The sequence below is a fragment of the Dysgonomonas termitidis genome (assembly GCF_054657735.1).
On sequence record NZ_BAAHYD010000002.1, the window covers coordinates 3453862 to 3511532 of the forward strand.

53 protein-coding genes (2 of these 53 only partly in view) are annotated in these 57671 nt (G+C 39.5%); 10 read left to right on the top strand and 43 right to left on the bottom strand.

Annotated features, from left to right (window positions below; translation table 11 throughout):
• On the bottom strand, positions 1 to 139 hold the 5' end (the start) of the coding sequence (locus ACYQ3L_RS18570; RefSeq protein ID WP_379994368.1) for a site-specific integrase. 1070 nt of this gene lie to the left of the window's left edge; 139 of the gene's 1209 nt are visible here — the first part of the coding sequence; it begins with the start codon at positions 137 to 139; the stop codon falls past the left edge of the window.
• Positions 140 to 167: 28 nt separating this feature from the next.
• Positions 168 to 1397, bottom strand: a complete 1230-nt coding sequence (locus ACYQ3L_RS18575) for a site-specific integrase (RefSeq protein WP_379994369.1) — start codon at positions 1395 to 1397, stop codon at positions 168 to 170.
• Between the two features lie 241 nt (positions 1398 to 1638).
• Here ACYQ3L_RS18575 and ACYQ3L_RS18580 point away from each other — a divergent pair, with 241 nt between their 5' ends.
• Positions 1639 to 1893, top strand: a complete 255-nt coding sequence (locus tag ACYQ3L_RS18580; protein WP_379994370.1) for a tyrosine-type recombinase/integrase — start codon at positions 1639 to 1641, stop codon at positions 1891 to 1893.
• A 196-nt stretch (positions 1894 to 2089) separates the two neighbouring features.
• Here the strand turns inward: ACYQ3L_RS18580 and ACYQ3L_RS18585 are convergent, their stop codons facing one another.
• The 6 genes from ACYQ3L_RS18585 to ACYQ3L_RS18610 form a co-directional block, all read right to left on the bottom strand.
• Entirely contained in the window at positions 2090 to 2521 is a 432-nt protein-coding gene (locus ACYQ3L_RS18585) for a hypothetical protein (protein WP_379994371.1), read from the bottom strand.
• A gap of 169 nt (positions 2522 to 2690) precedes the next feature.
• Positions 2691 to 3134, bottom strand: a complete 444-nt coding sequence (locus tag ACYQ3L_RS18590; RefSeq protein ID WP_379994372.1) for a hypothetical protein — start codon at positions 3132 to 3134, stop codon at positions 2691 to 2693.
• A 212-nt stretch (positions 3135 to 3346) separates the two neighbouring features.
• Positions 3347 to 4327: a hypothetical protein gene (locus ACYQ3L_RS18595; RefSeq protein WP_379994373.1), complete on the bottom strand. Its 981-nt coding sequence runs from the start codon at positions 4325 to 4327 to the stop codon at positions 3347 to 3349.
• Between the two features lie 18 nt (positions 4328 to 4345).
• Positions 4346 to 4666, bottom strand: coding sequence for a helix-turn-helix domain-containing protein (locus ACYQ3L_RS18600; RefSeq protein ID WP_459952451.1), 321 nt, complete (start codon positions 4664 to 4666; stop codon positions 4346 to 4348).
• 8 nt (positions 4667 to 4674) lie between these two features.
• Entirely contained in the window at positions 4675 to 6735 is a 2061-nt protein-coding gene (locus tag ACYQ3L_RS18605; RefSeq protein WP_379994375.1) for a toprim domain-containing protein, read from the bottom strand.
• Positions 6719 to 7075: a helix-turn-helix domain-containing protein gene (locus ACYQ3L_RS18610; protein WP_379994377.1), complete on the bottom strand. Its 357-nt coding sequence runs from the start codon at positions 7073 to 7075 to the stop codon at positions 6719 to 6721. Before ACYQ3L_RS18610 ends, ACYQ3L_RS18605 begins: the two co-directional genes overlap by 17 nt.
• A 379-nt stretch (positions 7076 to 7454) precedes the next feature.
• Here ACYQ3L_RS18610 and ACYQ3L_RS18615 point away from each other — a divergent pair, with 379 nt between their 5' ends.
• The 3 genes from ACYQ3L_RS18615 to proA all read left to right on the top strand — a co-directional run bounded on the left by ACYQ3L_RS18615 (position 7455) and on the right by proA (position 15610).
• Positions 7455 to 8279, top strand: coding sequence for a type IV toxin-antitoxin system AbiEi family antitoxin domain-containing protein (locus ACYQ3L_RS18615; RefSeq protein WP_379994378.1), 825 nt, complete (start codon positions 7455 to 7457; stop codon positions 8277 to 8279).
• Complete coding sequence (locus ACYQ3L_RS18620; protein WP_379994379.1) at positions 8276 to 9073, top strand: nucleotidyl transferase AbiEii/AbiGii toxin family protein; 798 nt, start codon at positions 8276 to 8278, stop codon at positions 9071 to 9073. Before ACYQ3L_RS18615 ends, ACYQ3L_RS18620 begins: the two co-directional genes overlap by 4 nt.
• A gap of 735 nt (positions 9074 to 9808) precedes the next feature.
• Positions 9809 to 15610 (top strand): anti-phage protein ProA, encoded by a 5802-nt coding sequence (gene proA / locus ACYQ3L_RS18625; RefSeq protein WP_379994381.1) that lies wholly within the window; start codon positions 9809 to 9811, stop codon positions 15608 to 15610.
• A 1-nt stretch (position 15611) separates the two neighbouring features.
• Here proA and ACYQ3L_RS18630 read toward each other — a convergent pair whose 3' ends face one another.
• The 10 genes from ACYQ3L_RS18630 to ACYQ3L_RS18675 form a co-directional block, all read right to left on the bottom strand.
• The gene (locus tag ACYQ3L_RS18630; RefSeq protein WP_379994382.1) at positions 15612 to 16778 is read right to left on the bottom strand and encodes a retron St85 family RNA-directed DNA polymerase; all 1167 of its coding nucleotides are present in this window, start codon (positions 16776 to 16778) and stop codon (positions 15612 to 15614) included.
• A 404-nt stretch (positions 16779 to 17182) separates the two neighbouring features.
• The gene (locus ACYQ3L_RS18635) at positions 17183 to 17851 is read right to left on the bottom strand and encodes a hydrolase (RefSeq protein ID WP_379994383.1); all 669 of its coding nucleotides are present in this window, start codon (positions 17849 to 17851) and stop codon (positions 17183 to 17185) included.
• Between the two features lie 376 nt (positions 17852 to 18227).
• Positions 18228 to 18710 (bottom strand): DUF4625 domain-containing protein, encoded by a 483-nt coding sequence (locus tag ACYQ3L_RS18640; RefSeq protein ID WP_379994384.1) that lies wholly within the window; start codon positions 18708 to 18710, stop codon positions 18228 to 18230.
• Between the two features lie 45 nt (positions 18711 to 18755).
• Entirely contained in the window at positions 18756 to 19856 is a 1101-nt protein-coding gene (locus ACYQ3L_RS18645; RefSeq protein WP_379994385.1) for a DUF4625 domain-containing protein, read from the bottom strand.
• 59 nt (positions 19857 to 19915) lie between these two features.
• On the bottom strand, positions 19916 to 22261 hold the full coding sequence (locus ACYQ3L_RS18650) for a TonB-dependent receptor (RefSeq protein ID WP_379994386.1): 2346 nt from the start codon (positions 22259 to 22261) through the stop codon (positions 19916 to 19918).
• A 405-nt stretch (positions 22262 to 22666) separates the two neighbouring features.
• Complete coding sequence (locus ACYQ3L_RS18655; protein ID WP_379994387.1) at positions 22667 to 23086, bottom strand: Fur family transcriptional regulator; 420 nt, start codon at positions 23084 to 23086, stop codon at positions 22667 to 22669.
• A gap of 241 nt (positions 23087 to 23327) precedes the next feature.
• The gene (locus ACYQ3L_RS18660) at positions 23328 to 23570 is read right to left on the bottom strand and encodes a hypothetical protein (protein WP_379994388.1); all 243 of its coding nucleotides are present in this window, start codon (positions 23568 to 23570) and stop codon (positions 23328 to 23330) included.
• A gap of 127 nt (positions 23571 to 23697) precedes the next feature.
• On the bottom strand, positions 23698 to 24102 hold the full coding sequence (locus ACYQ3L_RS18665) for a group III truncated hemoglobin (protein ID WP_379994389.1): 405 nt from the start codon (positions 24100 to 24102) through the stop codon (positions 23698 to 23700).
• An 84-nt stretch (positions 24103 to 24186) separates the two neighbouring features.
• Positions 24187 to 24798 carry a metallophosphoesterase gene (locus ACYQ3L_RS18670; RefSeq protein ID WP_379994390.1) on the bottom strand — a complete coding sequence of 204 codons (612 nt, stop codon included), beginning with the start codon at positions 24796 to 24798 and terminating at the stop codon, positions 24187 to 24189.
• 199 nt (positions 24799 to 24997) lie between these two features.
• Positions 24998 to 26044, bottom strand: a complete 1047-nt coding sequence (locus ACYQ3L_RS18675) for a DNA topoisomerase IB (RefSeq protein WP_379994391.1) — start codon at positions 26042 to 26044, stop codon at positions 24998 to 25000.
• A 210-nt stretch (positions 26045 to 26254) separates the two neighbouring features.
• Here ACYQ3L_RS18675 and ACYQ3L_RS18680 point away from each other — a divergent pair, with 210 nt between their 5' ends.
• Complete coding sequence (locus tag ACYQ3L_RS18680; protein ID WP_379994392.1) at positions 26255 to 26941, top strand: DUF421 domain-containing protein; 687 nt, start codon at positions 26255 to 26257, stop codon at positions 26939 to 26941.
• A 352-nt stretch (positions 26942 to 27293) separates the two neighbouring features.
• Here the strand turns inward: ACYQ3L_RS18680 and ACYQ3L_RS18685 are convergent, their stop codons facing one another.
• The 9 genes from ACYQ3L_RS18685 to ACYQ3L_RS18725 form a co-directional block, all read right to left on the bottom strand.
• Positions 27294 to 27887, bottom strand: coding sequence for a hypothetical protein (locus ACYQ3L_RS18685; RefSeq protein WP_379994393.1), 594 nt, complete (start codon positions 27885 to 27887; stop codon positions 27294 to 27296).
• Between the two features lie 28 nt (positions 27888 to 27915).
• Entirely contained in the window at positions 27916 to 28800 is an 885-nt protein-coding gene (locus ACYQ3L_RS18690) for an RteC domain-containing protein (RefSeq protein WP_379994402.1), read from the bottom strand.
• 470 nt (positions 28801 to 29270) lie between these two features.
• On the bottom strand, positions 29271 to 30140 hold the full coding sequence (locus ACYQ3L_RS18695) for a lysophospholipid acyltransferase family protein (RefSeq protein WP_379994394.1): 870 nt from the start codon (positions 30138 to 30140) through the stop codon (positions 29271 to 29273).
• Between the two features lie 2 nt (positions 30141 to 30142).
• Entirely contained in the window at positions 30143 to 33247 is a 3105-nt protein-coding gene (locus ACYQ3L_RS18700; RefSeq protein ID WP_379994395.1) for an efflux RND transporter permease subunit, read from the bottom strand.
• Positions 33248 to 33250: 3 nt separating this feature from the next.
• A complete protein-coding gene (locus ACYQ3L_RS18705) occupies positions 33251 to 34309 on the bottom strand; it encodes an efflux RND transporter periplasmic adaptor subunit (protein WP_379994396.1) in 1059 nt (352 codons plus the stop codon).
• 2 nt (positions 34310 to 34311) lie between these two features.
• A complete protein-coding gene (locus ACYQ3L_RS18710) occupies positions 34312 to 35649 on the bottom strand; it encodes a TolC family protein (protein ID WP_379994397.1) in 1338 nt (445 codons plus the stop codon).
• A complete protein-coding gene (locus ACYQ3L_RS18715; protein ID WP_379994398.1) occupies positions 35646 to 36572 on the bottom strand; it encodes a DUF6268 family outer membrane beta-barrel protein in 927 nt (308 codons plus the stop codon). The genes ACYQ3L_RS18710 and ACYQ3L_RS18715 overlap by 4 nt, the downstream gene beginning before the upstream one ends.
• A 173-nt stretch (positions 36573 to 36745) precedes the next feature.
• Complete coding sequence (locus ACYQ3L_RS18720; protein WP_379994399.1) at positions 36746 to 37501, bottom strand: LytR/AlgR family response regulator transcription factor; 756 nt, start codon at positions 37499 to 37501, stop codon at positions 36746 to 36748.
• Positions 37498 to 38061 (bottom strand): sensor histidine kinase, encoded by a 564-nt coding sequence (locus ACYQ3L_RS18725; protein ID WP_459952471.1) that lies wholly within the window; start codon positions 38059 to 38061, stop codon positions 37498 to 37500. The genes ACYQ3L_RS18720 and ACYQ3L_RS18725 overlap by 4 nt, the downstream gene beginning before the upstream one ends.
• A 142-nt stretch (positions 38062 to 38203) precedes the next feature.
• Here ACYQ3L_RS18725 and istA point away from each other — a divergent pair, with 142 nt between their 5' ends.
• Positions 38204 to 39787 (top strand): IS21 family transposase, encoded by a 1584-nt coding sequence (gene istA, locus ACYQ3L_RS18730; RefSeq protein ID WP_380002093.1) that lies wholly within the window; start codon positions 38204 to 38206, stop codon positions 39785 to 39787.
• Positions 39774 to 40556 carry an IS21-like element helper ATPase IstB gene (istB, locus tag ACYQ3L_RS18735; RefSeq protein ID WP_459952321.1) on the top strand — a complete coding sequence of 261 codons (783 nt, stop codon included), beginning with the start codon at positions 39774 to 39776 and terminating at the stop codon, positions 40554 to 40556. Before istA ends, istB begins: the two co-directional genes overlap by 14 nt.
• 233 nt (positions 40557 to 40789) lie before the next feature.
• On the opposite strand, the gene ACYQ3L_RS18740 is transcribed toward istB, so the two are convergent.
• Genes ACYQ3L_RS18740 through ACYQ3L_RS18770 form a run of 7 tightly spaced genes read right to left on the bottom strand, consistent with a single transcriptional unit; the run spans position 40790 to position 45369 of the window.
• Positions 40790 to 41269, bottom strand: coding sequence for a DUF7258 domain-containing protein (locus ACYQ3L_RS18740; RefSeq protein WP_380001467.1), 480 nt, complete (start codon positions 41267 to 41269; stop codon positions 40790 to 40792).
• Between the two features lie 12 nt (positions 41270 to 41281).
• Entirely contained in the window at positions 41282 to 41599 is a 318-nt protein-coding gene (locus ACYQ3L_RS18745; protein WP_380001465.1) for a hypothetical protein, read from the bottom strand.
• A 43-nt stretch (positions 41600 to 41642) separates the two neighbouring features.
• A complete protein-coding gene (locus ACYQ3L_RS18750) occupies positions 41643 to 42314 on the bottom strand; it encodes a hypothetical protein (RefSeq protein WP_380001463.1) in 672 nt (223 codons plus the stop codon).
• Between the two features lie 31 nt (positions 42315 to 42345).
• On the bottom strand, positions 42346 to 43638 hold the full coding sequence (locus ACYQ3L_RS18755; protein WP_380001461.1) for a PcfJ domain-containing protein: 1293 nt from the start codon (positions 43636 to 43638) through the stop codon (positions 42346 to 42348).
• A 3-nt stretch (positions 43639 to 43641) separates the two neighbouring features.
• On the bottom strand, positions 43642 to 44070 hold the full coding sequence (locus tag ACYQ3L_RS18760; protein ID WP_380001459.1) for a PcfK-like family protein: 429 nt from the start codon (positions 44068 to 44070) through the stop codon (positions 43642 to 43644).
• 46 nt (positions 44071 to 44116) lie between these two features.
• A complete protein-coding gene (locus ACYQ3L_RS18765; protein ID WP_380001457.1) occupies positions 44117 to 45118 on the bottom strand; it encodes a fusion protein in 1002 nt (333 codons plus the stop codon).
• Between the two features lie 11 nt (positions 45119 to 45129).
• Positions 45130 to 45369, bottom strand: a complete 240-nt coding sequence (locus ACYQ3L_RS18770) for a hypothetical protein (RefSeq protein ID WP_380001455.1) — start codon at positions 45367 to 45369, stop codon at positions 45130 to 45132.
• 479 nt (positions 45370 to 45848) lie between these two features.
• Between ACYQ3L_RS18770 and ACYQ3L_RS18775 the strand changes: the two genes are divergently transcribed.
• Entirely contained in the window at positions 45849 to 46139 is a 291-nt protein-coding gene (locus ACYQ3L_RS18775; RefSeq protein ID WP_183209675.1) for a helix-turn-helix domain-containing protein, read from the top strand.
• A 3-nt stretch (positions 46140 to 46142) separates the two neighbouring features.
• Complete coding sequence (locus ACYQ3L_RS18780) at positions 46143 to 46451, top strand: helix-turn-helix domain-containing protein (RefSeq protein WP_380001453.1); 309 nt, start codon at positions 46143 to 46145, stop codon at positions 46449 to 46451.
• 51 nt (positions 46452 to 46502) lie between these two features.
• Here the strand turns inward: ACYQ3L_RS18780 and ACYQ3L_RS18785 are convergent, their stop codons facing one another.
• Genes ACYQ3L_RS18785 through ACYQ3L_RS18795 form a run of 3 tightly spaced genes read right to left on the bottom strand, consistent with a single transcriptional unit; the run spans position 46503 to position 49445 of the window.
• Positions 46503 to 46859, bottom strand: a complete 357-nt coding sequence (locus tag ACYQ3L_RS18785) for a virulence RhuM family protein (protein WP_044165790.1) — start codon at positions 46857 to 46859, stop codon at positions 46503 to 46505.
• Between the two features lies 1 nt (position 46860).
• Complete coding sequence (locus ACYQ3L_RS18790) at positions 46861 to 48204, bottom strand: site-specific integrase (RefSeq protein WP_380001450.1); 1344 nt, start codon at positions 48202 to 48204, stop codon at positions 46861 to 46863.
• A gap of 20 nt (positions 48205 to 48224) precedes the next feature.
• The gene (locus ACYQ3L_RS18795; RefSeq protein WP_380001448.1) at positions 48225 to 49445 is read right to left on the bottom strand and encodes a site-specific integrase; all 1221 of its coding nucleotides are present in this window, start codon (positions 49443 to 49445) and stop codon (positions 48225 to 48227) included.
• Positions 49446 to 49856: 411 nt separating this feature from the next.
• On the opposite strand from ACYQ3L_RS18795, the gene ACYQ3L_RS18800 reads away from it, so the two are divergent.
• Positions 49857 to 50702 (top strand): hypothetical protein, encoded by an 846-nt coding sequence (locus ACYQ3L_RS18800; RefSeq protein WP_380001446.1) that lies wholly within the window; start codon positions 49857 to 49859, stop codon positions 50700 to 50702.
• 167 nt (positions 50703 to 50869) lie between these two features.
• Here the strand turns inward: ACYQ3L_RS18800 and ACYQ3L_RS18805 are convergent, their stop codons facing one another.
• From ACYQ3L_RS18805 to ACYQ3L_RS18830, 6 genes are all read right to left on the bottom strand, one after another.
• The gene (locus ACYQ3L_RS18805; RefSeq protein WP_380001444.1) at positions 50870 to 53377 is read right to left on the bottom strand and encodes a bifunctional glycoside hydrolase family 9 protein/polysaccharide deacetylase; all 2508 of its coding nucleotides are present in this window, start codon (positions 53375 to 53377) and stop codon (positions 50870 to 50872) included.
• Positions 53374 to 54141, bottom strand: a complete 768-nt coding sequence (locus tag ACYQ3L_RS18810; RefSeq protein WP_380001442.1) for a creatininase family protein — start codon at positions 54139 to 54141, stop codon at positions 53374 to 53376. Before ACYQ3L_RS18810 ends, ACYQ3L_RS18805 begins: the two co-directional genes overlap by 4 nt.
• A gap of 11 nt (positions 54142 to 54152) precedes the next feature.
• Positions 54153 to 54914 (bottom strand): sugar isomerase domain-containing protein, encoded by a 762-nt coding sequence (locus tag ACYQ3L_RS18815; RefSeq protein ID WP_380001440.1) that lies wholly within the window; start codon positions 54912 to 54914, stop codon positions 54153 to 54155.
• Positions 54915 to 54926: 12 nt separating this feature from the next.
• Entirely contained in the window at positions 54927 to 56084 is a 1158-nt protein-coding gene (locus ACYQ3L_RS18820; protein WP_380001438.1) for an MFS transporter, read from the bottom strand.
• 7 nt (positions 56085 to 56091) lie between these two features.
• Positions 56092 to 57051 (bottom strand): ROK family protein, encoded by a 960-nt coding sequence (locus ACYQ3L_RS18825; protein ID WP_380001436.1) that lies wholly within the window; start codon positions 57049 to 57051, stop codon positions 56092 to 56094.
• Between the two features lie 76 nt (positions 57052 to 57127).
• On the bottom strand, positions 57128 to 57671 hold the 3' portion of the coding sequence (locus ACYQ3L_RS18830) for a glycoside hydrolase family 10-like protein (protein WP_380001434.1). 947 nt of this gene lie beyond the right edge of the window; 544 of the gene's 1491 nt are visible here — the last part of the coding sequence; its start codon lies beyond the right edge, outside the window; the stop codon is at positions 57128 to 57130.

Genomic DNA, 57671 nt, shown 5'->3' on the forward strand with positions numbered 1-57671 from the left:
CATCGGGCCGGCAATAGATACCTGTTGCGAGCGTGGAACTTTTGCCGTCGATGCTGATCCGGCACATGACGGCTGTCGTGCCATCGGTCTTTACTTTACTCCGGTTAATGTAGAATAATAATTTGAATGTACTTCGCATTGCTGTATAATGTTTAATTGTTAATTGTTTAAAGAACTAATTTCAAATCTTGAGTGGCCTCGATGAACCTGTCCATATCATCGAAAAGTTTCTTCGGAGTTACACGGGCATAGATTTGAGTGGTTTGGATATTGCTGTGTCCGAGCATACGGCTGATAGTTTCTATCGGCACGCCCTCTTCGAGCGTAATAAGGCTTGCAAAGCTGTGCCTCCCTGAATGATAGGTCATTGGCTCTTTTATATCCGCCATAATCCGCAACCCTTTCATGTTGGCTTTTACCATGTCTGCGGATTGCATCGGGAACAGGGTATCCCGATTTTCATCCCTGTATTTTTCGATTAGGGCGATAGCTTCGGGCAATAATTTGATACGCGCCCGGTAGTCCGTTTTCTTCCTTGCATATTTGAGCCAAAGGCTGCCTTCTTCATCCGTAAACAGGTTTTCTTTGGTAATGCGGACTACATCTGCGTAAGCTGTACCCGTGTAACAGGCGAAAAGGAACAAATCCCTCGTGAAACGGGTTGAAGGGCGGTTTCGGGGAATATCCAAATCCCGTATTTTCTCGAAACTCTCCCGGCTTAATGCTTTCGGGGTGGTTTCTTTCTGTTTGGGCAGCTTGTAATGGGCAAAGTGAAACCGCTCGGAAATGCCCTCCTTGAAAGCAATCTTGCAGATTTTCTTTAAAATAGCAAGATAATGGCGGACGGTATCCATCGCATAACCCTGTTCGCCCAAAACAAAATCCTGGTATTCCCGGATGAATTGTTCGTTCAGCTGCCCGAATGCGACATCTTTTGTCTTGAACTTCTTTTTAATGAACTTGCCGAGCGAACGATGCGTGTACACATAAGTGCTTAACGTGGTTGGAGCGCAGTCTATCCCGACACGGGCTTTCAACCCTTCCATGTACCGGTCGAGAAGGGAAAGCAGGGTCATTTGTGCGTCCATGCTTCCCTGATAGAAGACCTTTACTGCCTCTGCATCAAACGGCTTTTTGCGTTCCACGAGGCTGTCGAATGCCGAATGCACCGCCAGCAAAAGTTTCTCAATCTTGGCATTCACTTCGACCGCCTCACGGCTCTTGCCGTCCAGCCTGCTTTCGCGGGGATTCCACAAGCCGGGGGTGCAGGACAGTTTCGTACCGAACTGCGCCATTGACCGGTTTACAGTGATGCGTCCCATAACCGGAGCCTTGCCCGATTTATCCAAACCGCTCTTTTTGAGGTAGAGCAACACCTTGAATTTTTCTACTTTCATACGCTTATATTTTTAGTGGCAAAATTAGCCATTGTACAAGCGTTCTTTGTTATGCAAAAGACTGTCAAACAGCGCAAAAGACACCGATTTGATTTCTTTTGTCCGTACCCTGTTACCTGTCCGTTTTCCGGTAACAACCGGCTAACGGTTTGGTAACTGAAATACTGCGATTTTATGTCCGGTTCTGCATTTTCTGCAAGACGGAAAAATCAATCAAACTTGCTTATTATAAACCGATTGCGTGTCATTTACTCTGTCTTGGGATTGCTTGCTTTTAGAGGGAATTACTCATGTAGCCCGCCACACATTCGCTACGACTATTGCATTGGCCAATGGAGTTCCACTAGAGAGCGTTTCCAAAATGTTGGGACATAGAAGCATAAAAACAACACAAATTTATGCCAAAATATTAGACAAGAAAGTTAGCGAAGATATGGGAAATCTGGCAAGAAGATTGAATGATAAAAAATCTGGCAGAAGCAATCCCTATAAATAATAATGAAATCAGCGTCATAAATTATTCCTTTTCTCTTTAAACTAAAACTTGTGAAATATAGCAATTCTGTTATTATGCCCGTTACTCAAAAAGAGTAACGGGCATATTTATTTGTAATTTATTATTCTAGGAAACAACCTCTTTTTCATAATTGGCTGAAGAAGTCTTTCACTTTCATAGGGGTATAAGCTAAAAGTTACTTTTCTTTTTCATCTATTGCTGTTAAAATAGCTTCCATATTTTCGTCCCCCTTCTTTTTATATTCCTCAAAGAATTGTTGCATTCTTTTGATTACCGGAATATGAATGAAATTAAAGAAGTATTGTTCCTTAAGACTAAGGATGACTCTCTTTTTTATAAAATCGATATAGTCGCATTCAAAGAAGAAAGGCAGATAGATCTTATCAATCTCATTCACTTTTGAATCCACTGTGTATTTTAGGATGATATGCCCTTCATCGGAGCTGGGAGGCATAAACAAGTTTAATTCCGGAAAAAAACATACTTTAAATTCATAAAATATCTCAACATCTGTACAATCGTCAAGAAAGCTAAAGTGTCCGGGCCATCTGCTATGTAAATCTGAAGAAATAAGAGGCATCTGTATTTTCTTGTTAACTCTTTCCATAAGGCTTTATATTAGATTATTATTCCTTATATGACTCCTTGTGCGTACAACAAACGTATTGCACATATCACATTTCTATAATATTTTATGTATCCTATACGTGTCTATCAACTTTTTTATTGACAGAAACATAAAAGCATTTTGATAAACAAATATAAAAAATTCTGTATTATATCTTTACTTTCCTTAGAAAATAAATAAATCCCAACGATATACACAAATCTACAATGCCTATTATTACGAAGAGGAAAAGTAAATCAGCCGTTATGTGGTAATAAATGGTAAGTATTGTAAATAATGTCCGTCCCATAGCATTCATTATAATAATCCCCTTATTGCGAAGTGGATCTCTCGATACGTAGAGTATAATAGCTCCTATCAGAACCAGATCAATGCCTGCCGTATTGATGAATAGTGCGTGGAACGGATCGGTAGGAATTGTGATTAGTGCATTTTCAAATCCACATAAGGAGTTCAGCGTATTCCAGAACTGAAGGTAATGTTCGAAGAGAATCGGAAATATAAATAAACCCGCAGCGATAATATTAAATGAACCGCTAAACCTCAATAATGCTTTAAACTGATTTAAAGTCCTGAATTGTTCTTTCTCCATAATTTTGATATTTATAAATGTAGTTTAGTCAAATGACTAAATAGGATTAAAAAAAATTATAACTTGATGTTGTTTACGATTTTTCTTTTTTGCCAACGTTTTTTTCACCCAATCAAAAAAAATAAACAGAAAAGACATACCCAGACAAATTAGAATAAAAATACCCAATGCTTTAAAAAGCCAATCGACATAAGTGTTTAATAATTCTGGGCTCATGACTGTGTAGTTTTTAATTCAACCCATCCGGCATAACAAACATGAGGACTATTTGATTCAAAGCTTTCATTCAGTAGATTTATTAAATCCTGATCCGCATCTATTAAAATGGAGTAATACTCTAAGTTTCCATTTTCCCGATTGATTTTATCGAAAAGGTATTGCATTCTATCATCTTCCGGTGAGTATTGATCTATTACATTATTACAATAAGGACACATAACAGTCCACCCGTTCTCTTCTAACTCAACATTCTGATAAAATAACAGAGGGGTAATTTTATCATTTGACTTTCTTAATTTAATTACTTCTTGTTTAACCTGTCGGACATATTCTGTCGGTAGTTGGTAAATGGGTATTAACGTATTATAATATTGCCAGAAAGAGTTATCCCATGATGGTAATTGTATTCTTGGAAATACAATACCGCTGACAATGTTTATTTCTTTTCCACATTTAGAGCAAATATCTCTATAGACTTCGATATTCACAGATTGTTTACCTACTATTGGTCCGACAAAACATATTGTATCCGAATAAAATCTTTTCAACATATTGTCGAGACGGAGGTATTTTTCTCCGTCTATTGAAGTTCTCATCGTATCCTTTGAACAGGAAAAACGGATATAATCGGGATGGAATATGTCTGCATTGTCCGAAAAAAAAGTCTGAACGTCATTCTCCGGTTTTGAATTTCCTTCACTGTGGATAATAACTAACTTATCACTGTTTATTCCAATATTATCAATTAGCGAATATATAATATTCTCCATCGCTTCACTGATTTCTACATCAGAAGAAATTGTTAGTATCACAATATGCGACATTCTTATTTCGTGATTTGGCTTGAACCGATATAACATTCCCTCGATCACGTTATTCACAATAATATCTACAGTAAATAGACCCGTATTAGGTGCTAATTGAGGCATAGAATCTATTATTTGTTTATGCACTTTTTCTATAAAATCATTCATTTTTTTTATTTTATATTATTATACTTCTGATACTTCGTTGTCTGAACCGAAAGACATATCCTTTCCAAAGTGTTCCATGATATATTTTTCTACGTCAGATTTTAAATAGTAGTTTTTCTTATTCATTTTATGATAGGGTAGTTTCCCTGAATTGCGTATCCGTTGTAATGTCCGGGGACTTATTTTAAGAATCTCCATTAAATCCTGATTGTCAAGAACAACATCGCCTTTAATCCGTTGATCCGCACGCATTACGGTTACCAGCTTAGCGTTCAGGGCTTCCAAGCTTTCTAAAATGCGTTTCATCCAATCATCAAAATAATTTTTATCTATATACATTTGAATTATCATTTTAATTGACCAAGAATAAATATGCTGTCATTGGAAGGATCTTTAATTATAATCTCTTTCTCTCTCATGAACTTGATATAACTTTTTGCAGTACGCTCACGCACGTCCATAACTTGTTGTAACTCTTCAGCTAACTCCAGATAACTGAGAAATGGTTTTATACGAAAAATACTACGAGCCACATTCAGTAATTCATTTTCTTTACGTTTGTCTTTTTCTTCTTTTGTTTTCTCTCCCAGATAACAATGCATTCCAACTTCTTTATCCCAAGCAAACTGAATCAGAGGCACATCCAGCGGACTGCCGTCACGGACTTTCAAAGCTTTGATTACAGATATATTCGGATCATCGTCCTTTTCTATGGACACAATGGCTGCTGCCTTACGTTGAAGCTCTGAACCAAGATGCCCCCGAAGCTTCAGTCCATTTGGCACGAAGTGAAGAACACAGATAATACAAGTTTTATAAATCCCTGCTAAACGGTATAACTCATCTACAATCCGTAAACTTTCTGTTTCGTCATTGGCTGAACCGATCAAATCCGCTATACCGTCTATAATAACCATATGGATACCACCAAATTCATAGTAATACTTATCCATACTTTGTACAATGGCTTGCAAGCGTTCATTGCGCGACATGCCTGTCAGGCAATAAGCTTTAAAATAGTCAGGTAATCTTTTTTGCTTGCTTCGTTTCAGAATGTTCAATGAATTCTTATACAACTGGACTTCGGATTGCTCGGTATCGTAGAGCAGTAAAGCTTTATTCTTTAAATTGGCATCTACAGATGTTCCGAGACTATCAATCGATTGTATCTTATCTCCAATTGCTCCGGAGATTAAGCTCCCTGCATAGTTACTTTTTCCACTTCCTTCACCTCCTGTAATACAAAGAAGGTTTCCTTGCGTACCCAGAGGTACGTCATTAATAGAAATTATAGTCTTTACACTGGCCGGAGGATTGCTAAAATCTATTTCACAAGATTTTAATACAGCCATTGTTTCGGAGTATAGATTGTCCAGGTGTTCTACAAATAATTGTAAAAAATCTCCCCGCTTATATCCCAACCGAAAATAATCGGTTATATCTTTTTCCTTTTTACTGCCATCCATAGGCAAGAGCAGCCTCTTTACATCGAACTCTCGCAATAACTGATAATGCTTTTGAGAACAGGAAAGACCTGTTTTATCTACATCATACAGTATTACAATATGTTTGAAGCGATAAACCAGTTTGTGTATTATTCTTTTGGGGATATTAGACGATTCACTATTGAAACATATTGCATGAAACCCATGCGTAGCCAAAGTAAGCACATCCCTTTCTCCTCCAGTTATAAAAAGGACATCGCCCTTAGCCGGAAGTTGCTCCAATCCGAAGCAATAGTATTCTTCCGGTTCCCCTGCATACATAAAGCGAGGATTGGAAAATGGACGATAGAGTTTAATCCTGCTTTTGCCTAAATAAGCGAATATTGGTTCATCAGTTGTTGATTCAATTGAAAATGGTTTATCATTGTTGTTTTTAGATGAAAAATCCATCAAAGAGATAACCTTGTACTGTTTTAACACATCGTGTGTAATACCCGATTGGTTCCAAAAGTTTAGCTCTTTGGTAGAGAATTCTTTCCGTGTAATTTTATAAGGTTTTACTTGTTGTTGGATAAGTGGTGGCTCCGGATCATTCTTTTTAGGTGGAGATATTGATTTCGATGACTGTGTTTGAATATTTGCTTTATCCCTCTCGTCTAAACTTAGATTTAAATCACGGTTGATGATCGAAAGAATTTCAATAAAGCCACTAGCACTCTTGCAATCCAGTCTATGTATATTCCCGACAAGGGCAAAACAATCTCCACTGTATGTATCATCGCCGAAATCTTTCATCCGGTAATATTGCTTATGACGGTCATAGAAGATATTACATGACGCTTTCGAGTCTTTATAGAGTGGATTTAAAAAATTTCTTCCAATCCGGAACTCAACATTCAGATAATAGCGGAATACATCTAGACCGCCATTTGTACGGGAAAGAATCTCATTTTTGTTTAGCATACAGCAGGAAATTTTTTCGGAATTCAGCAATCGTTTCAGGAGTACATCTTATCAATCTGTTTCTCAATGCCGTTTCAATATCTGAAACCTGATAATAGCATTTTCCCCCCAATAAACTAAAACTGATAAGATTCTTCGATCTCAACCGTTGTAATGTACGGGTACTAATTTTCAATAGCTCCGCTACTTCAAAGTTATCGAGCCATCTATTATCTATACTATCATCTCCTTTCGATTGGGATGGTGGGACTGTCTCTTTTTGAGTTACATACTGGGCTATACGGTCTATTTTATCAGCCAAATCTTTGTATGCTTTGCTTTCAAATGTTATTACTTCCATAGCGTTATATTTTAATCTGCTACAAAAGTCAGGAATGTAGAAAATTGAATTGCACCACTGTATATACACCCGTGTATGATTTTTATTTGCTTATATTGGTTTTCAGTAAGTTACTGTTTGATATTTAGAAAAATAGGTTTAAAAGACACGGGGTGACATCTCCGTTTGATTATATGTTATTGATATTTAGATGTATATAAGGTGTGGCTCATTTACTACATAATTATTTTTGTCTCATTACGACTGAATTATTTAATAGGCAGTTATTATATTTTAATATTTTTATTATCTTTGAAGCTACAAAATAGGTAGTGTTTGAGATATAAAACGTAAATAATCATACTTTTCATATCCTAAATACTATGCAAAATATAGCAATATGGATATAAAACATAAACGTATAACGAGTAAAGCCGGAGAAATTCTGACCAGATTCAATGTTATGGACAAGAGCTGGTTCACATATGATGATGTCATCAAAATGTTTCCTCAAACCGAAATAAAAACCATTCGCCAACAAATATTAAGGATGGTCAATGAGGGTTTACTGCTAAGAGTGAAAGAGGGCATCTTTTACATCATTCCTTATGAGCAGGATTCTTTAAGCTATATGCCTGACTGGCATTTATTAGCCGAACCGTTGGCGGGAAAACATTATTACATCGGATATTATTCGGCTTTGCAGATACATAATCTCATAACTCAGCCGTCTCTCAAAGAGCAAATAGTTGTGAACAGCCAAATAAAACCATCTATTATTGAAATCAGAGGAGTTAAATTCCAATTTATATATCATAATTCTAAACATTTTTTCGGATACAAAAAGACCTGGATAGACAGCTTCAATAAAGTATTATGCAGTGATCTGGAAAAGACAATTATAGATTGTCTTCATAAACCGGATTATGCCGGAGGGATTGTAGAAATTGCTAAAGCGATTTATATAGCAAAAGATAAATTAAAGTATGACCAGTTACTGAATTATATTGTTAAATTCGGATCGCAATCTGTACCGAAGCGTCTTGGTTATATTTTAGAACTTTTGGGAATCAATGCTCCTTGCATAGAGGAACTAAACAAGATACTGACTGATTCAATTGCAATTTTGGATACCACAACACCCAAAGAAGGAGCAATAAATACAAGGTGGAGAATACAGCAGAACGTAGATTTAGAAACAATTAAATCGGTTATATATACATGATAAAACAAGCGGAAATACAAAAAGTAGCATGGGAAGCGGGAGTCAGAGATACCCAGATAGAGAAAGACTATGTTCTTACCTGGATATTATACGGGATATCCCAACATGAATTATTATCTGAAGTCCTGACATTTAAAGGAGGAACAGTCCTTAAAAAATTCTATTTCGAGGATTACCGTTTTTCCGAAGACCTTGATTTTACCTTACTCGATGAAGGCAAAACAAACGAGGATATACAGACTGCCTTTCAGGAAGTGTTTGATTTTATTAAGGATGAAGCCAATATAGATTTATCTATGGATGATTTTGGCGAGCATCAAACAGGCAACATCAACTTTTTTATCAATTATATAGGGCCATTAGGCGGCAGAGGAAAGCAGGTAAAAGTTGACATATCCCGAAATGAATTATTAAAATTCGATCTGGAGGAAAAACAAATGATAGAGGTGTATTCTGATCAGGAAGAATGTTCTTTGAAATGCTACTCATTAAATGAGGTTATGACTGAAAAAATGAGATCGCTTTTGTCAAGAGTACAACCAAGAGATTTTTATGACCTATGGTTTCTTTCAGAAAATGAAGGTCTTGAAATGGCTGATTTATTATCTGAATATCAGGAAAAAGCCACTTTTAAAGATTTGAAGCCTGATACTATTAGAAAAAGGTTAGAAAAAATACTTCCTGCTTTTGAAAAACAGTGGGAAACTTCAATGTCGGATCAGATTCAGGACTTACCACCTTTCAAGCAAGTTGAACGGGAGTTAGGGAGGCATTTCCGAAAATTCTTAGATTAGTTAGTGCAAGGTGCAGGCATCTTTATAAAGATGCCTGCACCTTGCACTATTAGCTAAAATATTTACAACCAAACATTTGGTGAAGTAAAAAATAATGTTTAGATTTGAACCTGTATTGTTTGGTACGCAAAACATAGACAGTATAGACAAAAAGGCGTTTTTGTCGATTGCAAACGGTATTGTTTACTTTAAATTCGTAACTATCTGATAAGCAGATGGTAATATATTTTAAAATTAAACAAATTCCGAGCAATTTAAAGGGTTAGACGTAATGTGTTGATAATCAGATTATTGCGCACCTGGTTTTTAAATCGTTACCTAACCGTTACCATAGCTACAAAGGCTTTTTGTTTCCGACTGGAAAACAATAAGTTATGAGATAAAATCCGGATCTCAACCGGATCACTTGGATAGTCAATAAAATAGCTGCAAACAAATCGTTTGTAGCTATTTTTCATTTTATACTTGCATAACATCTGCACAACGCCTCTATTTTTTTACTTCTGTGAGCTTTTCCGCTACCATCTTATTGTTTTGAAAAAAGTTAATTTAAATTTAGTGGAAATTGGAGCTATCTCACATGTCGAAGATACGAAGGAACGGGTAATTACGGAGATTCACGTGGTAAAGTCTGTAAATAGTAGAAGTTATGTGAATATTGCAGGATAGATTATTATCTTTAAACCTTGTAAAAAAAAGTATTTCAAACTAATTATAACAAGGAGCTCTCTAGTTATGGAAAACGAGCAAAGTAAACTTAATATTGAATTTTCTTATCTGCCTGTTGTAAACTTTGCCATACAGCAAAATCGGGTATCTGTTATACGGGATTTTTCGATAGAAAACCAGACGGAAGAAGTCCTCAAGGACTTGAAGATAGAACTGACGGTAGATCCCGAATTCACGACAATGATTCCTATATCCATAGAAGCAATCAATCCAAAAGAAAAGATCAGAGTAGAAACACCTAAGTTAAATCTCTCAGCCAATTACTTTGCCCAGCTTACAGAACGAATATCCGGAGATCTATCTCTGAAAATATATTCAAAAGGAGAACTCCTGTTTGAAGAAAAATACCCTATCAATGTTTTGGCTTATGATCAATGGGGAGGTATTGCCATCTTACCGGAAATGCTGTCTGCATTCGTTACACCGAATCATCCCGCAACACTACCTATAATCAAACGGGCCGCGACTATTCTAGAACACTGGACAGATAACCCGTCATTAGACGAATATCAAAGCCGCAATCCCGATAGAGTACAAAAGCAAATGGCTGCCATATACACAGCCATTGCCGAACAGGAAATTATATACAGCACTGTTCCGGCTAGTTTTGAAGACTACGGACAGCGAATCCGGCTTGTAGATTCAGTGATGACTCAAAAACTGGGTACTTGCCTTGACATGGCTTTACTATATGCCTCATGCTTGGAAGCAATCGGGATACACCCGCTTATTATCGTGGTTAACGGACATGCATTCGCCGGAGGCTGGCTTGTTCCGGAAACATCTCCCGACAGTATTATTGAGGATGTATCTCTAATTAATAAGAGAAAAGCTGATGGTATTAATGATATCACTCTCGTTGAGACTACCTGTATGAATATGGGGCAAAATGTCGATTTCGATCAGGCTGTAAAAATTGCCAATAAACGTATTTCACAACCCGATTTCATATTGGCTGTAGATATAAAAAGAGCCCGCTTCTCCGGAATCAAACCAATTCCGCAACGAATATTGAACGGGCAGCATTGGGAAGTAAAGGAAGAAGTATCGTCCGCTTTAGATAGGTCGCAGGCAACGCCACAAACTATAAATCCTTATGATTTGTCAGGTATAAGTTCAGAAATTGTTCTTACCAAGCAGTTATTGTGGGAACGCAAACTCCTCGATTTAAGCTTGCGGAATAACCTTCTGAATATAAGGATTACAAAGAATACATTGCAGCTCATTTCTGCTAATCTCGATTTATTCGAAGATGCGCTGGCCGATGGTGATGAGTTCAGAATAATGCATAAGCCCACTGATTGGGACAATCCATTGTTCGATTATGGATTATATAAATCAGTTTCAGAAGCCGACCCTATAACAGATCTTATAAAATCGGAATTGACACAAAAGCGGCTTCGTTCCTATCTGACTGAAAACGAACTAGGCAAAGCCCTTACATACTTGTACCGTTCGTCACGTACAGCCTTGGAGGAAAATGGCGCTAACACATTGTACATAGCCTTAGGCTTATTGAAATGGTACGAGACTAAATCGAGCGAACGCCCCCGCTATGCGCCAATAATGCTTATCCCTGTCGAAATAATAAGAAAATCGGCAGCCAAAGGATATGTGATACGTTCGCGAGAAGAAGAAACAATGATGAATATTACATTGTTGGAGATGCTTCGCCAGAATTTCAATATCACTATCTCGGGATTAGACCCTTTGCCAGTGGATGATAGCGGAGTAAATGTTAAGCTCATTTACACAATTATCCGAAACAGTATAAAAAACCAGCCGAAATGGGACGTGGAAGAACAAGCTATTTTGGGGCTATTCTCATTCAATAAGTTTATCATGTGGAACGATATCCACAATAACTCTCATAAACTTATTGAAAACAATGTAGTTTCCAGCCTCATGAACGGTAAAATAGAATGGAACGTTGAGGAGTGTGAAGTGGATGCTAAAACACTGGATAGCACAATTCCTCCCGACGAGATTGTTTTGCCTATCAGTGCCGACTCTTCACAGTTGGAGGCCATCTGGGAAGCATCCGAAGGGCGAAATTTTATATTACACGGCCCTCCCGGAACTGGAAAGTCGCAAACAATAACGAATCTCATAGCTAATGCTTTATATAAAGGTAAACGAGTTTTATTTGTTGCTGAAAAGATGGCTGCATTATCGGTAGTTCAACGCCGTCTTGAAGCTATAGGCTTAGCACCCTTTTGTTTGGAATTACACTCTAACAAGACAAAAAAAGGGATGATCCTTTCGCAGCTAAAAGAAACAACTGAGATTGTAAAGACTACTCCTCCTGAAAATTTTAAGCAGGAAGCTGAGCGTATTTTTGCCTTACGTACCGAAATGAATAAGTATATCGAGGCTTTACATAAAGTATATCCGTTTGGTGTATCACTTTATGATTCTATTGTAAAATTTCAGCAAATAGATGTTGCTCCTCTGTTTAATATTCCGGAAGAACTTTTGTCTGAACTGGATAAAAACAGACTTCAACAATGGAACGAAACATTAGAGCAGCTAATATCCACAGCCAACGCTTGCGGGCATCCATATAAACATCCCTTGGCCGGTATTACCATTGGGCAATATTCGTCTACAATTAAAGATGAAGCGTCAAAAAGCATCCAAGGTCTGATCAGTGTTATATCTGATATTCGGAAGCAACTGGATCAATTACCAGATTTATTTACCGAATTTGAAGTCTACAAGGATAAGAAGAATACAAGAACTGTAACAAATATAATAGATAAGTTATTAAATATCCCGGAACTTACTTCTGCGTTACTTATATCACCTCAACTGAACGAGACGTTAGATGAATACAAGGATGTATGCGAACATGGAAAAAATAGAGATCACCTGAAACAAAGTTTACTTTCCCGGTTTTCGGAAGGAGTATTATCTGTTGATGCGAAAAAAATGCTGTTCGACTGGAATCAGACCTTAAATAAATGGTTTATCCCTAGATTTTTCGAACAACGATCTATAAGGAAACAACTTATAATACATGCAACCTGTCAATTAAGCAAGGATCAAATATCTTCGACCTTAGAGGATATAATAGAATTCCAATCGGAACAGGGCTATTTGAAAAAATATGAGGACGATATGCCTGTGTATTTTAAGAAGTATGGACGTAATGGTAGCGAAGATTGGAAAACAATAGAACAGATCATTACGGATACTTCAGCTATTAACTCATTAATACTGGAACACACAAAGGATATATCCAAAGCCACGAATATCAAGCGTGTATTATCGCTGCAGCTATCAGATGGGATTAGTACGTTCAGGGGAATGCATGGCGGAGCACTGATCACACTAAATAATCTTATACCAAAACTGGATCAACAAGAAAAAGTGTTATATAATGTACTGGGTACGAGTGAAGATATTTTGTATAAGCAATCCGGCAACTGGATAGAATCTTCTTTGAGACAACTTGATATTTGGTCGGAGAATTTGGATAAGCTCAAAGACTGGTATCAATGGTTACTCGTCAACAATAAAATGCAAACTTTGCAAATAGGTTTTATTGCCGACCAGTACAAAGATGATAACATTGAGACAAACAAGGTTCTAAATATATTCTATAAAAGCTTTTACAAAGCTGTAATCGAATATATTATCTCCAAAGAGCCAAATCTGCAACTGTTCAAGGGGAAGATCTTCAATGATACGATAGAAAAATATAAGAGGCTGGTTGCAGATTTTGAGCAATTAACCCGGAAAGAGCTGGTTGCCAAGCTAGCGGCTAATCTTCCGTCTTTTACAAGAGAAGCTACTCAAAACTCGGAAGTCGGTATTCTGCAACGAAACATCCGGAATAATGCCCGTGGTATTTCTATCCGCAGATTGTTCGACCTTATTCCGACCCTGTTACCAAGAATGTGCCCCTGTATGTTGATGAGCCCTATATCTGTTGCTCAATATATAGATGTGGATGCAGATAAATTTGATCTTATAGTCTTTGACGAAGCATCGCAAATGCCGACTTATGAGGCCGTGGGAGCTATTGCCAGAGGAAAAAATGTAGTGATAGTCGGTGACCCGAAACAGATGCCTCCAACCAATTTCTTTTCTGTAAATTCCACGGATGAAGATAATATAGAAATGGAAGATCTGGAAAGTATTCTGGATGATTGCCTGGCCCTTTCTATGCCATCCAAATATTTACTCTGGCATTATCGGAGTAAACACGAAAGTTTGATTGCTTTCAGCAATTCGGAGTATTATGATAATAAGCTTCTTACATTCCCTTCGCCTGACAATATCGAATCTAAAGTCAGATTTATCCCTGTCGACGGGCATTATGACAAAGGTAAATCCCGGCAGAATAAAGCGGAAGCACAGGCTATAGTTGATGAAATAGTAAGAAGACTGGAAGATGAAAAACTAAGAAAAAGGAGTATCGGAGTTGTTACGTTCAGTTCGGTACAGCAATCTCTTATCGAGGATTTACTGTCTGATGTATTTATGTTCAATCCTCAGTTGGAGAGTCTGGCATTGGAATGCGAAGAACCTATATTCATAAAGAATCTGGAAAATGTACAAGGAGACGAAAGGGATGTCATTCTTTTTTCGGTGGGCTATGGTCCGGATAAAGAAGGTAGGATAAGTATGAACTTCGGTCCACTCAACAGAGAAGGAGGTGAACGCAGGCTAAATGTAGCCGTATCAAGAGCCAGATATGAAATGGTTATATATTCGACTCTACGCTCCGATCAAATTGACCTTAACCGGACAGGTGCTGTCGGCGTTGCGGGACTAAAACGATTCTTAGAATACGCCGAAAAAGGGGGGCAAATTGCAAATAGAATACAAAATACAGTTGCTGAGTATTCAATAAACAACCTGATAGCTGACAAACTCGAAAAATTAGGCTACAAAGTCGATACGAATATCGGTTGTTCGGGCTATAGAATAGATATTGGTATTGTAGATAAGGATAATCCGTCCAGATATAAGCTAGGTATTATATGTGACGGAGAGAATTACAGGCGGGCTAAAATGGTTCGGGATAGGGAAATCGTACAGAATGGTGTACTGAGAATGCTTGGTTGGAAAATACTTAAAATATGGACTTTAGACTGGTGGGAGAATCCCAGTGCAGTTTTGGCGACTATAGAGGAAGCTTTGATAGCCAAAGAAACAGATATTGTTGATATAGAAGTTATAACTTCACAAAAAAGTGTAGAGACGGAAGGTGAAACAACAATGGATATATCATCTCCGGCCGAAGTTGCTGAGAATAATATATCATCCTACCAGATATCAGCATTAATGCCTTCACCATATAGCAGCGAAGAATTCTTCTATCCGGGGCACAGAGGAATCATACTGAATCAGATTAAAGAAGTTATTGAGACAGAAGCGCCCATAAGCAAATCTTTACTTTGTAAAAGGGTGCTTGCGGCATGGGGCATTTCAAGATTAGGACAGCGTTTAGAGGGTTATATCAATGACTTGTTGATGTTAAGCGATTTTTATGTCTCACATCACGAGGATTCGTCCTTCTATTGGTTGGATGAAGAGCAATATTTGCAGTACGATCTTTTCCGAACAGGATTGAGAGAGGCTGTCGATCTTCCTCCCGAAGAAGTTGCCAATGCGATGAAGTATGTATTGACCGATGAGATCAGTTTGCCAACAACAGACCTATCCAGACTATCGGCTCAGCTCTTGGGTTTTGCCCGGGGCGGATCGAATGTTGATGCAGCAATGCATCGGGGGATAGCCAGGGCCATAGCTAAGAACTATTTGAAAGTAGAAAATGGACGTGCGGTAATAATATAGTCTATTTCTTTTTTAAGGTTGCAATAGACTTTTTTACATATTCATTATCCGGTTCTACCATGAGCCAGAAGTTGAGATAGCCCATTAACCGTTTCATATAAGAGGGATCGGTTGAGCCAACAAACCGCTGATGCTCGACCAGACCTCTTGTTAAAATATAATGGACATTTTTCCTTATTTCGCGCTTCTTTGCTTTGGGAATCATCAGCTTTTCGCCTGAACTAACGGAAATACCGGTAACGATCTTTCGCTTCTTTTCGGTCAGGAAGCGGGTCTTTTTTCGTTGTAATATAAATTTTTCTTCCCTTATTATACGATCAATTTCGGATAGGGTAAGTTCAAAAGAGATATCTTCTCCTGAGAAAGTTAAATCATCTGCATAGCGGGTATATGTCAGATTGTTTTCCTGGGCAACAGAAGCCAGTTTCACATCCATATCATATGCAATAATATTGCTAAGGGCAGGGCTGGTTACCGCCCCTTGAGGAAGTTTACCTTCAAGAGTACATAATTCTGCCAGTACTTGCGATATATTGACCGGATACCCGATCTTTTCAAAGGCCTTTATTATTCTATACTTTTTTATTGACCCGAAAAAATCGACGATATCGGCTTTTAATATCTGTTCATTTCCTAAATGGGCTTTTGCATTATGCGTAACAGAGATGTTTTGACGAAATCCCATACTTGCAGGATGCACATTTACGGAGAGCAATATCCGTTTATAGATTATTTTTTGGAGATTCAGCAAGGTTGCATTTGGTGCCGATATTGTACGATAACCTCCACTTCTTTTACTCAGTTTGAAATGAGAGTAATGTTCAGAAGTATCTCTCAATATCCCGATCAAAGTATTTTTATCAATAATTAAAAAGTTTGCACACCAGGTTATCGCTCCATCATCAAAAGGTAAAGGTTCGGAAAATATACGGGCGAAAATGCTTTGCCTTTTGGCTCTTTTTTCGGTATTGCTTTTCTTTTTTGATAAAAATGAGAAAATAGATTTTTTGTTATTATCCTTTCTCGCCTCTCCTCTATCGTAGTTATCTGCGTTACGGTTATAGTCACTTGTATTCCTGTTATAGTCGTCTTTACTTCCTGTGTTGAAAAATTTGTAAAGCAACCATAATCCCAAAGCTATAATAAGTATGACTAAAATTATATTCATCGTTTAAATAAAAAGAGGATGAGTGTTTACTTTCAGTAATACTTTGATTTATACCTAAGAATCTGAAAGGTTCAGGTAATAAATCAAAGTATTACTGAATCTCAGAAAAGGCATGAACCAACGAGGCGACTACACCTCTTTCTTGCTAAATCTTTTACTCATCCTCTTTACAAAAATAATTATTTTTGTAAGATATTAGTTGCAATGGATAGAAAGATATATTAATGTTCCTATATCTTTTTTCCGTTTGTTTCCGGATCTTGGCAGCAGTTCCGCATTTCGGCAATATTTATCCTTTCATTCCCAATGCAGTAAATGACTTTTAATATTTCCCTGTATAAGGGATAATTAAGTTAATACATTATAGCTATCCGGGATAAGTACATTTGTCATCTTTAACTTATCTACAATCTCTCTCTGTAGTCATCCATAATTGCTGAAAACAGTTCTCCTGTCGTAGGCGGTGTATATGTAATCAAATTAGCTCCGGCTTCAATCGTACGGAGAATACTTTCCGGAGTAGGTCCTCCCGTTGCTATTATAGGAAAATCGGGATGGTTCTTTCTGATGTTACGAACAATGTTTGTCGTGTTCGAGCCTCCTGAAACATTAAATATAGATACTCCCGCCTCCATTCTCGATTCAAAGTCTTCTTTTTCAGATACCACCGTTATAACAATCGGGATATCCAGCCTCGCCTTCATTTCAGAAATCAGGTCGTTGGGTGCAGGCGCATTCAGAACTACGCCATAAGCACCGTTTAACTCCGCATTAATTGCGATATCAATCGAGCGCTGCCCGCTTGTAATGCCTCCTCCTACTCCACAAAACACAGGCGTAGGGGAAATTTCTATAATAGCCTGATTAATTGCAATCTGAGGTGTAAAAGGATAAACCGCGATCACCCCATCGGCATTGTTATTCTTAATGATAGCCAGATCAGTAGAAAAGACCAATGATTTCAATCGTTTACCGAAGATATTAATACCACTCGCGTTGTATATTTCTTCCGGCATTTTGATCGGTTTCTTACGCAGTACCGATTCAATTACTGGGATAGATATTTTGTTCATAAAGCATAAGTATTATCAATTTTAAATCCTTTATAAAAATAAAACCCGAATGTGATAAGAGATGTTTATTCGGGTGGTCTGTAATAATTACTTATTACTATTTATATAGAAATTTTCACTAAAATGGCTGCCAGATAAAAAAAAGCCTATCATAATGAGAGAAGTATCCTCATTATGACAGGCATAACGGACAGGTCTGTATTTATAATGTTTTTTCTATTATATACATAAGTTTTTCAGAAAACGCCTCGTATTTGATACAGAGGATGATTTAAGTATGGTTAGTAAGCTTTAGATGGAAAGTCAGGGTAAATTGATAAATAAGTAAAATCCGGATATTTACTGAAATATCCGGATTTATGCTAAAAAAACGGATTCAATTCCGGCTTCTTATCTTTAAACTTATCGCTTTCAATTGTTGCCAACCCGCTTTATCAGTCAGCCGGACCATAAAATGATAATCTCCGGTATCCACATCCTCAGGAATAAAAATTTCATTATTAGCTTCAAAGGTATTTTTACCCGAAGGAATAGAAAAATCCTGATTATAGACAAATGCCTTTACAGGTGTCTTTTTCGGGTCCAAATCACATTCTGCATCATCTGTACTATGCGAATGATGATCAAAATTATTATGAATTTCGACATTATAATTACCTAATTCCTGATTATCTGCAAATACAGCCCTGAAAGGGAAACTTTCCCCCCGGTACAAAATCATACAGTTTTGCGGACAAGCATTATTGAAACTCATATCTATGGAAGGCTTCTCCATATCCAGGCTGTCTTCATCGTCATTACCGCAAGCCATAACAAGAAGACAACCGAGGCTGTATAGTATAATCTTTTTATTTATCATATCTTTGCTTTCAGTGAATAGCCATTATTCAAAACTACTTCCTATTTATGCTCCTGTAATGGTCAGCTTATCTTTTACTGCTTTGCTTGCACCCTTCGTATCATTGATCCTTATTTCAATAACATACTCTCCGGCTGTAGCTCCTGTTGCTTTCATGTGTTTGTGGAAAGTATATTCTTTTACATCACCTGTAGCAAACTCATCTGTATATGTTTCATTTAAGACATAGATAGCAGGTGTTTCCGGTTTATAGATACGGATACGGATTGATTTTAACGGATCTGCCGCATTCACATTAAACTCAGTATGAATGTTAGATGCTATTGCTGAATTGTTGTTTCCTATTTCTAAAGCGGATATGGCAATCTCTGTTTCCTTAATCTCAATATCCATTGATTTTTCTACAGATTTTCCGTTTTTATCATATACCTTGAAATGAAGATGGTAATCTCCTGCAGGAGCATTGTCAGGTATAAGTATATGTTTATGAAAATCATTCAATTCTGTTTCACCGGCACATACATAAGTAGTATCGAGTTCAAAGGCTGCAACCTCACCTTCGCTATGCATTTCTACAAATACCTTCTCTATTCCATTTTCTGCTTTGATTGATGCTGCTGTTACCACAGGCGCAGTTCCGATATATCCTGTCTTATTATCAGGAAAATCGTGCCCTGCACCAAATGCAAATCCATCGATTGTTATCGATACTTCTGCTTCTTTAAGGGTTAAATCAGATTCAGCAGAGGCAGTTTGTCCAAATTGATCTACTACAAGCAGGTGTAAATGATATTTCCCGGCCGGAGCATCCGACGGAATATCCAGGTGTTCGTGAAAAGTTGCATTTTTATTTCCTATATATTTAGAATCTGTGTAAACTTTTCCAAACTCATAGCTACCGTCGACCTGGTGAATTTCTACCTCAATCTCCTTAATCAAGCCTTCTGCTACGATTTCAGCTTCGATATGCGCATCTGTCCCGATAATAGCCGTTTTGTCATTCGGAGAATCGTGTCCGGAACCCAGTTCAGAAATCTGAATTGTCGGTTTGGCCGGACCCTCGTCATCGTTATCACTACAAGATGAAAAAACGAGTAATGACATGTTCAAGAAAAGGATTGCTCCCCATAATAATTTTTGTTTCATAACATTTAAGAAATTTAGTGGGTTGTGTACCCGGTTAAAAAATATCTAAGCTCATAACATTAAAAATTATATCCCACCATGATTGAGATATTCCGTCCCGGTTCAGGAACATCTATCAGCCGGTAATAACTTGTATGATCGTAATATCTCTTATTTAATATGTTTTGTCCTTGCAAGCGTAATTTTATCTTGTTCCGATTTATTTGCCAACTACGTCCCAGCGACATATTTATTAATTGATACCCTTTTGTTTTTTCTTCGGGAGGCACTATTCTGTTTTGAGAGCCTACCAGCCTGTATTCCAATTGAATCTCTCCATCTGTACCGAATATTTTATTAGAAGGGTGATATGTAACCGAAATATCGGCTGATAAAGGAGGTGAAAAAGGCAGCGTATATCCTTTTTTATCGCCCGATAGTTGTTCTGCATACAAGTATTCGCCTTGTATCCCCAAGGTGATTTGATGGGTTAGTTTGTATTCCAGACTAGTTTCAAAGCCATACCTCATAACTTTCGCTTGTGTATAATAATACATTTGCAGACCCTCATAATATTCGAATGTGGGATTCAGATATATGTAATTTGGGAAATAATTCAGATAAGGTTCCAACCGGATATCCCAAATATCATTCGTCCAGTTAATACCCATATCTATCTGATAAGATTCTTCCGCATTCAGGTTCCTATCTCCTTTTTCATAGCGGAATATGTGATAATTCACCCCGTCAGATCCCAATTCTTTAGGAGTGGGAGCCCGGAAACTTTTCCCTATATTAGCCTTTAACATCCAGTTATCTTTGTCGTAATTAATTCCTGCCGACCAGATAAAGCTGTTGAAATCCCTTTTTAGATTTACAGCCCGCTCTTTATGTACCAAATCTCCATTTTCTACAGGTGTTTCGTACCAGTCGTGATAACTATCAATCTGTACCGATGTCTTGTCTATACGGACCCCGGAATTAACGATCAAATCTTCGGATAAAAAATAACGGTCATAGAGGAAAGCTCCTGAGCTTGTTACCTGAAAATCCGGGATAATAAAGCCCCACCCACCTCTTAAATTATGCTGATGTTCCAGATTAATACCTCCCTGCAAATTGTGCTTGTCCTTTATAGGCAGTTTAAATAAAATATTGGATGTGTATGTGTTTTTATTAAATTTACGCTCCAACGCATCGGGCGGTATAGGCATGTATCCATGTGACACAGGCTCCGACAATTCTTTTCGAAGATTGTTCTGATAAGCAAAATTACCTTCAATATTCCATGCTCCCAGTTGCAAGTGGGAGTTATTGATTACTTTAAAATGGTTCACCGAATGATAGGGCAAGTCAATATCTCTGGAAGATCTGTCATAATCGATATCAGACATGCGTACTTCAAGCCCATGCGCATCAGCAAAGAAGCCGTTCTTTGAATATACATCCGAAACCAAAAGATTTGACCGGAAATTCTTATCTATAAAGCCCAGGGTAATCCCGGCATTTTGATCCTTTCCGGCTGTGTTCCGTAATTTTTTATCTTTAAGTTTGATATAATAGGAATAGTACTGTATGCTATCAGTAGGGACTTTGTAATCACCATAATCTACATAGGTAGCATTAACTTTATAATAAAACTTATTGTTCCGTCCGGCTATCTGACCCGAGAAACCAAGCGATTCATTATTGCTTCTTCCATAGAAATTTATATTTCCTTCGGTTTTAGCTGAAGGAATATAATTATTACGTAAACTGATTACTCCACCGATAGCATCTCCCCCATATAGCAACGAGCCAGGGCCTTTCAGGATTTCAATATCATCTATTGAAAACTGGTCAATCTCTAAACCATGATCTTCTCCCCATTGTTGCCCTTCGTGTTTAATACCATTTTCAGTGACCATCATCCTATTAAATCCAAGCCCTCTGATCGCCGGTTTGGACTGACCTGAGCCGATAGTCATCGCCCTGACTCCCGGTATTTTTCCCAGGCTTTGCATCAGGCTTCCCGAAAAATTATTTTCGATATATGACTTATCGACTTTAACGAGATTCTGAGATGATTTTATTTGAAGGTTTCTCTGACTATCCGCACTTATTGTAACCTCATTCAACTCTATATCATTCTTCTTAAGAATATAATCCTGATGCATCCTATCTCCAATGCTTAATTGCATTGATATCGGAAAATATCCCAATGCATCAATATGGATCGTTATAGCCTCCGATGTTGATATCATAAGCTCAAAGAAACCATTCCGGTCACTTTGTGTTGTTATGTGACTTCCTGCTACAAAAACAGATGCAGCCTCTACCGGCAGTTTTTCTTCAGACATAACAAACCCGCTTATTTTCAATGAAGATTGGGCCGAAGCACTAATATTGAGAAAAAAAAGTATTAAAAGAATATAAGTGAATTTCATTTGTTTTTATAAAATGATGTATTATTTCTTCGGATGACTTCCATACGGATATACTTTTTATCGCATATGTAATATCAATACAAATGTAATAAAAATTCATTTGCAACAATGTTGCAATATAAATTTTATTACATTTATTGGAAATTTTATTAGTATGGGAAAAATATTAGCAACAGAAAAACATGCAACATCTTTATAATAAGAATATTGCATCCATATCACCGGATACTGTATATAAAAAGGTAAACATATACTTATGACGGGATCTGCTGACGGAGAGAAAGCAACATCACTATATTTGCTACCGGGTTAGGATAGTAACGTTCATGCAAGTGGTAAAAGTGTAGATTTCGGGCTAATACTTTCAGAGCATCAGCCGCTAAAATATGAAGAGAATACTATATTTCAATTTCTCTTAATTTTCAGACAATCAGGACAGATGCCTTCAAGCAATATTTGTGCGGAATCAACCTGATATCCGGCAGGTAAATGTAAATTCCTGTCTAATAAAGAAGAATCCAAACACGTAACTTTATCACAATAAGTACAATGAAAATGAGGATGTATCTTTGATAAAACCAGTTGGCTGCTTAAGGCGTATTTTACAGCAGTATTATTCAACACGATGCGATGTATCACCCTTGCTTCTTCTAATGTTTTCAGTGAACGGTAAAAAGTTACACGATCAAATAAATCTAAAAATGCATCTTTTATTTCATTTTCGGTTAAGGCCGTATCATCGCTCTCAATCAATTTATCTATAATACATTTACGACAAACAGTCTTTTTAATTCCATGTTGTTTTAATATCTGTTCTGCATTCATAGTTATTGTTTTTACAAAAATAATAAAAAGACCAAGACAAGCCTCCTGAATATGTAAGAGATATAATAATTAGGAAGAATAATATTACGGGGAAGACAGGTCATAAGGATGTCTTTTCCTGATGTGGTTATTTACAACCGTATATCCAATACTCTCATACTAATCACAAAGATTATTCTAAAAACAGGTCTGATATTCGGACAGAATGAAAATTATAGATTGAAAGAATTCTTATTTACTGTTAATCCTTATCTAAGGAAAGAATGGTGGAACCATGAAACCGGAGCAAAGTCTTTATTTTATCCGTTAATTCCGTAATATCAGCATCCGCAGCAGCAGTAAAAGTGAATATGAAAGAATATGGATTCTCATCATTCAATTCAACCAACGAAATACCTGTAAATTTTGAAGTCTCTTCAATGATAAGAGATGTCTTGGCTTTAATTACAGGATTTAAAGCTTTTATCTTAATATTATGCTCCACAATGTTCTATTTTGGCGTAAAGCTATAAAATAATCTCCTGGTAAAGAGTTAAAATGTCTTTTTAAGTTTTAACCGAAAAGTTAATTTTAGCATAGCCTATTAAAGCAGATGAGGTAATTCACCTCATTCATTCTGGATTGCGAAGCGTATTTCCTGACTTATTATGAAGGTATTCCAACTTACCCTGAAATATATCAGCTATATTGCAGGCCCTATTTTTAGCCTCATTTGCAACGGGACCGGCAAAGAGATTATCTACTGTTTCGGTAAAAAGAGACAACCATCTGTCGAAGTGTGTTTTATTTATAGGTAATTGTGCATGAGGGGGAAATGGGTACCCGAAATACGTCTGTTCTTTAAGTAAAATACTTTGCCAAAAAGAATGCAGCTTGTTGAGGTGCTCATCCCAATGGTTTTGTATCTTATCGTTAAATATAGGCCCTATCAGATTATCTTTCCGGACTTTACCATAAAATGTATTAACCATTTTCTTAATATCATTTATATCTTCAATATCTTTAGCAGGTGTCATATCTGTTTGTCTGTTATACGAGAGTTAAATTATTCATTTTATCAAAGATAACAAAAAGAAATCATCGGATGTCTATATCTGATTTTAGTAGTAATTGGTTTTCTTAAAAATCTGGCTTTCTGACTGAATTCTCATTATATCTTTCAGATTATGGAAAGATACCGGTTCGAAATTGTTATTATCAACTCCGACATCATATTGGGAAGCAAATAATCTGGTCTTCAATGTACCGAATTCAGCCAAATCTCTTGTATGTAAATGCCCGAAAAGGTGCCACGATCCTTTAAAAGATCCCTGCCAGTCCAGCAGAGGATAATGGCATAATACCATGTATAAATACTTGAATGTGACATCATCCTGTAATCTGATGTACAGCATGTCATGTATTTCATCGAAAATAGATAACAATATATTTTCCGGATAATTGGAATCGTGATTTCCTCTTATTAATATTTTTCGGCCATTTAACCGGGTAAAGATATCTACAATACTGGTTTTATCGCAAAAGCCGATATCCCCGAGTACGAATGTTAACCCGTCGGGAGGAACAACCCTATTCCAATTATGAATAAGGCCTTCGTTCATCTCTTCGATATTCTCATATGGTCGGTTGGCAAATTTTATAATCCCATCATGCCCGAAATGGTGATCTGAAGTAAAAAATATTTTATTTGACGACTGATTTATTTTTTTCATCTGAAATTCATCTATTGCACTTTACCTTATTTTCGATCTATCCCTTATACTATTTACTTTTTATCTAACCAAAGTCCTCTCTCTCATTATACAAATATTCCATTTATAGTTAGACTGAGTAAATTTCAAAATGCAAATATAGAGTCATATTTCGTTTTAATTGTATCTGTTAATCTTTTATACTCTTATACATGGAAAATTATCCTTTCTCTAAAATGGAAAGTATAATTCTCTCTTCTTTTGTCAGGGCTGTCAGGCTATCCCTTTCTTCCGCTATATCGAACTGGTCAAAATATTCCTGAAGTGAACCGCTTTCGTATAAGCTTATAATAAGCGGATGTACATAATATTTTCTACATACGGCATGCGTATTCCCTAAAGATACAGCTACCTTATCGAGCGCTTCTACTACTTTTTTCTTTTGTTCCGCCTGCGTTTCAACCAAACCTGATTCCCTGAGTGCTAAAAAAGCGTTGACTGTTCCGCCCCATGTGCGGAAATCTTTCGAAGTAAAATCTTCTCTGCCGATTTCTTTTATATAGGTGTTCACCATTCCCGAATCAATAGTTTTACGTTCCCCGTCTTCATCATAATACTGAAACAACTCCTTACCCGGAATTTCTTTACATTGCTGAATAATCCGTGCCAATTTCGAATTTCGCAGACTAATATCGTGGTACACACCTTTTTTACCTTTAAAGGAAAATATTATTTTATTTCCTTTTACATCTGTATGCCTATTTTTTAGCGTTGTAAGCCCAAACGAACCATAAAGCTTTTCGTAACTGCTATTTCCTACCCGTATGTTAGTACGCTCCATCAAACTAATTACCAACGCCAATACTTTTTCCCGCGGAAGTCCGCGGAGTGCAAGATCTTTTTCGACACTCGCTCTTATTTGAGGTAAAGCATGTGCAAATTGTATCATGCGGTAATATTTACTGTGGTTTCTCAGTGCCACCCACACAGGATGATACCGGTACTGTTTCCTCATTTTAGAGTCAATCCCTGTAGCCTGAAGATGCCCGTTTTCCAACGCGCATATCCAGACATCTTCCCAGGCAGGAGGAATCACCAGTTTCTTGATCCTTTTCAGCACCTTTTTATTGTTCACTTCTTTTCCTTTCAAAAAGTACCGAAACGTTTTCCCCTGCCTTTTGCGTATTATTCCCAGCTGATGATCGGAAATATACACAAGATCAACAGCCTTTACCGTTTTTAGGGGATCATGAAGTATATTTGCCATTTTCGCTGGCGATATTTTTTGAACAATTTTATCGGCCATCTCTGGTTGTTGTATAAATGATTTATTCGAAGAGTTTTTTTTTATATAAAACGTTCCTGATGACGGCTTGGTTCAACAGCATACGTATCCGTTAAATCAACATTAAACAATTATTTCTTATCTATTGTTAGAAGTAAAACCTTTGGATTTTAATTTAATAAAGAAGAAACAATGAATTGGCAAAACATTTTATTCGGTACTGAAGACTTTATTTTCCTTGCTGAAATAGCAATCCGTTCCCTGATAATGTTCATCCTTCTTTTTGCTGGTCTGCGCGTCACAGGAAAACGGGCTGTGAAACAACTATCTATATTTGAACTACTAATCATTATTGCCCTAGGCTCTGCTGCGGGAGACCCTATGATCTATAAAGAGATTGGCATCGTATATGCTCTGGTCGTATTTATTATCGTTTTCCTTTCCTATTGGCTCATTACTAAATGGATCGAACGTTCGGAAAAAATGGAAATCATCCTTGAAGGAAAACCGTATTGTATTATCCATGAAGGGAAAGCATCGAAAGAATCATTAGAACATAGGGAACTGGCAATGGATGAATTCTTTTCAGTACTCCGACACCAGCATATTTTTCATTTGGGGCAAGTGGAAAGTGCCATATTGGAAACAACCGGTGAGCTAAGTATTTTATTCTATAAATCACCTGATATAAAAGCCGGATTACCCATATGGCCGGACTATCTGGAGAAGAAAACCAAGCAAATAAAGCATTCCGGCACATACGCCTGTACTCATTGTGGATATACAAAAATAATAAACGCGGGTGAAGTCAACAGATGCCAGTATTGCAATTGCAATGACGAATGGGTAGAAGCTGTAAACGGAGATCGCGAAAAATAAGCTCAGGAACCATAATTAAAGGAGAACCTCTGACAAGACAAGACTACAATTTATTGAACAATTTACCGGAACAGAAATAGAAAAATTGTAATAAGCATTATAAGAATTTACCCCTGATGTCTATTTTTTTTATCTTTGTGGTAGTCTGAGGATATTTAATTGACTATCAACTTATTTTGAAGATTCTCGCATGAAACGGGCAGTAGATAAGTAAGTAGAAAGTGCTTAGATGCACTTAGTTTTTCATGCTTTCAAATAACTCTGTTATCCATTTGCAAAGATAGGATTTATATATTAATTAGCAAATGATTGAAATAGTTTCTTTCAACCATAAATTAACACAAAAGGCACTTCAACTCGGAAAGCCTTTTGTGTTAATGGTGCTATTAAAAATTATTTCCTTTACCCTTTTCTGGGAATAACATTTTGTCCCGTCCGGTGAAAGGAAGAAATCAAATGTTTCCATTGCCCTCTTATTCGTTATCGGCTCATCGACGGAATAAGTACAACGAACAACAATCGTTAAAATATCGCCTGCATCCCTGTTCTCGTACTTTGCCAGTTCTTCAGGGACACTTTTTCTAAGAGCTGCAATCTGTTCGTTTGTTTTGTCAATGCTGGACTGATACGAGTTTATCATCGTTAGAGACGGTCTGTTGGCGGCTTTCGCTTTTTCTAAGTTTTCAGTAAATAAACTGACTGTTTTTTCAAGCGAGGCCATTTGCTTGTCCCTCTCATCATTAAAATTGTCTGTGATTATTTTAATACTGTCAGCAACGGTTACGCGGCGTACTTCTTCCAGTTTTTCCGCTTTGAAATGCATATCCAATTTCGTACCTCTGCTATTGGTTTGTACGAAATCGGCAATCACTTTTTCATAGGAACTCGTTGTTCCTCCACAGGAGAACAACAATACAAATAATGGTAATAATAAAATTCTCTTCATAACCTTAATTTTTGAAAGTTCACTATTTTCATTTTCCGTCCTTGTCTTTACCCTTGTTTTTGTCTTTTCCACCCGGCTTAAAATTTTCCATCCGTTTGCGTATTTCTTCCCGTAAGCGATCAAGGAATGGTGTCGGATGGTTTCGGATACGCATATCATAGAAATTACGGGCTATATTGTTACCCAATTCGATATTAAACACGCTCTCAAAATATGCTGCTATCTGTATCAGTGGTATTTTTCCGTTGTTAAAGCACCCTTCGGTATCCAATGCGTAGATCAGCTCTATCAGGTCGGTCTTGCTGCCTGTCCAAGTTAGTTTAACCTTCGGGAAAGAGGTGCTGTTGGGCTTTAACATATAGCTGTCCAACAACTCCAACTCCGAAAGAAGATACGCCTGCAACATATCGTTTGCTATAATTTTGGCAACCTTAAAATCTGCGTTGGTTGAAAACTGCGGATCGCGTTCGTAATAGAATGTTTCAAGATATTGCTCAGTGTCGGGTTGGCCGCGAACAAAATAGGCAGCATCGAGGTACGTTGCGCCGGAACGGTAATAACGGTAAAAATCCAGTATCTTATCGTTAAAATCCTGAATAACGTCCAGTTTCCTTTTTAGATATTCCTTTTGCGCCTCCACGCTGGCAACTGGACGGTGCATTTCGATATTATATACTTTCCTGTAATAAATTAGATGGCAGAATATCTTGGGTTTAACCTCTTTAAAAAACAATATTTCCTCGTCCTCGTCCTGAAATTGATATGCTATGATAAATTCCTTTAACTGGTCAAAAGCATTTCCCAGGACATGAGAAGCATCGAGAGATTTTTTTAGGATATTTTTATCTTCGGCCTCGATCTGCTGAATCCTCAGCCTAATCTCTTTCTGTAGTTTTTCGACATAATTTATCATAATCATGAATTTAAGATTTAATATTTCTATGAGTGTAGTACAAATTCTTACATACCTAATTATCTGATAGATCGAAGACTTCAGGAAGCATCCTAGATTTAGCATTTTGAATTTCACATTTCCCCCTTCCATTTTATGGCAATCCCTATCATAAATCTCCACCTGACAGCCTCGCTTTATCGAAAAGAAGGCATCGGTAACTTCGACAACTATTTTCCCGAAAATCCGCAAGAAAGCTATCTTTTTGCATTGAGAGTTATAGGTTTCTATCCGGCTACCGTTGAGAACCACAAAAAAATCGTCGCCTACGCTTTGTACTTCTTTGCCGGATGATCGCATGGCGGTGATTTTATCGCCCGAAGAATCGTAGGTTTTTATCCAAGAGCCCATGATGTGGACATTCAGAAGATTTTGCGCAAACAAATTTGGTATTAAGCCCAGCAGAAAGTTCATAAGTAATACATATTAATTTATCTTTTCCATCTTTTATGTGTCCATAACCAGCCGTATGGTTCTTCCTTGATATTTTCCGCCAGTAAATCAACATATTTCTGGCTTATTTCTCCTTCATTCGTAGATTCTGCTTCGGAGCATACAGGGATACACGTTACTTTATAATTTCCTTTTGATGGCTGTGTAATATGCAGGTAGATAACTGCCGACCGACTTATACGCGCCAGCTTCTCCATACCCGAAAAGAGATAGGTTTCCTGATTCAACAACTCGAATTTATATTTATCATCTTTTATCCGGGGGCATTGGTCAGACAAAAACAGATAAACAGCAGGGGATGATTTTTGTGTCAGAATATGACGTATAACCGATTTGTCAGGTATTAACTTCATTCCGAACCGTGACCGGAGTTTAATCATTAATCTGTTCATTATGCCCGACCGCAGAGGCTTATAAACGGCATACATATCGTGGCGAAGTTTATAAGGCATAAAATTCAGCATTTCCCAATTACCGCAATGTCCCAAGCAAGCAATAACATTCCGTCCAGCGTTCATGTGCCTGTCTATAAGTTCCAAATTTTCAAACGTTATCTTCTTATCAAGAACCTCTGCCGGAGCGGATATGCTTTTAAGTATTTCGGCAAAGTAGGCGGCAAAACAGGTATAGAATTTCTTTACCACACAGCGAATTTCTCCGTATTTCATATCGGGAAATGAACGTGAAACATTTTGGATTACGACCGCTTTCCTATATCCGATAACATGATAGGCAAGGAAAAAAGCAAATGAAGCCATTGCATACAAAAATGCCATAGGTATCAGGCTTACGGTATAAGCAATACCATAGACACTTTTGTATGCAATGGTTTGTAAAATTTGTTTCATTATTATTCTTTTATTTCAATAACTTTTTTCTTACCCAATCCCACTTTTGCCAACATTTTATCCATCACGCAATAAACCACCGGAACAACAATAAGCGTCAGGAACATAGAACTAATCAATCCCCCAATCATAACCCAAGCCAGACCGTTTTTCCATTCGGCCCCTGCTCCGGTTGCCAATGCAATAGGAAGCATACCTATTACCGTTGCAGCCGTTGTCATCAGAATGGGACGGAATCGTTGTCGGGTTGCCTCAATGAGTGCGGCTTTCAGTTCCATGCCTTTTTCTTTCGACTGATTAGTGAAATCGACTAAGATGATGGCGTTTTTGGCGACAAGCCCTATGAGTGCAAGTAAGCCCAGCAGAGTAAACAGGTTAAGGGTATCCATCGTCAGAGCCAAAGCGAGTAATGCACCTATTATGGCAAGAGGAATAGAGATTAATACTACAAAGGGATACACGTAGTTATTGTATAATAATACCATGATGAGGTAAACCAACAGAATGGAAATGATGAGCGCTATTCCCATTGTGCCAAAACTTTCGTCTTGCATTTCAAGTTCGCCGCCGGGAATTATCGTGATGTCTTCCGGCAAATCAAGGGAGTTTATTAGTTGGCTAACATCTTGCCCGATGTCGCCAATGGGACGACCGCCAACCTGACAATTCAGCGTTATGCAAGCACTACGGTTACGGCGTTCCAAAATACCCGGCGCATTGCTTTCTTCTATCCGTGCAAACTGTTTCAGTTTGACTGCTTCGTCGGAGGTATTTATGAATGTGAGATTTTCAACGTCCGCCGTACTCCTGCGGTCGAAATTGTCAAGGCGGGTATTGATGTCGTATTCGTATTCATTTTGCCTGAATTTTGCATCATTGTTTCCGCTGAATGCGTTTCCCAATCCCATACCCAACATTTCAAAAGGGATTCCTAATGCCGCCATCTTTTCACGGTCAGGAATGATCCTGATTTCGGGACTGCTTTCTTCGACTGATAATTTGGGATCGACTATCCCTTTTACAGATTTGATATTGTGGAGAAGAAGATTGGCTGCCGTCCGCACGGAATCAATATGATGTCCGGTAATGTAATACTGTATCGGAGCTTCATCTATATTTCCCATTAGGTCGGTCGTTGCCACCCATATTTGTGCTTCAGGTATATGCTGTTGCAGAAAAAGTTTTGCTTCCCGTGAAAAATCGGAAGTTGAAATATTACGCTGATTATGCGGAATCATCTTTACCCGCAAATCGGCTAAGCGGGCTTGCGGTTGTCCGTTTTCTTCCGCGCCTATGGTGGTAAATACGGTTTCGACTAAGGGGCTGCTTCTCAAAATATTTTCCGCTTGGTAAGTGATTTGGTTGGATTGTTCTATGGTAACATCGCGGGGCAGTTCCAGCTTCATAACAAATTGCCCTTGATCGCCCATCGGAGCAAAGTTGCTTCCGATAAAACCGAACGCTATCAGGCTTACAGAGCCTATCAAAGCCGCAAGAGTAACCACCAACGTAATCAGCTTATGCGACAAAGACCAACCTAAAAGACTTGAAAACCATTTGGCTATCCTCTCTATCCGGTTCTCAAAAGCCCGAATGCCTCGTCCGATAAAGCCCTCGCGGTTAAATTCATCTATTTTTCCAAACCGGGAGTAAAGTAGCGGAACTACGGTAAAAGAAACCAACGAACTGAATAGTACAGCAATAGCGATAGTAACGGCAAATTGGCGAAATACATTGGCAATAATCCCCTGTGTCAAAGAAATAGGGATGAACACCACCACCAGCACCAGTGTAATGGAAACGATTGTACCGCCTATCTCACGAAGTCCATCGTATGCCGCCTGCATCCTGTTTTTCCCCATTTCCATGTGACGGTGGATATTCTCGATAACGACAATGGCATCATCGACCAAAATGCCGACCACCAGCGTTATCGCCAACAATGACATCAGGTTAAGGCTGAAACCGAACAGATACATGACAATGAACGTGGAAACGAGCGATAGCGGAATGGCTATGGAAACAATAATGGAATTTCGCACACTACACAAAAATAGTAGCATTGTAAAGGCTACCAGAATGATAGCTATTACAAGGTCGATCATCACGGAGTTGGAGGCTTCTAATGTAAATTCGGCATTATCAGCCGCTATCATAAAATCTAACCCGGAGGCTTCATATTCTGATTCTAAGGCATCCAGTATCCCCCGTGTAGTTTCGGATATTTCTACGGTATTGGCATCGGTAGAACGTTGTACTGTAATACCAATAGACGGTATTCCATTTATCCGGCTAAGGGTTTCGATCTCCTTGCTTCCGTCGTGTATGTCCGCAACATCCTTCACTTTTACGGCTGTTCGATCAGGCATATACTTCAATATCACATTCTCAATATCAGCAAGGCTGCTATATTTCCCCTGTAAACGAATTTGCGTTTGTTTATTGTCGCTTTTAATCTTTCCCGTAGGAAAATCAAGGTTAGAGTTAATCAATACATTACTAATGTCGAGAATGGAAAGCCCGTATGCCGCCATTCTTTCCTCATTGATATTTACCTGTATTTCACGTTCATTCCCACCGATAAGTGTAACCTGTGCCACACCCGGTATTCTCTCCAAAGCAGGTTTTATTTCGTGGTCGATGAGGTCATAAAATTCTGTTTCGCTCATATTTGCGACTGCTCCGATTGTCATAATGGGAATATCCGCGAGGCTAAAATCATTTATAGAGGGTTCTTTCACGCTCTCCGGCAGGTCGGAACGTATGGCATTTACCTTTCGCTGTGCATTTTGAAGGGCTTTATCCAAATCACTCCCAGCCTTTAACCGGATAGTTACCAAAGAGAAGTTCTCTATTGAGGTAGAGGTAATTTCTTCAATTCCTTCGATAGAAGAGACGGCATCTTCTATCTTTTTGGTTACGGAATTTTCCACTTCACTGGCTCCGGCTCCCGGATATAGGGTGCTGACGGAAATAACGTCAAACTCCATGCGGGGCATTAATTCCCTGTTAAGCTGTGTCAAAGAATAAACGCCGAAAAAAGCGAGTATAACAAACATCACGACAACAGTAGTCGGACGAGTGATTGACATTTTTATGATGTTCATGTTTTATAAGTTTAGAATGGATACCTCTGTACCGTCAATCAAATTGATTTGTCCGCTTTTTACAACGACATCATCGGGCGATATACCATCGGTTATTTCAATATATTCTCCGTCCGAAATGCCAACCTGTACGGCTACTTTATAGGCTTTAGAATCCCTTATCACAAATACCTGCGGGTCTTTCATGCCGCCTACAATCGCTTCTCGGCTTACTACGGGAGTATTGCGGTTGTTCCCGTCCACATTAAAAATAGCGGTGGCGAACATACCGGGCCTTAGCCCCTGATGATTCAATACCAATTCGACCGAATAATAGTATTGGTCGTTGCTTTTAGGAGAAATAGCCTCAATTCTGCCTGTAAATGTGCTGCCGGGATATACGTCTGTCGTAATGACCGCTTCCATGCCTGTTTTTAGCTTCAATACTTCTTTTTCCGTTACGTTGGCATACATTCTCAATGCTTTATTATCCACAATATCAATAACACTACTGCCAACGGAAAGCAACGTCCCTTCCTCGAAATAATCTTTGTTAATGACCCCGGAAGCGGGGGAGGTAATGGTCGTATTACATAACTGGTCTTGTAAGTCGGTTATTCTGCTCTCGATACTGCGTAGGGTAATTTGGGCATCTTCCAGTTCCCGTACCGTTACCGCACCAATGGACGCGAGATTTTGGAAACGCTCCACATCTTTTTTCGCTTTCGCTAAATCCAATTCGGAGAGCCGTATATTTTCCCGTATTACATTGTTTTCAAGTTGTGCGATCACGGTTCTCCGGCTGACAACATCGCCTGCCTTTTTGTGTTTTCTTATAACAATACCCTGCGTCTTTGAATAAACAGCCACCTCGTTTTCCGAATCAATACGACCGTTCACGCTTATTTTTTCGCTCAAATCAATATATTGGGGTTTCTCAACCATGACGGGAACTACTGTATTTACGGTCAATGATAATTCGGCATTCCGGTCAATGGTTTGTTTATTATCGACCAGCTTCCATGCGATAAGGCCGACGATGGAAACAGTTACTATAATTGGGATTACTATTTTTGATTTCATTCTTAATTGTTACTTAATAAGTATTTAAGTGTACCGCTTGCTTTCAACAAATCTATTTCTGTCTTTTTGTAGCGGATGAGTTCTGTGGTATAGGCTATTTTTACTTCATGCAAAGAGGTTTCCGTTTCAAGGAGGTCTGTTATACTCGCCAAACCTTCGGTGTACAATGCCATTGTCTGGCTATATACTTTCTCGGCCAGCTTCAGGTTCTCGGATTGCACCTGTACCAATTCGTAGATTACTTCCATTTGATTTTTCGCGTTCAGGTAATTGGCTGACAGGGTTTGCTGTGTTTCCCGAATGTTCCAATCCAAACTTTGTAGCTGTGTTTGTTTTTGTCTTATCTTGCTTCGCTTGCCTAAACCATCAAAAATTGGAATGGTTAAACGAACCCCGACGATGGCAGAGCTATACCACGGCTCTCTCGTTAGATTCAGCCTGTTTGATTGGAATTGATACCCGGCGGAGGCTATTGCCGACAATGTTGGCATATACTCCATTTTATGACTACGGATTTCAAGTTCCAACATTTCTTTTTGTTTGTTCAATACGTCGAGTTCTATCCTGTTTTGCGGCTGTGAATAGCCTCGAAGTTCGGATAGACCAATGCTTTGAACTTCCGAATCGTCCACATCAAAAGCATCTTCAATGGGAATACCGATTAGGATTTGCAGATAACGTTTCTGCTGCAATATGACGTTTCCCATATTTTTACCTCTTGCCCGTAAATTGGTTAGGTTTACCTTAATACGGTTCAAATCGACTTCCCTCGTTACGTTTTCTTCCACTCGCTTTTCCATTAGCCGACAAAGCGAATCCTGCATGGATACCATATAATGAATGTTTTCCAATTCCTGCATACTGTTAAGAATGTCATAGAAGGCATTGCTTACATCGAAAATCACTTCTTCTCTTGTCATAGCTGCCCGAAGACTTTGAAGTTCCTGATTGTTCTTGGCTATCTTAATCCCCGTAAATAAGGTGGGCGAAAAGATTATTTGTTCAACGGAAACGCCAAAATCCAATTCGTTCTTTGAACCCATCTGAACAGGGATTTGCATTCCGCTCTCGCCGATAAGTTCGCCGGGCAACATCGTTGTGGGTAAAACCAAACTATGGTCGAAACCACCCGAAGCGTTTATCTGCGGCAACACATTCGACCGGGCTTCGTTTATCTGATAACCAGCCTCACTGACATCGAGATTTGCCCTATGCGCGGCATAGCTGTTATTGATGGCAAAGTCGAGGCATTGCCCAAGCGTAAACTTCTCATTTGAATTTTGCGCCATGACACTATTGCCTGTTATCAATAGGGCAAACAAAACCTGAATCGTCCTCATTTCCCGAAATTGTATTTGATTCCGAGAGACACGTATGGGGAAACAGCGAAATAATAATCATTATCCGCTGCAAACACTCCCTTCAAAGTTCGGTCGCTGTAAGAAGCCGGACGGAACAGGTTTAGCCCTGCCATAGCAGTCATGGATAATCCGGTTTTGCCAACCTTTATTTCGGGACGAAACCCCGTAACGATATATTGGTGGGAGAATATGACATCTTTGCCGTCCTTTTCAAGCAAAGCTGCCTGTCCATTCATTTCTAAAGCATACGATAGTTTAAACCAATCGTTGAAACTATAACCTGCTGATACGTCCAACCCTTCGACCAGCTCTACATTCATATCGAACTTCCCATCAAGTTCCCAATTAAGATACACGGCAGGGAATATCATCGGATAACCCAATGAACTATTGATAGCCACACCGCCGCCAATAGATAGATTGGGTTTCAGGTGGCGGATGAAGATAATTCCGCCGCTTCCAAGTACGTGCTTGAACCTGATTTTAGAAAGATCGGCCGAAGGAGCGAGTACCGCCACGCCCGCACTTGCCCGCATCGACCATTTGTCGTTTAACGGTCGTAAGTGGTAAAGCCCTACCTGTAAATTCATGATTTCGGAAACCATATCGTCCGTGAAATTTTTGTTGTTCAACGAAGTGTACGACCCGCCAAGACCAATCCCCCAAGCAGTCGGACGATTGTTCTCATTCAGTTTCACGGATAGGGGCATATTGAACGCTCCCTGATAAACTACGGCGGAACCATTGGCATCGCCTATTTTCTCTTTTGGCTTTTCGCCGGGAGGCAGGAAATAATAACCGGAATTTCCGAGATATTCGGTTTTGAACGATAATTGTTGTGCTTTCCCTTCCAGACATAGAAGGGTTCCCAATACTACTAAGAACAATGATGCTAACTTCATGATTTTTAATTTTATGTGTTTATACTCGTTTAATTTTTCAGCAAAGGAACGATGAATAACGCAATGCTGAAAGCGAGAAACCATAGAGTTAAGAATCGACAAAGTGAAATGCAGAAAAAAGGGCATGGAATTTTTCCATACCCTATTCAAAAAGAAGAATAGTTATTTTGGGGTTATTCCAGAATCCCATCCATCCATTTTAGGAAGTCGGGCACACGTACACGGCTGACTAAGACCTCGTGTGGACAGGCAGGTTGGAAGGAGAGTTTCAAGCGACTGTTAAAGTATTTGGCAACATTCTCGATTGACTTCACATTGCCGATACAATTACGCGATACACGGAAAAACATACGGCTATCAAGCTGCTGTTCTAATTGGTCTAACGTGTAATTGATGATATACCGTTTATTGTGAAAAGTATGTAGGAATACAACCCCTTCTTCACTGTAAAAATGAGCAATATCCGCTGTTTCTATATAATGATAGTTTTCTCCTTTCGATATAAGGAAACGGTTTTTGTTTTTGGTAACCAATAACTGCTCGAAGCTCTTCGGATCGGTTTTGTGAGAATCAGTATGGAAGATATTCTCAAATTTGGTTAATGCCGCTTCTAATTCCTTCTCGTCAAAAGGTTTTAACAGGTAATCAATACTATTCAGTTTGAATGCCTTAATAGCGTGTTCATCATAAGCGGTGGTAAATATTACAGGCGTAGAAACTTCTACATGATTAAATATCTCGAAGCAGTTGCCGTCGGCAAGACGGATATCTAAAAGTATTAAATCGACAGTAGAAGTTTTCAGAAACGCAATGGTATCTATGACTGTTTTCGTCCGCTTTTCCAACGAATAACAGGGACGTAATTCCGTCATCATACGTTTTAACTCTTCGTATGCAAATCGCTCATCTTCTACTATCAGGTACTTCATAGCTGTATATAGGGGATTTTTACAATAAACATTTGGGGTGTATGCTCGACAACTACATCTTTGGCATACAATTTATATTGCTTTGTGAGATATTTCAACCCGATTCCTCCTTTATCCGTATCATTCGAGGGTTGGATATTGTTCTCTACTGTAATGTATTCACTTCCGATAGTAATTTTTATATCCAATGGCATTTCTTCCGTTGCGACATTGTGCTTGAATACATTTTCTATCAGTAATTGAAGGGTAAGGGGAATAATCATGTTACTTTCATTGGCGCACGTTTTGTTTACCGTAAAAGTAAAAGAGTTTTCAAATCTCATTTCCATTAGGAAGATGTATGATTCCAGTGCATCCAAATCTTCTTCAACAGAAACCATCGGTCGCCTATTTAGGGAAAGTACATACCGATAAGTCTTTGACAAGGCTTTGGTAAACTTATTCGCATTATTCGGATTCATATATATTAATGACGATAATACGTTCAGCGAATTAAACAGAAAATGCGGGTTTATCTGCGCCCTCTGGAAAATCCAGTGAGCGTTGCCCCCTCGTGCCAGTCTAAATTGACCCCATGTACCAAAATATGTTTGACCCTTTTCGCCAAAATAAAAATGTCCCCTGTCGGAATATAAACCAACAGGGGATTTTTATGTAATTTAGATTTACCCTCCTGGTCGATGGGTTAAAACTAAAATTACTATGACAACAAAATTAGCAAACATTCTTCATTGCTATGCAATGGGGATGGGTATAAAAGGTATCAGCGCGACCTTTGAGCTATCCCGTAACACAGTGCGCAAGTATGTGCGTTTGTTTCAAGAGAGTGGTATGCCAATGGAGCAGCTTCAGTCCATGCCGGCGAAGCGCCTTGAGGAGATGTTTGGAAGCAGCGGTGAGAGGGAACGTACCCCTTCAGTGCGTCAGTTGGAACTGGAGGCGCTCTTACCTGAGTATGCCGCAAGACTTACACGCAAAGGAGTGACAGTAAAATCTTTGTATGAAGAGTACCGGCGAGAGCATCCGGGTGGATTCCGTCATGCAAGTTTCGGCGCGTACATACAACGTTATCGGCTTGTATCACGTCCGGTGGGTCACGTTGAGCATTACGCCGCAGACCAGCTGTATATTGATTTTGCGGGCGACCGTCTAGAGGTTGTTGATGAGCAAACAGGCGAAGTCAGATCCGTTGAAGTTTTTGTAGCCATCCTTCCTTGTAGCCACTATACCTACTGTGAGGCAGTCTGGTCGCAGAAGAAAGAAGACCTTATAAAAGCATGTGAGAATGCACTACACTTCTATGAGGGTGTGCCCTTTGCAATCGTCCCTGACAATTTGAAGTCGGCGGTAACTCGGAGCAATCGCAATGAGCCGGTTATTAACGAAGACTTTGCCGCTTTTGCCGAGCATTATGGTTGTAGTGTATATCCGGCACGTGTCAGGCACCCAAAAGACAAAGCCCTTGTAGAGAACGCTGTAAAACTGATGTACAAGTCTGTTTATACCGATCTCGAAGGTCTGATGTTCCATGATTTGGAATCACTCAATGCCTGCATTATCCAATCTCTAAGTCGTTTCAACGAGAGAAAACTTACCGGACGCAATCAGTCTCGCAGGCAGTTGTTTGAAGAGGTAGAAAAAGACTATCTACGAACTTTACCCTCTGTGCGGTATCAGATGAAGGAACGCAAATCTGTGACCGTGATGCGTAATAGCTATGTAACTCTCAAGAAGCATCATTACAGCGTGCCAAAGGAATATGTAGGCAAGCGTGTCGATATTGTTTACGATGCTGATACTCTCGATATCTTCTATGGCCTGCGGCTGGTAACAACCCACCAGCGTGATGACACTCCCTATGGCTACACTCGGAAGGAGGCACACAATCTTCCCGGTAGGCATGGTAGCTACGAAAAGGATCTGGACGAGGTTTTTGAACGAGCTACTCAGATAGATAATATCGTCTTGCTTTATCTCAAGGATGTAGCATCGCAGAAGAAATATATGCCTCAGGCCTTCCGCTCATGCAGAGGTATCCTAGCCTTGGAAAAGACCTTCGGACAGGACAGGCTTGTGGCGGCATGCGCCTGTGCTTCATTGATGCGCGTTTACGGATATCAAGATGTTATCGGTATCCTGAACCGGGGCGATGATGCAGACTTTCTGCCACAGGCTGATCAGGACTCGGACACCAACTTATCACTTCCGCACCACAAGAACATCCGTGGACGTGAATACTTCTCAAAATCAACAACAAAAACTAACAACAACAATGGAAACAAATAATAAAACCGCACCCGTTACTCAGGAGAAAGACCAAAATATCATTTCTCTGGATCTGATGAACCGTATGAAGCTGCATGGTATGGCTGCCGCCTTTAAGGAAAGCCTGCAGTCCACCGTTGCCGAGTCTATGACTGCTGACGGCTTCCTCTCATTACTATTGGCTCGTGAATGGGACTATCGTTCGGATGCCTCCATACAACGCCTGATTCGAGGGGCCGGCTTTCGATACAAGGCTTATCTTGAGAATATAGACTATACCATCAATCGAAGTCTCGACCGCAACCATATAGAACGGCTCTCGTCGCTTGACTTTATCCGTCAAGGAAAGAATCTGTTCATTACCGGTTCATCCGGAACCGGCAAAAGTTATATTGCAACAGCCATTGGGTATCAGGCGTGTAAGAACGGAATACGAACTAACTATGCCAATGCATCCAAACTTATGGGAGCGCTAAAAGTTGCAAAGACAAAGGGGATCTTCGAGGCCGAACTCAAGAAAATAGAACGATGTCAGTTACTTATACTTGATGATCTCTTTCTTGTTCCTCTTGACGCTAAAGAACGTTCAATATTGCTTGACATCATCGAAGATCGTCATGAGCGCAAATCTATCATTGTGACCTCACAATTACCGGTTGCCAACTGGTATGATGCAATAGGAGAACCAACAGTCGCTGATGCCATTCTTGACCGCATCGTCCACTCGGCGCATCAGATAGAACTTACCGGTGAGAGTGTGAGAAAAATGAAGGTAGACAAAAACAAGTAAATCTAAAATAAAAATGACCCCGTCGACCAGGATAATTTAGGGGTAATCATAAAGTTTTTTCAGGGGTCAATTTAGATTTGGCACGAGGGGGCAACGCTCACTGGATTTTCCAAATTATCTCCGATGAGCGAAAAAACGCCTGTTTCCTCGCTATTTTGGGCATACTTCTTTGCTTCTTGTATAGTCGGAAATTCGCCCAACTTCCGAAAGCCTATAAATAGTTTATACATGGTTTAAATGATTTTTTCAATGGACAGAATGGGGGTATTCTTGCGTAACCATTCCTCAATATGTTCCATGTTGTATTCGGAGGTAATAACAGCCATATCATAGGCAATCAGTGTAAAACGGCTACTCTCATAGTTATCAATCCACTCTTTCAAATTGACTGCTCCCCAATTCTTATAATTACGGGCAAACATCCTGTCAATTTCAGATATGCTCTTTGTAAACCTTACCCGCAGGGTTTGGTATTTGTCGTCTATTATTTCAAGGTGGTGGAGTGAACCGAAGTCATCATGCAGTCGGGCGTGTGCCCAATCAAAATGATAGAGTTCTCCACCCCAATTATGCGGTTCATCGAAACGGGTTTTTACCTCTGCGGTATATTTCGTATGCTTTACGTCCTCGATAGTTCCCGTTACCATAAGTCCCGTAAAGATGCACTTGCACCGCTTACCTATCAATTCTTCATTTACATCTTTTGCTTTCATATCTGTTGGTTTTTAGATTAGTTCTACTTTTGTTCTATCCCTGTTTGCCCGAAATGTACCGTTGCTGAAATAGGCGTATGAGTTATGCCAGTTGGCTCTACGTCTTATGAGTGCTGTTTCGGGCGGTCGTATCTCTATCGAAGTGGTGTTAATGTTATGTCCGATAGTGATTATCAGTTCACAATTACGCCATATCTCAAAATGGGTTCTGAATCCGTGTTTGCCTACAATGAGGTTCATTGCTTCGTGTATGGCATCCTGTACCTCTAAATCCCATTCGGGAAATGGCTGTACTTTGCTGTTCATATATCCTTTAGTTATGATTTCCATTCTATTGTGTTATTATTGTGGGTGGCTTTCGCCACCCCGATTATTAAAGTTCATTATCTAAAAGCCTTGCTTCAATATCATCATAGATGTCGTTAAACCTGTCTTGGTAATCCTCGTAAAAAGAGCCGTTTTCGTCGCACATATCCTCTCGGCTCTTGCTGTACTCCTGTTCCAACTGTAAGTCCGCCAATTCGCAGATAACCTCCATTTGCAGGGATTTAGCATCGTCTTCGTCCAACCTTATTAAGCCGTTCCTACGTCGCCAATATTTATGAATACAGTTCTTATCTGAGGGCTGTATCTTCGCCCAATAAGCACGATAATGGTACTCCGTTGCCGTTTGGCTGTCTATACCCGAAATGACCGCTTTTGTTTCGTTGGTCATGTATTCCCACCATTGGTCGGCATCCTTGTAAAATTGGTAAATATTGCCGTGAAGCGAATTGTCTTTAAGTGCATATACGTTTTTTGTATGCAGGTAGCACCCTGCGTTCCTGTTCCAACATACCCGCAACCAATCGGCATTGGTTGCTTCCTCTAACTGGTTATGCTTTTCAATGGCTTCGTCCACGTTAGCAACATATATCAGTTTTCCCCCGTTATTCAGGGAGTTAGCCAAATAATAGGCGTACATATCGGCATCGCAATGGTTAAGGAAGTTCGTACCCCTTACGGCAAAGCCGTTTTCCGTTTTTACTATTCTACACTTTTTCATATCATTATTTTTTTTGTGATTGATTACTTTGTTATGCTGCCAATCGTTGTTCAATGAGTGGCATATTGTTATTTACAAGTGAAAGTATCTGACTGTGGTGCTTGGTGGTCTTGTTACATACGCCCCTGCATTGGATTACTTTCAGTTGGGAAATAGATACCTCTACGGTTTCAATGCGTTTGCCGTCAATGGTTGCCGAAAGGATAAGGGAATCTTCTTTAGTCGAATAGCTACCTACACAATGGTGCATCACTTGCCCCTCTGTTATTATCTCCTGTACGCTTTCAAGTACACGGATGCTGATACGCCCATCGGAAAATATAAGTCCGAAAAACCTCTCTTTAATAGCTTTAAATTCGGCTTCCTTTTCAAGTTGTTTTTCCAATTCAGCTTGTGCATCGGTTTTGGCTTTTTTCAGCATATATCGGTCATGCTCGGCTTTGAGGTCTGTCGGGCATACATATTTGGCATTATAGAGGTCTTTCCCGAAGAATCGAAGATTGTCTATATAGTCGCACCAAAGCGTTGCATCTTTGATTTTATAGTCGTTTCGGATGCAGATACGGATGGACTGCCAATATTTGTCTATGTTCTTCCAACCGCTGTCCATGATGCGTTTGAGTAGCTTGGTATAGCCTGTTTTTATCAGCGTTTCGGCACGGCTGTCAGTGAGTAGAGTACGGAACAGGTCTAACGGTTTTTGTCCGTAGAATGCCTTTCTAATGCCTGTGCGTTTGATTTCGGGGATAAGTTTCATTCGGGGGTAAACTACGCCCGTGTATATTTTGTCATATACATTTATGTAAAACTTGTTATTGTTATTTTCATGTCGCAGTTCTAAAGGGGTATGAAATATCCACGCATCATAATAACAAGTACCCATTGTCTGACGGAGTTTTGCGAACGTGCAATGTTTACCATTAGGAGCAATCCACCGTTGCATAACCTCTGAATAGTCGTATTTGGGCGTTTCTCCGACCTTAACCGAACAGAATAGCATTACAGAGCGCAATACCTGATAACCTGCATGGGCGGTTATTACTGTCATGTAATAACGAGCGTTGAATGTTCGTTTTTTGGTGGTTTCTACCGTTAGTTTGGCATTGCAGTTCGGACAGTTGCAATCCGTTAGGGTGGCGACCAAATGCCCTGCACCCTGCCACGAATGACCGCATTTAGTACAGGTCATTACCCCTTTTTCGGTGCGGTGTCCGATATGATCTATACCGTTTTCATACCCCCATTGGGTCTGTTCTTTCGTGAGTTTCGGCAGGGTTTTACTTGCTTCTACTACCTGTGCTTGGAATTTATTTAGTGGTTTCATGGCTCAAAAATTGAATAGGTTAGGGACTGTGTTCGTTTCGGGTTGCTTGGCTTTCGGCTTGGCATTACCGTGTTTCATTTTGGCATAGGCTTCGTCCTGTACTTTCTGAATGGCTTTCTGTCGTGCCTGTGCTTTTTCTTCATCGGTTAGGATAATGGTATGGTTTACCACAACATTACACTCAATGCGCTTGCCAACCTCGATATTGTCCTCATCGTAATAATGCAGGGCAAGGGAGTAAATTTCATCATCCGTAAATCCACATATTCCGCTTTGCTGCACGTAATTGAGAATGTAGGTTACACAATCGTCAATGTTCTTGTTCGACTTGGCATAGGTGGGGGCGAACAGTTCATCGGTCTGCGCTCTCTGTTCTAAATAACTCTGTATAGTTATTTTGAAATAATCGGTTGCTGTATTTTCTGCTTTCATTGTTTTTGTGATTTGTGGGGCGAATTGCTCCGCCCCGTGTGAATACTTAATCTAATCCGAAATAATAGGCTAAACGTTGCTCCTGTGATTTTGAGAAAATCCAACCTGCCAACTTCTTACCGTTGAATGTCAATCGGCTATTGAAGCGTCCGCCCATTGCTTTGAGTTCGTCTTTTATGGCTCTCGTTTCTCCGAATACTGCTACTGCTTTGGCTGAATATTCTACCATTGTACAACCGCCTTCGCTTTCCGTTGTCGGTTCTGTCGGCTTGCTCGGTGGCGTTGTGTTCGGTTTTCTGATACAGATATTATCCTCGTTCCCTGCGGTGTATGCAAAATCCTCTATCGTGCGATTGCGGTCATAGACTTTCACTTTTTCGATTATCCAACCGCAATATTTACTCTCTCCCAAATAATAGCCGTCGCCCATGCTGTATTTCTCACGGTGTTCATAATCCTCATTAAACTCGGCTAAATAGGCGGTTTCTTCTAAATTGGGAGCGTGTTTCCGCATTTCGGAAAAGATGTCCCGTTTATGCTTAGAAAAGTCCAAAATAACAGTGCGTTGCGTACTGTGTGCATAATAATCGGTCATTCGGTCGCTGTCGTCCTGTTTCAATCTCGCCACGATAACTGCTTGTGCATCTTCGGGGAATATCTCGGCAAAGCGTTTTCTTCCGATTTCTTTAACCTGCTCTACTCTGATTTTTTCCTTTTCGGCTTCGTCCTGCTCCGCTTGCTTCTGCCCGTGTGCTTGTTGAAGAAGTATTGCTACCTCGAAACTGTCCATAAATTGAGAGTTCTCGCTGTCGTAATAGTAACCGATACCGAATTTTTCTTTCAAGGGTCGGATAATGTCGGCTGTATAAAACTCCTTTGTCCGTAGGTTAATCAGCTTGTAAGCAATGCCCCAATCGTTTTTGCGGATTTCATACACTACATACCTGTCATAACTGTAACCCTCCATTTGGATAACCTGATTGACTTCTACCACTTGTTTGGCTCTGTCAATTTCCTTGTTTGTACCTAATAAAAATACTTTGCTCATAACTGTCGGGATTAAAAAACGTGAATGAATAAGAACCAAAAAAAGCCTATCAGAGCGACAAGAGAGAAAAGGCAGGATGCGATACCCTTTAGGATATTCCAACAGAAAACCACGCCTAAGACCACCCAAATAAAGTCAATACCCCACACATAGAAACCTACTGCGGTCGCTACTATCTTTACTACCAATCCAATGCTAAATGGATGGTTGATAGATTCATGTTTCCTTTTATTTTTTTCTATTGTTCTCATAACGTCTGACTTTTTTTTTATGCCGTAACGGAGAGGGTATGATGAGTTCTGTTTCAGTAGCTTTCAAAGGCCGGTGTTAGCCCATGTCCAGATTTTTGCAAAGAATACGCAACGTCGCCCCGGCGATGTCGGAAGATTGTTTGCAAAACCCGGAGGGCGCGAAGCGATCTTGCAGGAGCGTGAACGCCGGAAATACCTTTGCTGCTGACAACAGAACCATCATGTTTTTACCCTCTCCATATCCAGGCATATAAAAATGAGGAAGACGTTATACCGGGAGAACGGTAGAAAAAACTATATCAGTGATTGGTTATTATGGGAAACAATCACTGCAATCGCTGTATTTATTGGCGGTTGACCAACTTTGGCTGCCAGTCTGTTTTAGTTGGTAGCCACTCTATGCCATAGAAAAACAGAGCGGTAAATAGATAAATGGGAATGTCTATTTTTGTTTCTCCGGGAATACAAAGCGTAGAAATATGGAGATAATCAGTATGAGTATAAAGGTCTTTGACACTTTAGTAAAACGTGTCGAAGATATTGAAGAAAAGGCGGAGAGGTTATACCGTCGTCAGGAAGATTTAAGTTTGAAAAAATGGCTGGATAATCAGGATGTTTGCGAGATATTGGATATAACCAAACGTACCCTGCAAAGCTATCGGGAAAAGGGGTTATTACCTTATAGCCGTATAGAGTATAAGATACGTTACAAGCCGGAAGATGTGCAGAAACTACTGCAATCTTCGGCTCATCAACCGAAAAAAATGTAGGTCATGAATAATTTGATTGAAAAAAGCGATCCGCGCGTGATAGACATTTTTCGACGGTTGGAAAAGGCAAGTAGTCTGATTGATAAATTAGAAGTTCCATCCCGTCGTTCTTTTAACGGGCAACGCTTCGTTACCGACCGGGAGCTTTCGGAAAGGCTGAGGGTAAGCCGCAGGACATTACAGGAATACCGTTCGGCAGGAACTATTCCCTATTACCTGATCTGTGGTAAAATTCTTTATAAAGAATCAGAAATACAGCAATTTTTGGAAGATTCCCGAAAGCAGACCATCGACCAACAGGAATTGGTATAAACAAGAAACGACCTTATTTACGGGTCGTTTCTTGTTTCCGGCATATAGCAATCAATTCAGCATCGTATTAATGCCGGGGATTTTCCAAAGTATTACGGGATTCAATGCCTGTCCGGTAATCCACTCACGAAAATATTGTGCCTGCCGGGATTTGAGCCGGAAAGCCAGTGCCGTTATCATTTCCAGATTATAGAGTGTCAATATACTGCCGTTTCCATTATCCTTATGGCGGCAAACCATATCTTCCCGTAATATCTCGTTTTTTAGTATGGAACGGATATTGCTGTTTATAGCCGATATGAACACGCTGAAAATATCGGCGATTTCGTGCTGGGTAAGCCAAACGCCGCCCGCTATTGAACGGATAATTACCCGTCCTTCTTCTATTTTGATTGTTGTTGTATTCATTTTATTGATTGTTTGAGGGTTGAACATTCTTGTTTTTCTTCCTTTCTCCGGGATAACGGATAGCCGCCCGGAGCGATTCATCTTCATACAATGTAACTTTATTAGCTTTAGATGCCGTCCGGGATTTAAGCCGTTTCATATCTTCATCCACTTTTTTATCGGTTACTTTGGCGTATATCTGTGTGGTGGAGATATTCTTATGTCCCATCATCCGGCTTACGGTTTCAATAGGAACGCCCTGTGAGAGCGTAATATGCGTTCCGAAATTATGTCGTGCTTTGTGAAATGAAATATGTCCGGTTCCGCAAATCTTAGCGATTTCTTTCAAAAGTTTCCCCATATAGCTACGGTCATAAACTTTGAATATACGTTTGCCGGTTCTCTGAGGACGGTATTTCTCCATAATTTTCAGGGGTATTTCCAAAAGGCGTACATCACATCCTGTTCCGGTCTTTTGGCGCTTTATTTTAATCCAAAAACTTCCGTCAGAAGCCTGTTCAATATGCTCGTCAGACAATCTTGTAAGGTCGGCGTGGCACAATCCGGTGAACGTCGAAAAAACGAACAAATCACGGGCGCGGCATAAGTTGGGTCTGTCGAGTTGGCATTGCATCAGTTTCTCCAAATCTTCCAGTTTCAGATGACGGCTCTTTAGCGGTGGCAATTCGGGAAACAGTTTCATATAAGGATCGCGCCGGAGCGTTCCCTGATTGAAAGCCCGCTTGGTTATTTTCTTTAGGTTATACAGATGTTGATGCACTGTTTTTTGCTGTAACCCTCTGTCTGTCCTTAAAAAGAGATCGTAATCCTCGTAAAAACGAAGGTTAAGACTACGGAGCGTTACATCATCTGTATCGTATTTTTTCCTGATAAATGCCAAAAGATGATTGTAGGACACCACATAAAGGTCATGTGCCTCTTTCTTACGATCTACTCCAACCCGTTTTTTAAACTCGTCGTTATGTTCTTTAAAGAGTTTCATTAGCGTGAGTGGTTTTTGTGCTACACCTTTCAGGGCGTTCTTAACAAGTTCGGCCGTAACAAATCCCAAACTCTCCTTTATTTCCTTATGATGGTTTTTGATACGTTCCGTAAGCTCGTCGATAGACTTGTTTACTTGGAGCGCATTTTGGCTACGCCCTGCGGCACGGCCTTCCGATGAATTCCAAAGGGACGGATTAACGGATACTTTAGTTCCCACCTGCTGGGATTCAGCGTCAATGCTGATATTACACAATAGCTGACACATACCGTCCTTGCGGATTTTAGTACGGTTTATATAGAATAAAATCGCAAATGTGCTGCGCCGTCTATCTTTCTTATCTTCTTTGTTTTTTGCTTCCATGATTGAAATATATTAAGTTATTAGATAGCAAATTTGAATTTCCCGGCAATACGTTTCTCCAACACTTTCATATCCTCATCAATCTTATCGTTGGTGATTTTCGCATAAATCTGCGTCGTCGCAATTTGGCTGTGTCCGAGCATACGGCTTACCGTTTCGATAGGAACACCCTGTGAAAGAGTGATTTCGGTGGCGTATGTGTGCCGCCCGCAATGCCAGGTGAGCCGTCGGGCGATACCACATATACGGGCGATATTTTTCAATGCCCTGTTCAACTCCCCATTTGGGTACATCGGCAGTAGTCGTCCGTTGGTTGCTGTCCCCCGATAGCGTTCAAGAATTTGCAAAGGAATTTCGAGCATGGGAATTTCATAGTCTATTCCGGTTTTCTCACGGAATGTTTTTATCCAGACTACATTATCTTCGGCAACCGAAATATCTCCGTCAGTTAATTTGCACATATCGCAATACGGGATTCCGGTATAGCATGAAAAGAGGAATAAATCACGGATAAGGTATTGCTTTGAGGTAACAAGCGGAGTTGTCATCAGCTTATTCAACTCCTTTCGAGTAAGATATTTTTGTTGCCGTTCAGGACGCTCCGGCTCATAACCGGCGAAAGGATTTTTGGTGATGATGCCCTCGGTTATAGCTTCCCCGATAATAGTGCCCAACCGAGTAGTATATATTACTATCGTACCCGGAGCAAGCCGACGGTCAATTTTCAGATAGAGGTCAAATTTATCAATAAACGACCTGTCTAATGCAGAAAATGGAATATCTGAAAGTTTATATTTCTCTTTCAGGAACTTTGTGAGATGGTTAAGTGTGAACCAATAACCTTTTTCCGAACCTTCCTTACGGTTTACGCCGATGCGCTTGTCGAAATTCTCGTTATGGGTACGGAAATAGGATAATAGCGTTTCCTGCCCGGATGCCATGCCCAGCAATAAGTTCTTTACATCTTCGGCTGTTACGCCATCCCTTACCGTCGACAGTTCACGGTAATACGACAGGGCGGATGCTCTGATTTCGTCCAACTGCCGGTTAATTTCATTTGCCGTATGGCTTTTCCCTGTGGCACGGCCGGATGCCCATAAATCTGCAGGAACAGTCATTTTTGCACTAAAGATGGTTTCGGAGAATTTTCCGATTGAAAGCCTTGCCATTACAGGGCTTTTACCATCCTTTTTCGTTTCATTCCTTTTCAGGTAGAATGACACCTTTACGTCCTTTGTCATAACTCTGTTATTTAAGTGTAAAATTACTTGTAACAGAGTTATTTTCAGTTGTATAAAATATGGAGCGAATGGGAAACAAACTCCAATTTTCTACTAAAAAACCCATCTTTCTGCCGTTAGTGCGAAAAAAGGGTTATTTTTGAAAGACGTTTTTAGAAAAACAAGTGCTCTTTAAGGTGATTATCTTTATTCAGGTTGTTTTTGCTTCCTAATTCGACTAACCAAAAAGGCAGTATATAGGTAGCAAATCTTTCGCTTAACTGCTCTATATTCTTCCACTTTGCCTATTAGAAGAATATAGCGAAACAACGCTGAACTAACCTAACAACCAAATACTTACTCTATTCTTCCAAATTTTGCCTATCTTTGCGAGATTCTTTATATATTTGTAGTAATTTAATATTAAAGTTTGTGATTTTACTAGCCGAAAGTGGTTCAACAAAGACAGAATGGTGTTTAGTTGACAGAGATGGAATAGCTGAACATTTTTTATCAGACGGTATTAATCCCTTTTTTCAAACAAGAAAAGAGATTAGTCGGCTTATCAGGTTACAACTGCCTCAAATATTTTTTAAGGCCAGATTTACCTCTATATATTTTTATGGAGCAGGTTGTTCGTCCCTCGAAAAAAAGAATATAGTAAAGGCTTCACTCGAAGCACAATTTAAAATCCCCTCCATAATCGAAAGCGACCTTTTGGGATCGGCTCGTGCGCTATTTCAGGATGAAGCAGGAATAGCTTGCATTTTAGGAACAGGGTCTAACTCCTGTTTCTATGATGGAGAAACAATAATTAAGAATGTCAAGTCTTTAGGATATATACTAGGAGATGAAGGCAGTGGCGCATCACTGGGAAAAGCGTTTCTATCCGACTGTTTAAAAGGATTAGCTCCGAAAGACCTGATTGATCCATTCTATAAAAAATATAAAATCGATCCGGATGAGATAATGGATTATGTATATTCAAAACCTTTTCCAAACAGGCTTTTATCTGTATTATCATCCTTTCTGTATGAACATTTGGAACATCCTTATGTCAACAATCTGGTCAGACAAAACCTAAGGTCTTTTTTCGAAAGGAACATTCTTCAATACGAATACAATGAGTATCCTATACGGTTTGTAGGATCACATGCAAAAATGTATTCATTCATGTTGCGTGAAATAGCGCAAGATATGGGAATCTACATAGATGTAATCATAGAAAATCCGATCAGAGGATTAGTTGAATACCACCGGAATAACGAACAAATATAGAAAAGACAGAACACAAGTCAATATTGTGTCCTGTCCTACCTAAATTAAAACTCAGTACCCCGGCAAAAGACAGAAAGCACCCGGCAGTACGAATCCGGTTAAATCTCCATTAACAACCAGAATTTTCACTTAATTACAAACGACTTATAGATAAATAGTTATCTTAATTATAAGCGGTCGAAAGAATAACCTTTCTTCTTCAATCCTTTAATTATCTCATCCAGACGCAAATACAATTTATCAGTACGGCTGTCATGTGTTCCCGGATGAATGAGTATAATAGCACCGTTTAAACCATTCTCTTTCTCAAAAGCAAATAACTGATCGATCAGTTGCTGCGACGACATATAGTTTTTCATATCAGGTGTCGTATAGTCGGCAGCCGTCCGCAATCCCGAAGTAAAATTAATTGTCACCTGTCCCTGCGTTTCAATGAGACGCACCGTTTCTCTATTATACCATTCGGATGGTGGCAAATAATAATCCACTTTATTTATATCTACTCCGAAGCGGGCTAGTTCGCCCATATTTCGCCGGAAATCATTTATAAGGCTATCGGTGCTCACCAATGTTTTTTCCCGGTTGTCCCAAGAAGCATAAAGAATATGTTTATCGGAATGTCCTCCTATATAGTGTCCTTTACGGATAATTTCTTCTATGACCGGCTGATGCTCTTTCATCCTTAAACAGTTACCGGTAAGGAAGAAAGAACCTTTTATCTTATTATTGTTCAACACCTTGAGTATTGAAGGCGCACCTTCAAACGCAACATCAGCAGAAAAAATCAGATGAATTACTTTTTTTCCGGTATCGATACGAACAGTAGCCCCCTGATTATCAATTACTGATTTAGTCTTTTTTTTTTGAATTTTACCTGTTTTTTCCATTGTGGACAGGTAAAAACTCAAACTGGCTGTTCCATCCATTGTGGGTTCGTTTGATGAATAATCTCCCGGATCGTCATGATATACAGCAGCTCCAAACTGAAATGGTGCGTAATCATCTTCATATTTCAAATGTATTCCTCTGAGATTCTCATATATCGACTTATAAATAGGCCCGTCCACCAATCCTCCGTAAGGTACGTCCTTGATAATTTCCGATACGAAAGAATGCGACCGTAGCGGTGAATCGCCATTCTCAGGGAAACCGCAGATCATGGATGTTCCCCACGGATTACAACCAAACAGCCAATCTCTCAATGCCGCTTCCATCTCCAGATATGTGTCGTCGCCCGATGTCTGATAATAAAGCTGAGCCTGGGTTATAGCAGCAGCAACCAGATTATTCGAACACCAGATAAAAGGGATTCCGTTCAGAAAAGGGTCATTGTATTCATTGGCCCTTTTCAAAATAGACTCAAGCCCTTTCTTCATAAATCCGGTATACTTATCGCTTATCACCTCATCGTTCGACTGGGAAAGATAAAAATGTCCGAGATTTACAAACGGATAGTATTGATAATGGCGTGCCCGGCCTAATTCCATCCAAGGGGTTATTTCTTCCAGTTGCCCCCAGTAATCTGCTTTTTTCAGCCATGAATTATCTTTTGTTATTGCATATTTAGCGGCAGCAGCCAACTCCATATCGTCCACCCAGTTATCTTCTTCATAAAAATAAGGAGAGACCACACAGGCCGTCTGAAAATTACCCAGATCAGACTCAGCAAATCCATAAGCAGATCCTGCTTTTTCTTTAAGTATAATAGAGAAATCCGGGTCCATATCCTTAAATATGTCGGCTCCCAGAGCAAATGCAGATGCAAATTTAGCGGCACTCGAAGAAACGCCTGTCGTACGGTTCTTATGCTCTCTCAATCCTTGTGATTTGCCGGTAATAAAATAAACGGGACGTCCTGTACCTTTGCCCCATCCATAGTCTACAAAGTCACGGGAAGGATAACGCATGCTGGCGTGGTCACGATCATCGGCTATCTGATTGAACATGACCGCCGAATCAGGATTCATTCTCACCATCCACTCCAATCCCCAACGTATTTCATCCAGGATATCCGGTATTCCGTTATTGCCTTTTTTGCCTGCGGCATCATGTTCGTCTTTGAATATTGTCTTATCCGGTGTTTGTTGCCACGCAAACAGCATCTGGTATGTAGCATTGGCCGAAGTAGGCAGGTACTGCAGATAATCGGAAGCATCGTGCCACCCTCCGCGAACATCTATTTTCTCGCCTGTACGTGTAGGATGATCGACTATAAATCCGTCATGCTGATGACAAACAGTATCCAGATACGGATTAAATCCGCAACGTTGCTGACGCATATATTTTAGCAAAAAGTCTGCTGAACCGTTATATACATCTGCATTTATCTTAAATACCGGAGATTTTGTTCCGTTAATCTCGATATAATATTGACCGTCTTTTTCCACAGGTGAGAATGGAAGGCGTAGAGCCGTTTTCATTCCCCATCGTCCAGCATTGGTTTTTGTCCCCTTTCCTTTATAAACAGATGCATCTGATTTTGCATCTTTTATTTCAAACGTCAGATTATCAGTTTCATCTTGGGAAATAAAAACAGCGGTTTTCACACTGCCCGGCAAATATCCCAGCTGATTGATTCTAACCCACGACTTTTGGGCGCAGGCAAAGCCGACAAATGTAAACGTGAGCCATACAATTAGTAAATAGCGGCATTCCGCTCTTTCTGATATTTTCATTTTTTATAAATACTTTGGTTAACTAATTCGTCAAATAGCATAGCTATTTTATCTGTTACAACTGTAGCATACACTTCCCCCTTATCGGCAGAAGACCTACGCGGATTACCTATGCCGGTATCAGAAGATACTTTTGCCCAGTTACGCGGAACCCATGCTACTTTATTATTCAGGGATTCTATATTAAAAGGCTTGCTTTCACCGGTCCCCGCCATGCTCAGGTCTACCAATCCGGGATGATAATGCAGCATGACGGAAGTTTCCATTTCACCGGCATGATCATCTCTATTTTCAAAATAATTATCCTGCGCTTCTACCGAAAACCAGTCACAGCAGGCAATAACCATTTGCGGATAGTCTACACACAGGTCACGTATGAGAGGTCTAAAACTGTTGCCCCCGTGTCCGTTTATTATTACCAGAGTATGGATATTCTGGTAGTCCAATGATTCTACGATATCATACAGAATATGTTTCTGTGTTTCATAACGCGTATGCAGACAGAATGGTAATTCGCGTTGTCCCGGATTTTGAGCGCCAAGAGGGATGGGTGGCAACACCATTCCTCTGACACCATATTTAGCCCAGGCCTTTGCGGCAGCATCCACTGCAATATCATGGGCGAGGTAACAATCGGTAAGATACGGCAAATGATAATTATGAGGTTCTGTGGCGCCCCATGGCAATACGGCAAACGAATACGATTTACTTCTTATATGTCCGTAATTTTCGACTTGCAGGTCGATATGTTCCAACTCACCCATGACAGGAAATTTTAAATTGTTGCTACACGTCTTTTATATTCAGCCAGGCAGGCATCCAAACGTTCGTGAGCCGTCGTATCGCCCGGAACATTATGTGACGGATGAATATATAATTTCACACCCCTGTCAGCCAATATCTCGGCAACTGTTGTTATTGTCATCCATACCAGCGTAACGAAAGCATGTGTAGAAACAGGGCCTATCTTATCCTGATGATTTTTTAACGGTACAGATGCGTCTACAACAGGTACACACGAGTCAACAACAATATCAGCAATCTCGAATATGGTCTTCCCGCTCGGATGGCGGGTAACTTTACCTTTAGCTTCCGCCGCAGAGCCATACACGATAACCTTCATTCCCAATTCTTTGGCCCGTAAAGCTACATCAATATTTACATTATTGATACCTGTATGTGAAAAAATCCAGATGCAATCTTGCTTATCGAAATTGTAAGATTTCATTATAGCGTTGCCATAGCCCTCAGCCCTCTCCAGAAACAAAAATTGATGAATACCCATTTGCCCGGTTATCCCAGTAAAAAATGTCATTGGCAACTCTACCATAGGATGAAAACCAACAAATCCGCCAATGCGCGGGTACATTTCCTCTACGGGGATCGTAGCATGCCCACAGCCGAATGTGTGCACCCAATGATTTGATTCTATAGAGTCTGCCATAACTTCTGCAGCTTTTTTTATATTTTCCAACTGGGTTTCTTCTATTTTTTGCATGATGTCCCGTGCATTTGCCAACCATTGTAATGCTAACATAACTTTGAGTTTTTAATTGTTATTAGTAATAATTTTTGAATTTGTAAAGACAATAATTGCTTGCATAAGCAACAGAATTGCAAGGAAAACAGGGAATGAAGATATTTCGAATGCCCGCGAAATATATCCAACTACATAATTTAATATCGAATTCCCGCTTAATGCGACAAAAAGGGCAAACCCGATAGCAGTACCTGTAGTTTCCTTATACATAGAGCCTATAGTTCCTACAACTACAGGAAATCCGGCCGCCAGGCCAAAACCTGTAATAAACAGGCTTGTAGCAGCCATAGGAAAAGAAATTGTATAATTAAGCAGGACAATACCCATCATGGATAATGCCATACTTCCTATAAGAATATAATATTGTTTCAGCTTCTGTAAAATGTAGCTAAGCAACAAACGGGAAACAGTCATTCCCAGCACAAAGAACGTTAGAGAAAGAACAATATCCCCTTCCTGAACAGATAATACCGATTTTAGGTAGCTTGTCGTCCAATTGTTGAATAAACCTTCTATTCCGCTTTGAAAGAACAGGAATAAGCTCAAAACAAGTAGTGCAGGTTCCTTTATCTGAGTAAGAGTTCTTTTTATCGGAAAACCTTGGGTAAGCTTGGGCCTGGGAAATTTTACTGCTAAAAAATATAAAATACAGATAAACATAAAAATTGCGGTATATCGCAATATTATTTCATAGGAATATATCTTTGACAATGTACCTAACAGAATTGGTACACCAAGGGCTCCTACTCCATAAAAGACGCCTAATACGCTTAGTTTCGAAGCTCTTTGTTTATCGTCAGATATATCAGATACCAATGCATTTGCAGAACCATTAAGCATCCCCCCTCCCACACCGATAAGAAATATAGATAAGCGCAGGATATATATGTTATCAAAAAAAGATAGACCACTTAATCCCATCAATACTATAAAAGTGCTTACTATTAACATTAGTTTATACCCGAAACGATCGACCACAGGCCCAAAGGCAATAGATCCCAACAAAACGCCTACAGGCAGGAATGTAACCAGTGAAGATGCGCTAACAGCATCAAGATTATACTTCCCGGTCAATACAGGCAGGATGGAACCCATCACGATAAATGCAATCCCGAAAAATGCCATCCCTATGCAAGCCGCTATATAAACAAGATTCTTTTTATACATATATTCATCATTTTAATGATAGAATAGCTAAATACCCCGCACCAAGCAAACCAGCCTCTCCTCCAAGGTAAGATTTTTCGAAATTTACTTGTTTTATACTTATAGGCTGAGCCCATTTACAGGCCTCCTTATATATCTGATCGAAAAAATAAGCAGCAGGACCAAATACTCCACCTCCCCATATTATTTTTTCGGGATTGAAAAGGCTTACTAAATTGGCGGCAGCCATACCCCACATTCGTATCGCGTTATCCAATACATATTTTGCCAAGGCATCACCTTCTTCATAAGCGACAAATACATCTTTCGCTTTTATAGACTGAATGTCTATCGTTCGTAAGGAACTATCATTAAAAGACGTGCCTTCTTTGAGTATTTTTTTTGCCTGATAAGCTATACCATCTCCAGAAGCATGGCTTTCGAAACAGCCGCATAGCTCATAATCTTTTTCGTAAGGAAGCCCCAGAGCCATCCATCCTGCCGCACCAACAATATCTCCATGTCCGTGCAAAACATGTCCATCAGACAATATACCAACACCAATCCCTGTTCCTACTGCAACGAACAATGCATTAGAACATCCCATAGCCGAACCTTTCCATGCCTCGCCTAGTATATAACAAGTCCGGTCACTTGCGATATCGACTTTTACGGAGGGGTTATTTATATGAATCTCTATTTCCTCATGCAGTGGATAATCCTCCCAGCCCTTTATATTAGGTGCCCATACTTTCTTCGTTTTGCTATTGGCTATTCCGGGGACACAAATACCAATTGCTTTTATATCTGAATCGCTACCGTTGTAGGAGTCGATTAATTCATCTATAATATGCATCACCAATGTGCCCACGTCTTTGCCTTTCTTCCCCAACAACAAAGACGACTTCTTTTCGAGAATATACCCTTCATTATTGAAGATGGCCCCTATAATTTTTGTTCCTCCTAAATCGATTCCTATTACAGCCATGATATCATTTATATTTAAGGTCGTGAATAAGTGTGTACAAGAGGTGAAAGCAAATTATGCCTATTTACTTTTCTCATTAATCGAAAAAGACAATAGAACTCTCGGAATGAGAAGGGCTAAGGCTTGTTATACCATAGCGGTATTTTTTAAAATCTTTCTTATTTTTATATGGTAATACGATTTCGGTCAAACCTGTTACGGCAATAATCGTTTCCGGATTGTCCCTATTTACAGGCTTATTTCTTTTAAACTTATAGATAACAAAACGTTTGGCATTTTTACCTCGCTGCCATTTCAGTATAATGTTATGTTCGTCCTCTGTTTGTAGTGAAACATTTAACGGATTTTCAGGTTCAATACGCTTAATCCTGTTGTTTTCGGGCGAAATGCTTAATGATTTGTACTCTTTTTTTACCAGACGCTTTTCTAAATTTACTTCCGGCTTATCAAATAAGGATTTTGCACTAAAATAGATCTCGCCCTTGATATTCGGGTCCGCCATATTTCTGTTTATCTGACGAATAAGCTCTTGAGAGCTATGCCATTCTTTCTGTTTCGCTTTTTTTGATACCCTGTAAGGTGCAAGACCCGCATAAACGTTAGCCCCATAATTATATTTT

Excerpts from the sequence above, each read along its gene's own strand:
- ACYQ3L_RS18780 (WP_380001453.1), top strand. The coding sequence starts at position 46,143 with ATGAATAATTTGATTGAAAAAAGCGATCCGCGCGTGATAGACATTTTT.
- ACYQ3L_RS18635 (WP_379994383.1), bottom strand. The coding sequence starts at position 17,851 with ATGAACAAAATATCTATCCCAGTAATTGAATCGGTACTGCGTAAGAAA.
- ACYQ3L_RS18615 (WP_379994378.1), top strand. The coding sequence starts at position 7,455 with ATGGATATAAAACATAAACGTATAACGAGTAAAGCCGGAGAAATTCTG.
- ACYQ3L_RS18810 (WP_380001442.1), bottom strand. The coding sequence starts at position 54,141 with ATGGGTGAGTTGGAACATATCGACCTGCAAGTCGAAAATTACGGACAT.
- ACYQ3L_RS18715 (WP_379994398.1), bottom strand. The coding sequence starts at position 36,572 with ATGAAGTTAGCATCATTGTTCTTAGTAGTATTGGGAACCCTTCTATGT.
- ACYQ3L_RS18805 (WP_380001444.1), bottom strand. The coding sequence starts at position 53,377 with ATGAAAATATCAGAAAGAGCGGAATGCCGCTATTTACTAATTGTATGG.
- ACYQ3L_RS18595 (WP_379994373.1), bottom strand. The coding sequence starts at position 4,327 with ATGAATGATTTTATAGAAAAAGTGCATAAACAAATAATAGATTCTATG.
- ACYQ3L_RS18680 (WP_379994392.1), top strand. The coding sequence starts at position 26,255 with ATGAATTGGCAAAACATTTTATTCGGTACTGAAGACTTTATTTTCCTT.
- ACYQ3L_RS18740 (WP_380001467.1), bottom strand. The coding sequence starts at position 41,269 with ATGAAAGCAAAAGATGTAAATGAAGAATTGATAGGTAAGCGGTGCAAG.
- ACYQ3L_RS18600 (WP_459952451.1), bottom strand. The coding sequence starts at position 4,666 with ATGTATATAGATAAAAATTATTTTGATGATTGGATGAAACGCATTTTA.
- ACYQ3L_RS18710 (WP_379994397.1), bottom strand. The coding sequence starts at position 35,649 with ATGAGGACGATTCAGGTTTTGTTTGCCCTATTGATAACAGGCAATAGT.
- ACYQ3L_RS18675 (WP_379994391.1), bottom strand. The coding sequence starts at position 26,044 with ATGGCAAATATACTTCATGATCCCCTAAAAACGGTAAAGGCTGTTGAT.
- ACYQ3L_RS18750 (WP_380001463.1), bottom strand. The coding sequence starts at position 42,314 with ATGAAAAAGTGTAGAATAGTAAAAACGGAAAACGGCTTTGCCGTAAGG.
- ACYQ3L_RS18720 (WP_379994399.1), bottom strand. The coding sequence starts at position 37,501 with ATGAAGTACCTGATAGTAGAAGATGAGCGATTTGCATACGAAGAGTTA.
- ACYQ3L_RS18685 (WP_379994393.1), bottom strand. The coding sequence starts at position 27,887 with ATGAAGAGAATTTTATTATTACCATTATTTGTATTGTTGTTCTCCTGT.
- ACYQ3L_RS18640 (WP_379994384.1), bottom strand. The coding sequence starts at position 18,710 with ATGATAAATAAAAAGATTATACTATACAGCCTCGGTTGTCTTCTTGTT.
- ACYQ3L_RS18700 (WP_379994395.1), bottom strand. The coding sequence starts at position 33,247 with ATGAACATCATAAAAATGTCAATCACTCGTCCGACTACTGTTGTCGTG.
- istA (WP_380002093.1), top strand. The coding sequence starts at position 38,204 with ATGACAACAAAATTAGCAAACATTCTTCATTGCTATGCAATGGGGATG.
- ACYQ3L_RS18605 (WP_379994375.1), bottom strand. The coding sequence starts at position 6,735 with ATGCTAAACAAAAATGAGATTCTTTCCCGTACAAATGGCGGTCTAGAT.
- proA (WP_379994381.1), top strand. The coding sequence starts at position 9,809 with ATGGAAAACGAGCAAAGTAAACTTAATATTGAATTTTCTTATCTGCCT.
- ACYQ3L_RS18620 (WP_379994379.1), top strand. The coding sequence starts at position 8,276 with ATGATAAAACAAGCGGAAATACAAAAAGTAGCATGGGAAGCGGGAGTC.
- ACYQ3L_RS18815 (WP_380001440.1), bottom strand. The coding sequence starts at position 54,914 with ATGTTAGCATTACAATGGTTGGCAAATGCACGGGACATCATGCAAAAA.
- ACYQ3L_RS18825 (WP_380001436.1), bottom strand. The coding sequence starts at position 57,051 with ATGGCTGTAATAGGAATCGATTTAGGAGGAACAAAAATTATAGGGGCC.
- ACYQ3L_RS18645 (WP_379994385.1), bottom strand. The coding sequence starts at position 19,856 with ATGAAACAAAAATTATTATGGGGAGCAATCCTTTTCTTGAACATGTCA.
- ACYQ3L_RS18585 (WP_379994371.1), bottom strand. The coding sequence starts at position 2,521 with ATGGAAAGAGTTAACAAGAAAATACAGATGCCTCTTATTTCTTCAGAT.
- ACYQ3L_RS18705 (WP_379994396.1), bottom strand. The coding sequence starts at position 34,309 with ATGAAATCAAAAATAGTAATCCCAATTATAGTAACTGTTTCCATCGTC.
- ACYQ3L_RS18690 (WP_379994402.1), bottom strand. The coding sequence starts at position 28,800 with ATGATAAATTATGTCGAAAAACTACAGAAAGAGATTAGGCTGAGGATT.
- ACYQ3L_RS18765 (WP_380001457.1), bottom strand. The coding sequence starts at position 45,118 with ATGAGCAAAGTATTTTTATTAGGTACAAACAAGGAAATTGACAGAGCC.
- ACYQ3L_RS18695 (WP_379994394.1), bottom strand. The coding sequence starts at position 30,140 with ATGAAACAAATTTTACAAACCATTGCATACAAAAGTGTCTATGGTATT.
- ACYQ3L_RS18630 (WP_379994382.1), bottom strand. The coding sequence starts at position 16,778 with ATGAATATAATTTTAGTCATACTTATTATAGCTTTGGGATTATGGTTG.
- ACYQ3L_RS18760 (WP_380001459.1), bottom strand. The coding sequence starts at position 44,070 with ATGAAAGCAGAAAATACAGCAACCGATTATTTCAAAATAACTATACAG.
- ACYQ3L_RS18770 (WP_380001455.1), bottom strand. The coding sequence starts at position 45,369 with ATGAGAACAATAGAAAAAAATAAAAGGAAACATGAATCTATCAACCAT.
- ACYQ3L_RS18790 (WP_380001450.1), bottom strand. The coding sequence starts at position 48,204 with ATGGAAGCAAAAAACAAAGAAGATAAGAAAGATAGACGGCGCAGCACA.
- ACYQ3L_RS18820 (WP_380001438.1), bottom strand. The coding sequence starts at position 56,084 with ATGTATAAAAAGAATCTTGTTTATATAGCGGCTTGCATAGGGATGGCA.
- ACYQ3L_RS18610 (WP_379994377.1), bottom strand. The coding sequence starts at position 7,075 with ATGGAAGTAATAACATTTGAAAGCAAAGCATACAAAGATTTGGCTGAT.
- ACYQ3L_RS18755 (WP_380001461.1), bottom strand. The coding sequence starts at position 43,638 with ATGAAACCACTAAATAAATTCCAAGCACAGGTAGTAGAAGCAAGTAAA.
- ACYQ3L_RS18745 (WP_380001465.1), bottom strand. The coding sequence starts at position 41,599 with ATGGAAATCATAACTAAAGGATATATGAACAGCAAAGTACAGCCATTT.
- ACYQ3L_RS18665 (WP_379994389.1), bottom strand. The coding sequence starts at position 24,102 with ATGACACCTGCTAAAGATATTGAAGATATAAATGATATTAAGAAAATG.
- istB (WP_459952321.1), top strand. The coding sequence starts at position 39,774 with ATGGAAACAAATAATAAAACCGCACCCGTTACTCAGGAGAAAGACCAA.
- ACYQ3L_RS18670 (WP_379994390.1), bottom strand. The coding sequence starts at position 24,798 with ATGAAAAAAATAAATCAGTCGTCAAATAAAATATTTTTTACTTCAGAT.
- ACYQ3L_RS18775 (WP_183209675.1), top strand. The coding sequence starts at position 45,849 with ATGGAGATAATCAGTATGAGTATAAAGGTCTTTGACACTTTAGTAAAA.
- ACYQ3L_RS18785 (WP_044165790.1), bottom strand. The coding sequence starts at position 46,859 with ATGAATACAACAACAATCAAAATAGAAGAAGGACGGGTAATTATCCGT.
- ACYQ3L_RS18795 (WP_380001448.1), bottom strand. The coding sequence starts at position 49,445 with ATGACAAAGGACGTAAAGGTGTCATTCTACCTGAAAAGGAATGAAACG.
- ACYQ3L_RS18655 (WP_379994387.1), bottom strand. The coding sequence starts at position 23,086 with ATGAATGCAGAACAGATATTAAAACAACATGGAATTAAAAAGACTGTT.
- ACYQ3L_RS18650 (WP_379994386.1), bottom strand. The coding sequence starts at position 22,261 with ATGAAATTCACTTATATTCTTTTAATACTTTTTTTTCTCAATATTAGT.
- ACYQ3L_RS18575 (WP_379994369.1), bottom strand. The coding sequence starts at position 1,397 with ATGAAAGTAGAAAAATTCAAGGTGTTGCTCTACCTCAAAAAGAGCGGT.
- ACYQ3L_RS18590 (WP_379994372.1), bottom strand. The coding sequence starts at position 3,134 with ATGGAGAAAGAACAATTCAGGACTTTAAATCAGTTTAAAGCATTATTG.